The 56379-nt window shown below is 70.7% G+C and carries 55 protein-coding genes (1 of these 55 cut by a window edge); 16 read left to right on the top strand and 39 right to left on the bottom strand.

The annotated features are described in order from the left end of the window. Positions 1-252, top strand: the end of a protein-coding gene (locus ACGF4C_RS12445) for an MFS transporter (protein ID WP_393565619.1). 1068 nt of this gene lie to the left of the window's left edge; the window shows 252 of its 1320 coding nt (coding positions 1069-1320); its start codon lies beyond the left edge, outside the window; its stop codon occupies positions 250-252. Positions 253-392: 140 nt separating this feature from the next. Here ACGF4C_RS12445 and ACGF4C_RS12450 read toward each other — a convergent pair whose 3' ends face one another. From ACGF4C_RS12450 to ACGF4C_RS12545, 20 genes are all read right to left on the bottom strand, one after another. Further along, positions 393-986: a Uma2 family endonuclease gene (locus ACGF4C_RS12450; protein WP_393565621.1), complete on the bottom strand. Its 594-nt coding sequence runs from the start codon at positions 984-986 to the stop codon at positions 393-395. A gap of 97 nt (positions 987-1083) precedes the next feature. Continuing rightward, the gene (locus tag ACGF4C_RS12455) at positions 1084-2361 is read right to left on the bottom strand and encodes a thymidine phosphorylase (RefSeq protein WP_393565623.1); all 1278 of its coding nucleotides are present in this window, start codon (positions 2359-2361) and stop codon (positions 1084-1086) included. Positions 2362-2555: 194 nt separating this feature from the next. Next, on the bottom strand, positions 2556-2867 hold the full coding sequence (locus tag ACGF4C_RS12460; protein WP_393565624.1) for a DUF6087 family protein: 312 nt from the start codon (positions 2865-2867) through the stop codon (positions 2556-2558). 74 nt (positions 2868-2941) lie between these two features. Further along, on the bottom strand, positions 2942-4108 hold the full coding sequence (tgmC, locus tag ACGF4C_RS12465; protein WP_393565625.1) for an ATP-grasp peptide maturase system methyltransferase: 1167 nt from the start codon (positions 4106-4108) through the stop codon (positions 2942-2944). Beyond that, a complete protein-coding gene (tgmB, locus tag ACGF4C_RS12470; RefSeq protein ID WP_393565626.1) occupies positions 4105-5073 on the bottom strand; it encodes an ATP-grasp ribosomal peptide maturase in 969 nt (322 codons plus the stop codon). The genes tgmC and tgmB overlap by 4 nt, the downstream gene beginning before the upstream one ends. After that, positions 5073-5357, bottom strand: coding sequence for a putative ATP-grasp-modified RiPP (tgmA, locus tag ACGF4C_RS12475; RefSeq protein WP_393565628.1), 285 nt, complete (start codon positions 5355-5357; stop codon positions 5073-5075). The genes tgmB and tgmA overlap by 1 nt, the downstream gene beginning before the upstream one ends. A gap of 147 nt (positions 5358-5504) precedes the next feature. Then, positions 5505-5873: a hypothetical protein gene (locus ACGF4C_RS12480; protein ID WP_393565630.1), complete on the bottom strand. Its 369-nt coding sequence runs from the start codon at positions 5871-5873 to the stop codon at positions 5505-5507. Continuing rightward, a complete protein-coding gene (locus ACGF4C_RS12485) occupies positions 5870-6094 on the bottom strand; it encodes a hypothetical protein (protein WP_393565632.1) in 225 nt (74 codons plus the stop codon). The genes ACGF4C_RS12480 and ACGF4C_RS12485 overlap by 4 nt, the downstream gene beginning before the upstream one ends. 276 nt (positions 6095-6370) lie before the next feature. Beyond that, positions 6371-7561 carry a helix-turn-helix domain-containing protein gene (locus tag ACGF4C_RS12490; RefSeq protein WP_393565634.1) on the bottom strand — a complete coding sequence of 397 codons (1191 nt, stop codon included), beginning with the start codon at positions 7559-7561 and terminating at the stop codon, positions 6371-6373. A 103-nt stretch (positions 7562-7664) separates the two neighbouring features. Next, a complete protein-coding gene (locus ACGF4C_RS12495; protein ID WP_393565636.1) occupies positions 7665-8306 on the bottom strand; it encodes an HAD family hydrolase in 642 nt (213 codons plus the stop codon). A 189-nt stretch (positions 8307-8495) separates the two neighbouring features. Next, positions 8496-8891 (bottom strand): cytidine deaminase, encoded by a 396-nt coding sequence (locus ACGF4C_RS12500; protein ID WP_393565638.1) that lies wholly within the window; start codon positions 8889-8891, stop codon positions 8496-8498. Beyond that, positions 8888-10177: an ABC transporter permease gene (locus ACGF4C_RS12505; protein WP_393565640.1), complete on the bottom strand. Its 1290-nt coding sequence runs from the start codon at positions 10175-10177 to the stop codon at positions 8888-8890. The genes ACGF4C_RS12500 and ACGF4C_RS12505 overlap by 4 nt, the downstream gene beginning before the upstream one ends. Further along, positions 10174-11280 (bottom strand): ABC transporter permease, encoded by a 1107-nt coding sequence (locus ACGF4C_RS12510; RefSeq protein WP_393565642.1) that lies wholly within the window; start codon positions 11278-11280, stop codon positions 10174-10176. Before ACGF4C_RS12510 ends, ACGF4C_RS12505 begins: the two co-directional genes overlap by 4 nt. Then, a complete protein-coding gene (locus tag ACGF4C_RS12515) occupies positions 11277-12905 on the bottom strand; it encodes an ABC transporter ATP-binding protein (RefSeq protein ID WP_393565869.1) in 1629 nt (542 codons plus the stop codon). Before ACGF4C_RS12515 ends, ACGF4C_RS12510 begins: the two co-directional genes overlap by 4 nt. A gap of 182 nt (positions 12906-13087) precedes the next feature. Then, complete coding sequence (locus tag ACGF4C_RS12520) at positions 13088-14122, bottom strand: BMP family ABC transporter substrate-binding protein (RefSeq protein ID WP_362146959.1); 1035 nt, start codon at positions 14120-14122, stop codon at positions 13088-13090. Between the two features lie 220 nt (positions 14123-14342). Further along, complete coding sequence (locus ACGF4C_RS12525) at positions 14343-15593, bottom strand: amidohydrolase (RefSeq protein WP_393565871.1); 1251 nt, start codon at positions 15591-15593, stop codon at positions 14343-14345. Between the two features lie 173 nt (positions 15594-15766). After that, positions 15767-16972: a hypothetical protein gene (locus tag ACGF4C_RS12530; RefSeq protein ID WP_393565872.1), complete on the bottom strand. Its 1206-nt coding sequence runs from the start codon at positions 16970-16972 to the stop codon at positions 15767-15769. Between the two features lie 127 nt (positions 16973-17099). Continuing rightward, positions 17100-18032, bottom strand: coding sequence for an N-acetylneuraminate synthase family protein (locus ACGF4C_RS12535; protein ID WP_393565644.1), 933 nt, complete (start codon positions 18030-18032; stop codon positions 17100-17102). 84 nt (positions 18033-18116) lie between these two features. After that, a complete protein-coding gene (locus tag ACGF4C_RS12540) occupies positions 18117-19319 on the bottom strand; it encodes a cytidylyltransferase domain-containing protein (RefSeq protein WP_393565646.1) in 1203 nt (400 codons plus the stop codon). Positions 19320-19354: 35 nt separating this feature from the next. After that, positions 19355-20638 (bottom strand): DUF6716 putative glycosyltransferase, encoded by a 1284-nt coding sequence (locus tag ACGF4C_RS12545; RefSeq protein ID WP_393565874.1) that lies wholly within the window; start codon positions 20636-20638, stop codon positions 19355-19357. 223 nt (positions 20639-20861) lie between these two features. On the opposite strand from ACGF4C_RS12545, the gene ACGF4C_RS12550 reads away from it, so the two are divergent. The 3 genes from ACGF4C_RS12550 to ACGF4C_RS12560 are packed head-to-tail and all read left to right on the top strand — an operon-like array spanning position 20862 to position 24351. After that, positions 20862-21839, top strand: a complete 978-nt coding sequence (locus ACGF4C_RS12550) for a glycosyltransferase family 2 protein (RefSeq protein ID WP_393565649.1) — start codon at positions 20862-20864, stop codon at positions 21837-21839. Then, positions 21839-23194 carry a polysialyltransferase family glycosyltransferase gene (locus ACGF4C_RS12555; RefSeq protein ID WP_393565651.1) on the top strand — a complete coding sequence of 452 codons (1356 nt, stop codon included), beginning with the start codon at positions 21839-21841 and terminating at the stop codon, positions 23192-23194. The genes ACGF4C_RS12550 and ACGF4C_RS12555 overlap by 1 nt, the downstream gene beginning before the upstream one ends. Next, positions 23191-24351 (top strand): acyltransferase family protein, encoded by a 1161-nt coding sequence (locus tag ACGF4C_RS12560; RefSeq protein WP_393565653.1) that lies wholly within the window; start codon positions 23191-23193, stop codon positions 24349-24351. Before ACGF4C_RS12555 ends, ACGF4C_RS12560 begins: the two co-directional genes overlap by 4 nt. Here ACGF4C_RS12560 and ACGF4C_RS12565 read toward each other — a convergent pair whose 3' ends face one another. Further along, positions 24352-25035 carry a TetR/AcrR family transcriptional regulator C-terminal domain-containing protein gene (locus ACGF4C_RS12565; RefSeq protein ID WP_393565655.1) on the bottom strand — a complete coding sequence of 228 codons (684 nt, stop codon included), beginning with the start codon at positions 25033-25035 and terminating at the stop codon, positions 24352-24354. Positions 25036-25097: 62 nt separating this feature from the next. On the opposite strand from ACGF4C_RS12565, the gene ACGF4C_RS12570 reads away from it, so the two are divergent. Further along, positions 25098-26651, top strand: a complete 1554-nt coding sequence (locus tag ACGF4C_RS12570; RefSeq protein ID WP_393565657.1) for an FAD-dependent monooxygenase — start codon at positions 25098-25100, stop codon at positions 26649-26651. 134 nt (positions 26652-26785) lie between these two features. Here the strand turns inward: ACGF4C_RS12570 and ACGF4C_RS12575 are convergent, their stop codons facing one another. Together ACGF4C_RS12575 and ACGF4C_RS12580 are read right to left on the bottom strand one after the other, a co-directional pair. Continuing rightward, entirely contained in the window at positions 26786-28183 is a 1398-nt protein-coding gene (locus tag ACGF4C_RS12575; protein ID WP_393565659.1) for a gluconate:H+ symporter, read from the bottom strand. Between the two features lie 59 nt (positions 28184-28242). Continuing rightward, entirely contained in the window at positions 28243-28773 is a 531-nt protein-coding gene (locus tag ACGF4C_RS12580) for a gluconokinase (RefSeq protein ID WP_393565661.1), read from the bottom strand. Positions 28774-28905: 132 nt separating this feature from the next. Between ACGF4C_RS12580 and ACGF4C_RS12585 the strand changes: the two genes are divergently transcribed. Beyond that, entirely contained in the window at positions 28906-29607 is a 702-nt protein-coding gene (locus tag ACGF4C_RS12585) for a FadR/GntR family transcriptional regulator (protein ID WP_030416523.1), read from the top strand. A 195-nt stretch (positions 29608-29802) separates the two neighbouring features. Here the strand turns inward: ACGF4C_RS12585 and ACGF4C_RS12590 are convergent, their stop codons facing one another. Together ACGF4C_RS12590 and ACGF4C_RS12595 are read right to left on the bottom strand one after the other, a co-directional pair. Beyond that, entirely contained in the window at positions 29803-30015 is a 213-nt protein-coding gene (locus ACGF4C_RS12590) for a hypothetical protein (protein ID WP_030416522.1), read from the bottom strand. Between the two features lie 690 nt (positions 30016-30705). Continuing rightward, a complete protein-coding gene (locus ACGF4C_RS12595) occupies positions 30706-32304 on the bottom strand; it encodes a methylmalonyl-CoA mutase (protein WP_393565663.1) in 1599 nt (532 codons plus the stop codon). 172 nt (positions 32305-32476) lie between these two features. Between ACGF4C_RS12595 and ACGF4C_RS12600 the strand changes: the two genes are divergently transcribed. After that, a complete protein-coding gene (locus ACGF4C_RS12600) occupies positions 32477-33346 on the top strand; it encodes a L,D-transpeptidase family protein (RefSeq protein WP_393565665.1) in 870 nt (289 codons plus the stop codon). Between the two features lie 177 nt (positions 33347-33523). Here ACGF4C_RS12600 and ACGF4C_RS12605 read toward each other — a convergent pair whose 3' ends face one another. The 3 genes from ACGF4C_RS12605 to ACGF4C_RS12615 all read right to left on the bottom strand — a co-directional run bounded on the left by ACGF4C_RS12605 (position 33524) and on the right by ACGF4C_RS12615 (position 37464). Then, positions 33524-34561, bottom strand: coding sequence for a hypothetical protein (locus ACGF4C_RS12605; RefSeq protein WP_393565667.1), 1038 nt, complete (start codon positions 34559-34561; stop codon positions 33524-33526). After that, a complete protein-coding gene (locus ACGF4C_RS12610) occupies positions 34561-35232 on the bottom strand; it encodes an RNA polymerase sigma factor (protein ID WP_030812105.1) in 672 nt (223 codons plus the stop codon). The genes ACGF4C_RS12605 and ACGF4C_RS12610 overlap by 1 nt, the downstream gene beginning before the upstream one ends. Before the next feature lie 564 nt (positions 35233-35796). After that, positions 35797-37464, bottom strand: coding sequence for a glycoside hydrolase family 20 protein (locus tag ACGF4C_RS12615; protein ID WP_393565670.1), 1668 nt, complete (start codon positions 37462-37464; stop codon positions 35797-35799). 134 nt (positions 37465-37598) lie between these two features. On the opposite strand from ACGF4C_RS12615, the gene ACGF4C_RS12620 reads away from it, so the two are divergent. The 5 genes from ACGF4C_RS12620 to ACGF4C_RS12640 all read left to right on the top strand — a co-directional run bounded on the left by ACGF4C_RS12620 (position 37599) and on the right by ACGF4C_RS12640 (position 42045). After that, complete coding sequence (locus tag ACGF4C_RS12620; RefSeq protein WP_393565671.1) at positions 37599-38387, top strand: 2-oxo-4-hydroxy-4-carboxy-5-ureidoimidazoline decarboxylase; 789 nt, start codon at positions 37599-37601, stop codon at positions 38385-38387. A gap of 243 nt (positions 38388-38630) precedes the next feature. Further along, on the top strand, positions 38631-39011 hold the full coding sequence (gene sdhC, locus ACGF4C_RS12625; protein WP_030416515.1) for a succinate dehydrogenase, cytochrome b556 subunit: 381 nt from the start codon (positions 38631-38633) through the stop codon (positions 39009-39011). Positions 39012-39017: 6 nt separating this feature from the next. Continuing rightward, positions 39018-39494, top strand: coding sequence for a succinate dehydrogenase hydrophobic membrane anchor subunit (locus ACGF4C_RS12630; RefSeq protein ID WP_030416514.1), 477 nt, complete (start codon positions 39018-39020; stop codon positions 39492-39494). 20 nt (positions 39495-39514) lie between these two features. Then, complete coding sequence (gene sdhA / locus ACGF4C_RS12635) at positions 39515-41269, top strand: succinate dehydrogenase flavoprotein subunit (RefSeq protein WP_393565673.1); 1755 nt, start codon at positions 39515-39517, stop codon at positions 41267-41269. After that, positions 41269-42045, top strand: a complete 777-nt coding sequence (locus ACGF4C_RS12640) for a succinate dehydrogenase iron-sulfur subunit (protein WP_393565675.1) — start codon at positions 41269-41271, stop codon at positions 42043-42045. The genes sdhA and ACGF4C_RS12640 overlap by 1 nt, the downstream gene beginning before the upstream one ends. Before the next feature lie 9 nt (positions 42046-42054). On the opposite strand, the gene ACGF4C_RS12645 is transcribed toward ACGF4C_RS12640, so the two are convergent. Together ACGF4C_RS12645 and ACGF4C_RS12650 are read right to left on the bottom strand one after the other, a co-directional pair. Then, on the bottom strand, positions 42055-42888 hold the full coding sequence (locus tag ACGF4C_RS12645; RefSeq protein ID WP_393565677.1) for a hypothetical protein: 834 nt from the start codon (positions 42886-42888) through the stop codon (positions 42055-42057). Between the two features lie 151 nt (positions 42889-43039). After that, entirely contained in the window at positions 43040-43438 is a 399-nt protein-coding gene (locus ACGF4C_RS12650) for a MerR family transcriptional regulator (protein WP_393565679.1), read from the bottom strand. 88 nt (positions 43439-43526) lie between these two features. Here ACGF4C_RS12650 and ACGF4C_RS12655 point away from each other — a divergent pair, with 88 nt between their 5' ends. Continuing rightward, on the top strand, positions 43527-44363 hold the full coding sequence (locus ACGF4C_RS12655) for an alpha/beta fold hydrolase (protein WP_393565681.1): 837 nt from the start codon (positions 43527-43529) through the stop codon (positions 44361-44363). Positions 44364-44521: 158 nt separating this feature from the next. Continuing rightward, positions 44522-45775 (top strand): alpha/beta hydrolase family protein, encoded by a 1254-nt coding sequence (locus ACGF4C_RS12660; RefSeq protein ID WP_393565682.1) that lies wholly within the window; start codon positions 44522-44524, stop codon positions 45773-45775. 138 nt (positions 45776-45913) lie between these two features. Here the strand turns inward: ACGF4C_RS12660 and ACGF4C_RS12665 are convergent, their stop codons facing one another. The 8 genes from ACGF4C_RS12665 to ACGF4C_RS12700 all read right to left on the bottom strand — a co-directional run bounded on the left by ACGF4C_RS12665 (position 45914) and on the right by ACGF4C_RS12700 (position 52646). Then, complete coding sequence (locus ACGF4C_RS12665; RefSeq protein WP_393565684.1) at positions 45914-46414, bottom strand: FBP domain-containing protein; 501 nt, start codon at positions 46412-46414, stop codon at positions 45914-45916. 77 nt (positions 46415-46491) lie between these two features. Next, positions 46492-46890 carry a hypothetical protein gene (locus ACGF4C_RS12670; protein WP_393565686.1) on the bottom strand — a complete coding sequence of 133 codons (399 nt, stop codon included), beginning with the start codon at positions 46888-46890 and terminating at the stop codon, positions 46492-46494. Between the two features lie 399 nt (positions 46891-47289). Further along, entirely contained in the window at positions 47290-48486 is a 1197-nt protein-coding gene (locus tag ACGF4C_RS12675) for a S8 family serine peptidase (RefSeq protein WP_393565687.1), read from the bottom strand. A 115-nt stretch (positions 48487-48601) separates the two neighbouring features. Further along, positions 48602-50053, bottom strand: a complete 1452-nt coding sequence (locus tag ACGF4C_RS12680; protein ID WP_393565689.1) for a WXG100 family type VII secretion target — start codon at positions 50051-50053, stop codon at positions 48602-48604. A gap of 56 nt (positions 50054-50109) precedes the next feature. Beyond that, a complete protein-coding gene (locus ACGF4C_RS12685; protein WP_030417123.1) occupies positions 50110-50421 on the bottom strand; it encodes a hypothetical protein in 312 nt (103 codons plus the stop codon). Positions 50422-50740: 319 nt separating this feature from the next. Next, positions 50741-50887, bottom strand: coding sequence for a hypothetical protein (locus ACGF4C_RS12690; protein ID WP_393565690.1), 147 nt, complete (start codon positions 50885-50887; stop codon positions 50741-50743). A gap of 268 nt (positions 50888-51155) precedes the next feature. Then, complete coding sequence (locus tag ACGF4C_RS12695) at positions 51156-51659, bottom strand: glycine-rich domain-containing protein (RefSeq protein ID WP_393565692.1); 504 nt, start codon at positions 51657-51659, stop codon at positions 51156-51158. A gap of 759 nt (positions 51660-52418) precedes the next feature. Next, positions 52419-52646, bottom strand: a complete 228-nt coding sequence (locus tag ACGF4C_RS12700) for a hypothetical protein (RefSeq protein ID WP_393565694.1) — start codon at positions 52644-52646, stop codon at positions 52419-52421. Positions 52647-52797: 151 nt separating this feature from the next. Between ACGF4C_RS12700 and ACGF4C_RS12705 the strand changes: the two genes are divergently transcribed. After that, on the top strand, positions 52798-54057 hold the full coding sequence (locus tag ACGF4C_RS12705; RefSeq protein ID WP_393565696.1) for a helix-turn-helix transcriptional regulator: 1260 nt from the start codon (positions 52798-52800) through the stop codon (positions 54055-54057). After that, positions 54054-54563: an NUDIX domain-containing protein gene (locus ACGF4C_RS12710; RefSeq protein WP_393565698.1), complete on the top strand. Its 510-nt coding sequence runs from the start codon at positions 54054-54056 to the stop codon at positions 54561-54563. Before ACGF4C_RS12705 ends, ACGF4C_RS12710 begins: the two co-directional genes overlap by 4 nt. A 157-nt stretch (positions 54564-54720) precedes the next feature. Here the strand turns inward: ACGF4C_RS12710 and ACGF4C_RS12715 are convergent, their stop codons facing one another. Further along, entirely contained in the window at positions 54721-56067 is a 1347-nt protein-coding gene (locus ACGF4C_RS12715; protein WP_393565700.1) for a metallophosphoesterase, read from the bottom strand. Between the last annotated feature and the right edge of the window lie 312 nt (positions 56068-56379).

Consider the following 56379-nt stretch of genomic DNA (forward strand, 5'->3'; position numbering starts at 1 on the left):
GTCGCCTCGTCGTCGGTCAGCCGCACCGCCAAGACGGCCCGCGCCCAGGCGTCGGCCCTCTACCAGTGTGCGTACTACGTCGGCAGCAGCCTGGGCGGCGCGCTCGGCGCCGCCGCCTTCCACGCGGTCGGCTGGCAGGGCACCGTCCTCCTCGGCCTCGCCGCGATGCTCGGCGCCGCGTCGATCACCCTCTACGCCACCCGCAAGGCCGTAGCGGAACGCCGCCTCCTCCACCTGGCCCGGGCGGCGTAACCCCACCTGCGCGAGCAACTCCCACGCGGCCGGGGCCCCGTAGTCCCGCCCGCCCCTCGACCGAAGGGCCCGTCCCGCCACCTGTCCTGGCGGGGCGGGTCCTTCGTCGTGTGCTGTGTTGCAGATCGGGCGGTATGTCGTCAGTCGACGGGGAAGACCCCGGTGTCCAGGGCGAGGTCGAACGGGGCGGGAAGTTCCAGCTCGTCGCCGAATTTCACGGCCTGCAGCACGCGGTAGACGTCGCCGGCCGGTTCGCCGTAGAGGGTGATGGCCGGACCGGCGGGGGCCCAGCGGTCGACGAGCAGGTAAAGCGGGACGCCGGCTCGGGCGTAGCCCGCCGCCTTCGCGATCCGGTCGTTGCTCGCGTTGGACTTCGAGGTGACCTCGACGATCAGCTTGGCGGCGGACGCCGGGACGTACTCGCCGGTCTTGGCGAGCACGACATCGTCCGGAACCACGGCGATGTCGGGGATGTAAAGGCCCTTGCGCAGGGGAATGCCCGTCCCGAGAGTCTGGTAGATGTCCCAGTCCTCCGGAAGCACCGAGTACAGCCGGCGCTGGACCTTCGCGGCGATGAAGTTGTGGCTGTTGTCGGGCGGCGGCGACACAGTGACGATCCCCTCGATGATCTCCACCTTCCAGCCCTCGCGTGCGTCCGCCTGTTCCCAGATACGGACGAGGTCGTCCCACTCGGGGCCGTTGCCCTCGGCGTGGTCGACGGTGAGTGCGCTCATGGCGGTCTCCTCTATCGCTACGTCACCGATCCCAGCATGCCGAACGGGACCGGCGCCGGTCCACCGATCCCGTTCACCCGTACGAGGAAACCGCAGGTCAGCCGATGCGTTCCAGGACCACCGGGCTCGCCGTGAAGGTGGTGTCGGGGGCGCCGATCAGCACTCCGCCGTCGAGGGCCTCCAGGGCGTAGGGGAGCTTTTCGGGGGTGTCGGTGTGGAGGGTGAGGAGGGGCTGGCCGGCGGTGACGCGGTCGCCGGGCTTGGCGTGGAGTTCGATGCCGGCGGCGGCCTGGACCGGGTCCTCCTTGCGGGCGCGGCCGGCGCCGAGGCGCCAGGCGGCGAGGCCGACGGCGTAGGCGTCGAGGGTGGTGAGGGTGCCGGTGGCGGCGGCGGTGACGGTGTGCTGTTCGCGGGCGACCGGGAGCGGGGCGTCCGGGTCGCCGCCCTGGGCGGTGATCATGCGGCGCCAGTGGTCCATGGCGGAGCCGTCGGCGAGGGCCTTGGCCGGGTCGGCGTCCGGCAGGCCGGCCGCGTCGAGCATCTCGCGGGCGAGGGCGAGGGTGAGGTCGATGACGTCCTGGGGGCCGCCGCCGGCCAGCACCTCGACGGACTCGCGGACCTCGAGGGCGTTGCCGGCGGTGCGGCCGAGGGGGGTGGCCATGTCGGTGAGCAGGGCGACCGTTCGCACCCCGTGGTCGTTGCCCAACTCGACCATGGTGGAGGCGAGTTCACGGGCGTCGTCGAGGTGCTTCATGAAGGCACCGGAGCCCACCTTGACGTCCAGGACGAGGGAGCCGGTGCCCTCGGCGATCTTCTTGGACATGATCGAGGAGGCGATCAGCGGGATGGACTCGACGGTGCCGGTGACGTCGCGCAGCGCGTAGAGCTTCTTGTCGGCGGGTGCCAGGCCGTCGCCGGCGGCACAGATCACGGAGCCGACGTCGCGGAGCACGTCCAGCATCTCGGCGTTGCTGAGGTGGGCACGCCAGCCGAGGATGGACTCCAGCTTGTCCAGGGTGCCACCGGTGTGGCCGAGGCCGCGGCCGGAGAGCTGCGGTACGGCCGCGCCGCAGGCGGCGACCAGCGGGGCCAGCGGCAGGGTGATCTTGTCGCCGACGCCGCCGGTGGAGTGCTTGTCGGCGGTGGGCCGGGGCAGCGAGGAGAAGTCCATCCGCTCACCGGACGCGATCATCGCGGCGGTCCAACGGGCGATCTCCTTGCGGTTCATACCGTTGAGGAAGATCGCCATCGCCAGGGACGACATCTGCTCGTGAGCGACCTCACCGCGGGTGTAGGCGTCGATGACCCAGTCGATCTGATCGGGGGTCAGCTCGCCGCGGTCGCGCTTGGTACGGATGACGGAGATGGCGTCCATGGACGGTTCCTTTCGAACGGGTAGGTCCGTTCTACACGCATAGACGCGGGGGTGGCCAGGGTGGGTGGGCGGGGATGCGGCGAGCCCTTGATCCGCTGGGGCGCAGAGCACTGCGCCCCAGGCTGATGTCGGCTACATCGTCCAGCGGTGGACCGTCCGGCCGGCGCGGTGTAGGCCACGCGGCCGGACGGTCCCTAGCGCTCCGACCTTGGCGCCTGGGGCTTACGGTGCTTGCCGGTGCCTGCGCCGAGCTTGGGCGCCGGCCCCGGAGCCGGGGCCGGGGACTCGATGACCCCGGGGTACAGGATCCGTTTCGCCTCGGCAAGGTCGGACGCGAAACCGTGGGGTTCCCATGAGTATCCGTTCCATCGCTGGATGGCACGGGGTGCCTCCGGGTTCACATGCGCCCCTTTGGGGCCGTCACCGGTGACGAGGGGAATTGCGCGGAGCCGTCCGACCTTCGCGTAACGGCGCTCCGCCCATTCCGACAACGGTTCGTCGTCCATCTCGCATCCTTACGATCCGGTGGCTGCTCCCCAGGAGGGTAGGGGGCCGCCGGGGTTGATCGCTTCGCGCTCTTTCATGCAAGGCGGTGATGCCAGCGCAGCGACGGGCTGTCCTCGATCCAATAGGTGTGGGCCTTGTTGTCGAGCTGGAGCTGTACGGCGGTGATGTCCGGGCTTCCCGCGTCCCGCCATACAGTGAGGGCCTGCTCGATGTCGTCCCACAGAGCCACCGGGCCGCCCTGGCGGACGGTCCAGCCATCGCCGTCAGACGTGAATTGTGCGAAGGACTCGCGCTCCGGGTCGAAGAGGTACAAAAGCTCTGGTCCCTCGCGCGTCGACGCGCGAACGAGGTGTGCGCCGGGCGCGGCAAGCTGGGCGAGGAAGGCGGGCATCCACTCCGCCAGCATGACCGGCGCCATCTTCGTCGCGCGCTCGCTGTCGGGGAAGGCCGTGCGTGCGGACAGGTCGCCGGCCGGCGGGACCACGGCCTGCGCCCGAGCCTGCATGAACGAGGAGCGGCCGATGATCCACCCCTCGGCGGTCCCGTCTTCGCCCACGGTCACCTTTGCCAGACCCGTGCCGTAGGGCCAGGAGCCAAGGGTCGCGAGAATGATGCCGCCCGGCTTCGTCTGCCGGATCCAGGTGTGGGGGATGCGGCGCACGGCACAAGTGGCGATCACCCGGTCATACGGGGCGCGGCGGGGATGCCCCAGGAGCCCGTCCCCCGTCACGGTCCATGTCGAGAACCCGGCTGCTTCCAGCGCGGCGTCTGCGCGGGCCGCCACATCGGGGTCCACCTCGACCGTGGTGACGTTGTCTTCGCCGAGGCGGTGGCACATCAGGGCCGAGGAGTAACCGGTGCCGGTGCCGATCTCCAGCACCTGGTGCCCGTCTTCCACATCCAGGCTCTCGATCATGCCGACCACGGTGACGGGCGTGGTGGACGAGGACGTGGGCACACCTGTCACAAGGTCAGCGGCCTGGTCGGCGGTGAGGTGACCATCGAGCTGAGTGGTCAGGGACTGGTCGCTGTAGGCGGTCTCCGCCCACTCCGCCGGGTCGGCTCCAACCGCTGTGACCGGTCGCCAGCGGCCACCGCCCACGGGCAGGAAGACCCCGGGGTTCAAGAACAGCTCACGCGGTACGGCCTCAACCGCCGCCCGCCATTGGGGGGTCGTAAGGACACCGGCCTTCTCCAGCCTGTCGGCAAGGGCACGTCGCTCGGATGCGGTTTCCGTCATGGGGCGGGCTCTCCTCGGGTCAGCAGGTCGGCGAACGTGGCGGACATTTCCAGGCCGGTCTTCTCTTCCAGCCACCCCCATTGGCCGTTCGGATTCAGCTCCAACCACCAGTAGTCACCCGCCCGGTCAACGGCGAGGTCGAAGCTCCCGGACACCAGCCCGAAGCGGCCCAAGTAGGCGAAGAGCGCCTTCTCCACGTGATCAGGCAGGCCTACCACTCTGTAGGAGAGGGCGGAGTAGTCCTTGCGCCAGTCCAGGAGGTCGGAGTCGATCCGCACAGGGAACGCTCGCCCGCCGACCACCAGCACTCGCACGTCGGCGATCTTGTCCACGCGGGCCTGGAACAGGTGCGGCGTCACGCGCACGCTGTCATCGATCTCCGCGGCGGTGACCGGGTCTGCCCACCCTGTGACCGGAACTCCGTCTCGCTTGTACGAGGTCCACCGCAGTGTCTTGTAGATCACCTGACCGTGTGCGGCGATGAACTCCCGTGCTTCTTCGGGGTCATTGGTCACAAGGGTCGACGGCACTCTGAGGCCAAGCCGCTGGGCGACAGCGAGTTGAGCAGGCTTGTAGTCGGCCGCTGCATTACGAAGGGGATGATTGACCCATAGCGGGTCTTCGAGGGCGTAAAGGGTACCGCCGAGCCCATAGCGAACCTGCGCGGCGGCGAACCGCGCATCGTCGTCGCGCAAGTACGGGAAGTCGGGCCAGACGGGGCGGCGCCAGTACACCGCTCGCACGCGATCCAGGTCGACGGTTCTCGACACGGTGCGCACCTGCCCGGCCACTGGGGCCGGGCAGGCGCCGAACCGGGCCGAGACCGTCAGGCATCCGCCGATGTCGGCGGGGTTGAACCTGACCACCGGCACGTTTCGCCGGTTGAGTTGTGTGATCACCATGTCGGCGGTGACATCGTCCGCCTCGGTGGCCACCAGTACCGGCCTCTCCTCGGTCGCAGGCATCAGTCCTGCTGGCTGTCCTGGTCGTGGCCCTGGTCGTTCTGCGAGTCCGAGTTCGTTGTCGTGGAGGTCTCGGTGCCGGAGCTGGTGCCGTGCTTTCCCATCTCGACCACCTGGCCGGCGTGGTCGCGGAACACGCCGAGTTGCGTGGCGGGGTCGACGGTGACCGTAGCGTGCGAACGGCGCAACGTGGCCGGATACGGCGCGAGTCGACCGGCGCCCCAGGGGCGGGTGCTGGTGAGGTACGTAGCGGATGTGGCGCTCTCGGTCTCAGCGGTCGCGGCCATGCCGCGCCCCCTCTCTCTCGTCGGTCCCGGCCCGGCTGGGCACGGGAGTTGCCCGTCCGTCGCCACGGATCGGGCTCTGCCACCGGTCGGGTTGTCGGCCGTGATGGCGACGGCCGCTCCGGCGGGTGAGTGTGCACCACGCGCGGATCAGACGAACGCGTCTGCAGGAAACCGCGACTCGCCGCCATCACCGCCGCCCGGAGCGGCATCGCCGTCGGGTTCGTCACCGTCCGGGGCGGGCAGCCGCGCGCCTCTGCTCTCCGCCACCCGGTGCACATCGGCCAGGGACGCGGTCAACACGCATGCCAGTAGATGGACTTCATCAGGGGTCCAGGTCCGTCCGGCGAGGAGGGGGCGGGCTTCCTGGATCAGTTCAGCGGCCGAGCTGAGCTGTGCCGCCTCCACGTTGTCGGCCAGGCGGGACACGTATCCGTTGCCATGGCCTGCCAGGTAGCACGGCTTCCCGTCCGGGCTGGACCACGGCAGCAGCCGCGCGTTGTTCATCGGGTTGATCACGCTGTCGCCCCCACGGCATGCATCACGTACGGCCCGACGTCGATGCCTCGTGGAGCCAGCCACAGCACCTGTCGCCGCTGGTGCTGTGAGCGGCGCTGTTGTAGCTCTGCGGGCGTGAGCAGATACGGGCGTACCAGGGCCGAGTCCTCGCCACGCAGCAGTACGGGCTGCCGGACGGGCCTGCGGTGCGGGGCGAGCGTCGGTGCGTCCTCGCACCTCATGGCGGGCAGTGCGCCGACGTACCGGTGGCAGCCTCGCGCGGGAAACAGCAGCCGCAGCAGCAGGACTAAGAATCTCGCTGTAGCGTCGGACATGTTGTCAACTCCCTGGCAGTTGATGGCCATGTCCCCGGACGTCAGCAGCGTCGCGGGGTCTTCCGTGAGCCAACGGCGACAAAGGCCGGCCAGCCGCGTTCAGGTGTGCACCGCGGCCTGGTTGGGCTCAGGAAGAGACTGGCCCTGCGCGTAGCCCCCAAGTACCCCTGCGAGGGGTACCGTTCAGGCGCTCGCCCCGGCGTGACACCACTCGGCGAAGCTCGTCAGACTCTCGGCGTCCGCACGCTTCAGACGACGCAGCGTTGCCGCATCCTCCCGCACCCACTGGTGCTCCCGGGCGTGCTGCGGCGCGATCCGGCGGGCCACCTTCAGCGACTCGAACGCGGCATCCGGCCGACCGGCCCAGAGTTGAGTGCGGCCGAGTTCGATGTAGAAGCCCGAGCGGCGCTCCGCCGGCAGGCTCCACGGCGGCTTCCATTCGCGGGCGAGCCGGAGAGCCCGGTCCAGGTAGTCGTCACCGAGACTCACGGCCACCGAAACCTCGTGGATGCGCACACTGTCCGGTCCGAATGCAGTCCCTCCGTAAACGTCCTCCCTCACCCGGTCGCCGAGGGCACGGGCGGCATCGAGGTGGAGTGCCGCCGCGTCCCCGTTTCCGGCCCGTCCGGCGATCACCGCGGCCCGCATGTGCAGCGCGCCACGGGCCGCCAGGGCCTCAGGGGCATCATGTCGCGGAGCACGATCCAAAGCCTGTTCAAGGGCACGTAACCCCACGGCATGTGTCTGGGCACCGAAGTGGACCTCCGTACGGACGTAGGCCACCGTGGCATCCACGAGCGGATTGTGAGCCTGAGGTGCCGCCCACCGCATGAGGTCGATGAGACGGGCTGAGAGGTCCTTCGCCCCGTACTTGAACGCGACGGCGTCGGCTGCTCGGCATGCGTCCGCCAGCAGCCGTGCCATCACAGGCTGGTCGTGCGGCGCCGCGGCTCGCAGCGCGCGGCACAGCTCGGCGAGGAGCCCAGGGACGGTGCGGCCGATGCGCGCATACTGCGCGCTCAGCCGGTATGCGACGACCGAAGCGACAGCCGTACGGAGCGCCGGCAGTTCGCGGCACGGCCCGTCCTCCGGCGATTCGTATGCGGCAAGGACTGCGGAGAGTCCCGGCATCGCCTCGTGCACACGGTCGTCCGGGCGTTCCCGGTCCGGCAGCAGGCGGCTGGGGTCGGTGTCCAGTGCGTCCGCGAGGGCAGTCAGGACAGCGTCGGAAACTCCACGTTCGCCGCGCTCGACCTTCCGGATGGTGCCCAGTGCGACACCGGCAGCACGGGCGAGGTCGACTTGGGTGAGGCCAGCGATGCGCCGCTCGTAGGCGATGCGGGGGCCTGCCCCCTGATACACGGTGCTGGGCATACGGTCTCCGTTCGGCGCGGCCACTGCGAACCGTACCCGCGTCGTCACTGTCCGGGTAGGCGGATACCCAGCTCCGTCACATGGGCAAGGCCGAGAAGTCACCTCACCCCGGTAGGAGCACGCCCGTCAGCTCCGCCAGACTCCCGATCCGCCAGTCCGCGGCGCGCGCGTACTCGCTGTCCGCCCACAGGTGCCCGAGCGGCCCGCGGCACAGGTGCGCAGTCCGCATCCCGGCCCGCCCCGCCGGCACCACGTCGTTCTGCGGGTGATCACCGACGTACAGCACTTCGTCCGCCGCGACCTCCGCCAACTCAACGGTGCGGGCGAAGAACGCAGGGTCCGGCTTGGCCACGCCCCACTCCCCGGACACCGCAAGCGCATCCACCGGCAGGTCGAGGGTGCGCAGCAACTCCCCTGCTCTGCGTGTCTGATTGCCGGCGACGATCACTCGGATCCCCGCCTCCCGGAGCGTGGCCAGGGACGACCGGACGTCGGGGTACAGGTCGGTCTCATCGAGGAATTCGCCGCAGCCGGCCCGCTCCATCGCAGCCCGCTCGGCCTCGACGTCGATGTCCGGCCGTACGAGCCGGAGCGCGTCGGCGTTGTCCCGGCCCTGTGCGACCACCGCACCGACCAACGCGGACAGCGTGTGCCGACTGACACCAAGCCAATCGGCCCACGCCCCCCACCCGCGGTCGTCCCTGATGAGGGTCTCGCCGATGTCGAACGCCACTGCACGGATCATGCGAGCAGCCTAGGGCGAGCCGACGCCGGTGCCGCTGTCAGCGGTCCCCGTCGGGGGTGGGTGGCGGGGGGTGGGTGGCGGGGGGTGCCATGCCCCAAGCGGGCGATGGCACCCCTAGGGCCGTACAAGCAAGCCACCGGCCTCGCCCGCCACCCCTCAGAAGGCCCGCCCCTAGGTCCCGCCCGCCCCTCAACCCCCCAAATGCCCCGCCCCGAACGCCTCCGGAAGCAGGTAGGAGAGCGGATGGATGCCGGAAGGGGTGTCCACCAGGAGGTCCGGGCCGCCGTGTTCGTGGAGGAGTTGGCGGCAGCGGCCGCAGGGGACCAGGGGGTTGCCCGCGCCGTCGACGCAGGTGAAGGCGGTCAGGCGGCCGCCGCCGGTGGCGAAGAGGGCGGAGATGAGGCCGCATTCGGCGCACAGGGCGAGGCCGTAGGAGGCGTTCTCGACGTTGCAGCCGGTGACCGTGCGGCCGTCGTCCACGAGGGCGGCGGCCCCGACGGGGTAGCCGGAGTACGGGGCGTAGGCCCGGGACATCGCGTCCCGGGCCTGCGCACGCAGCGACTCCCAGTCGGGAGTGGTGCTCACTTGCCTTGGCCTCTCCGGTAGATCTTGCCGATGGCCTTCGGCGGCCGCAGTCGTTGCGAGGCCAGCGAGAGCACCAGCAGCGTAGCGATGTACGGGGCGACCCCGACGATCTCCAGCGGGACCGTGTCGGTGGTGGTGTACCAGACGGTGAGCAGCACGGCGGCGACCAGGCTGATCACGGCCTGCGGGCGCTGCCCGGCGCGCAGCTTCCACACCGCCAGGCCGACCAGCAGCACGGCGAGCAGGAGCAGCAGCGCGTGGACGGTGGGGCCGCCGCCGCGCAGCTGGAGCGCGTCCATGAAGCCGAACAGGCCGGCGCCCATGGCGACGCCGCCCGGCCGCCAGTTGCCGAAGATCATGGTGGCGAGGCCGATGTAGCCGCGGCCGCCGGTCTGGCCGTCCTGGTAGATGTGCACGTAGATCGCGAGGAACGCACCGCCGAGGCCGGCCAGTGCGCCGGAGGCGATCACCGCCGCGTACTTGTAGCGGTAGACGTTGACGCCCAGCGACTCGGCCGCGATCGGGCCCTCGCCGCAGGAGCGCAGCCGCAGGCCGAAGGAGGAGCGCCACAGGACGAAGAAGCTGAGCACGAAGACGACGGCGGTCAGCAGGGTCAGCCAGGAGACGTTGGTGACCAGGGAGCCGAGGATGCCGGCCACGTCGGAGACCAGGAACCAGTGGTGCTGCTCGACGGAGTAGAGCCAGTCGGACAGACCGGGGACGGTGAACGTCGGCATGTCGGGCATCGGTGGCGACTGCTTGTCGTTGCCGCCGGCGGCCGCCGCCGCGCTGCCGTCCGCGCCGAACCACAGCTTGGCGAGGAACTGCGTCAGGCCGAGCGCCATGATGTTGATGGCGACGCCGGAGATGATGTGGTCGACGCCGAAGGTGACGGTGACGACGGCGTGCAGCAGTCCGCCGAGCGCGCCGCCGACGATGCCGGCCGCCGCCGCGGCCCAGGGGCCGTGCTGCCAGCCGACCGCGCCCGCGGAGAAGGCGCCGAGCATCATCATGCCTTCGAGGCCGATGTTGATGACGCCGGAGCGCTCGGCCCACAGACCGCCGAGGCCGGCCAGGCCGATCGGCACGGCGGCGTTGAGCGCGGCGATGTACTGGCCGGATTCGGTCAGGTTGTTGGCGCCGGTGATCACCCGCAGCAGGGACAGCAGGATCAGGCTGCCCGAGATGATCAGCAGGACCTTGGGGTAGCTGAGCTTGGCCCGGGGGGCCTTGGGCTTGTGGTGGTGGGGGCTCTGGTCGACCGGAGCCGTGAGGTTCGTACTCACGAGGACACCTCCGCCTTCTCGGTCTTACGGGCCTGGGCGGCGAGCTCCGCGCCGACCTGCCGCTGCTGGAGTCTGAGGCCGTAGCGCCGTACGAGTTCGTAGGCGACGACGACGCACAGGACGATGACGCCCTGCATCACGCCGACGATCTCCTGCTGGTAGTCCTCGAATTCGAGCTGGGTGCCGGTCCGTTCGAGGAAGCCCCACAGCAGCGCGGCGGCGGCCATCCCGAGCGGGTGGTTGCGGCCCAGCAGCGCGATGGCGATGCCGGTGAAGCCGATGCCGATGGGGAAGTCGGTGCCGTAGTTGTACGAGGACCCGAGCAGCGTCGGCATGCCGATCAGGCCCGCCGCGGCACCGGACAGCAGCATGGAGGTGACGATCATCCGCTTGACGCTGACGCCGCCCGCCTCGGCCGCGGACTCGGACTGGCCGACGGTGCGGAGGTCGAAGCCGAAGCGGGTGCGGTTGAGCACGAACCAGTACGCGAAGCCGACGACCACGGCGATCACGAGGAAGCCGTCGAGGGGGGCGGGCTGGGTGGGGATGGTGAAGAAGTGGCTGGAGGCCGGGAGGTTCGGCGTGTGGAAGAGGTTGCCGTCCTTGACCGCGAGCCGGCCGTCCTGGAGGAAGTAGCCGATGACCGCGGCCGCGATGGCGTTCAGCATGATCGTGGTGATCACCTCGCTGACGCCGCGGGTGGTCTTCAGCAGACCCGCGATGCCGGCCCAGACCGAGCCGACCAGCATCGCGACGATGATGATGATCGGGATCTGGAGGAAGCCGGGGAGGGTCAGCGCACCGCCGACCACCGCGGCGAAGAACGCCGCGATGCGGTACTGGCCGTCGACGCCGATGTTGAAGAGGTTCATCCGGAAGCCGATGGCGACGGCCAGCGCGGACAGGTAGTAGGGGACCGCCTTGTTGATGATCCAGACCTGGCTGTCGCTCTTGGAGCCGAAGTCGGCCATCACCAGGTAGGCGTGGATCGGGTCCTTGCCGGTGGCCATGATGATCACCGAGGTGATGGCCAGTGCCGCGACGATCGCCAGGACGGGCGCGGCGATGCCCAGGATCAGCTTGTTCTTGTCGATCTTCTTCACTCGGACTCCCCCTCCTGGGACGAGCGCGGCTCCTGCTCCGCGGCGGAGTCGTTGTCGATGTGCGTGAGATGGCCGCTGGCGGCGCCGGTCATGGCCGAACCCAGCTCCTCAGGGGTGATGGTGGCGGGGTCCGCGTCCGCGACGAGCCGTCCGCGGTACATCACCCGCAGGCCGTCGGACAGGCCGATCAGCTCGTCCAGGTCGGCGGAGATCAGCAGTACGGCGAGACCTTCGTGGCGGGCGGTACGGATCTGGTCCCAGATCTGTGCCTGGGCGCCGACGTCCACGCCCCGGGTGGGGTGCGCGGCGATCAGCAGTTTGGGGTGGTGGCTCATCTCACGGCCGAAGATCAGCTTCTGCTGGTTGCCGCCGGAGAGCGAGGCCGCGGTGACGTCGATGCCGGGGGTGCGGACGTCGTACTCGGCGACGATCCGCTCGGTGTCCGCGCGGGCGGCCTTGAGGTCGAGCAGCCGGCCCTTGGCGTTGGGCTTCTGGGTGACGTGGCCCAGGATGCGGTTCTCCCACAGGGGGGCCTCCAGCAGCAGGCCGTGCCGGTGGCGGTCCTCGGGGATGTAGCCGATGCCGTCCTCGCGCCGGGTGCGGGTGGGCAGGTGGCTGATGTCGGTGCCGTCCAGCGTGATGGTGCCGCCGTCGGGGTCGCGCATCCCCATGATCGCCTCGACCAGTTCGGCCTGGCCGTTGCCCTCCACGCCCGCGATTCCCAGGACCTCGCCCTTGTGGATGGTCAGCGACACGTCCTCCAGGACGGTGCGCTCCACCCCCTCCGCGTCGGCGGTGGTCAGCCGCAGCCCTTCGACCTTCAGCATCTCCACGTCCGTGACGGTGGACTCGCGGGTCTGCGGCGAGGGCAGTTCGCTGCCGACCATCAGCTCGGCGAGCTGCTTGGGCGTGGTCTCGCCGGGGACGACGGAGGCCACGGTGGTGCCGCGCCGGATGACGGTGATGTCGTCGGCGACCGAGAGCACCTCGCCCAGCTTGTGGGAGATGAAGATGACGGTCAGGCCCTCGGCCTTGAGTTCGCGCAGGTTGTCGAAGAGCGCGTCGACCTCCTGCGGGACCAGCACGGCGGTCGGCTCGTCGAGGATGAGCGTGCGGGCGCCGCGGTAGAGGACCTTGAGGATCTCCACGCGCTGGCGGTCGGCGACACCGAGGTCCTCGACGAGGACGTCGGGGCGGACGCCGAGGCCGTAGCGGTCGGAGATCTTGAGGATCTCGGCGCGGGCCTTGGCGCCGATGCCGTGCAGCTTCTCACCGCCGAGGACGACGTTCTCCAGGACGGTGAGGTTGTCGGCGAGCATGAAGTGCTGGTGCACCATGCCGATGCCGCGGGTGATGGCGTCGGCCGGGCTGTGGAAGCTGACCTGGTCGCCGTCGATGCGGATGGTGCCCTCGTCCGGCTTCTGCATGCCGTAGAGGATCTTCATCAGCGTGGACTTGCCCGCGCCGTTCTCGCCGACCAGCGCGTGCACGGTGCCGCGGTGGATGGTGATGTCGATGTCGTGGTTGGCGACGACTCCCGGGAACCGCTTGGTGATCCCGCGGAGTTCCACCGCCGGTGCCGCGGCGGGGGCGCTGTCTGCCTGGGGGCTGCTGGACGCTTTGATGGCGCACTCTCCTCGGGGGACAGGGAGTGGTACGAAGGAGCGGGGAGGTGAAGATATCGCGCCAACTCCGCGCTACGCGCGTAGTGTTGACGCCGAAAAAAGCCGAAATACCTGCCGGGTCGATCCGGCGAACGGCCCGGCGCGGCGGCGGGTGGCCGCCGCGCCGGACCGCAGAGACGCTACTACTTGGCGGGGGTCTCGCTGACCTTCACCTGACCCGACGCGATCTTCTTCTTCGCCGCGTCGATCTTGGCCTGGATGTCCTTGATGAAGCCGCCCGACGTGGACAGCCGCACACCGTCGTCCTTGAGCGTGTAGCTCTTGTTGCCGGTCAGCGGCTTCTTGTCGTGCACGCTCTTGACCAGGTCGTACACCGCCACGTCGACGTTCTTCATGACCGACGTGAGGATCGAGTTCTTGTACTGGGCCAGGCCCGGCTGGAGGTACTGGTCGGAGTCGACGCCGATCGCCCAGGTGCCCTTCTTGCCGGCGACCGTCTCGATCGAACCGTTACCGGACTGGCCGGCCGCGGTGTAGATCACGTCGATACCGGCGTCGAGCATGCCCTTGGCCTTGCCCTTCGCGGCGGCCGGGTCGTTGAAGCCCTTGTCGTCGTTGGCGTAGAGGTACTCGGAGGTGACCTTCGTCTTCGGGTCGGTGTCCTTGACGCCCTGCTCGAAGCCGGCCTGGAACTTCTGGATCAGCGCGTTGTTCACGCCGCCGATGAAGCCGACCTTGTGGGTCTTGCTCTTCAGCGTGGCGGCGACACCGGCGAGGTAGGAGGCCTCGTTCTCGGCGAAGACCATGCCGTAGACGTTCTTGGCCTGGGAGGGCGAGTCGACGACGCCGAAGGTGGTCTTCGGGAACTGCTTGGCGACCTTGTTGACGGACTTGCCGTAGTTGAAGCCGACGCCGATGACGGGGTTGTAACCCGCCTCGGCCAGCGAGGACAGGCGCTGCTCGCGGTCCGCCTCGGTCTCGCCGTTCTTGGCGGTCATCATCTTGGACTTCACGCCGAAGTCCTTCTCGGCCTTGTCCACGCCACGAGCCGCCGCCTCGTTGAACGAGTGGTCGTCCCGGCCGCCGACGTCGAAGGCGAGCCCGACGCCCTTGTCCTTGCCGCCGGACTCGGTGGACGACTCGCCACAGGCGCTCAGGGAGAGAGTGAGGGCCGCGGTGGCAATGCCCGCGGCAACGATCTTGGATACCCGGTGCACGAGGGCCCCTTCGACTCGTAGCGCCTCCATTGGCGCTGGCTTGTCGGAGATTAACGCGCGTAGACCTGGCGGAAAACCCTCCACTGTGTGGACGTTATCGATTTGTCTCTCAGGGCCTTGATCGCGATGTGGCGGGCGCCACGGCCTCCGCTGCGAGGTTCAAGATCGCACCGAGGAGGCCCGGGGCCCGGTTTCCCTGGGGTCCGGGCCCCGCGTCCCCTTACGGGAGAAGTTCTCCGGAGAGCAGCGCCGCCGCGGTGAAGAGTTCGACGCCGACCTTGATCGCCTGCTCGTCGACGTCGAAGTCGCCGCGGTGCAGGTCGTACCGGCCGAGCTCACCGGGGCGGCGGACGCCGAGGCGGGCCATGGCGCCGGGGACCTCCTCCAGGTACCAGGAGAAGTCCTCGCCGCCCAGGGACTGCTCGGTGTCCTCCACGCTGTGGGCGCCGCGCCGGGCGGTCATCGCGTCCTTGAGCAGCGTCACGCTGTCGGCCTCGTTGACCACCGGCGGCACCCCGCGCACGTAGTTGATCTGCGACTTGGCACCGTGCAGCGTCGCGACCTCGTCGATGGCGGCGTGCACCATGTCCGGGGCCTTGCGCCAGGCGTCGAGATCAAGACACCGGACCGTGCCGGACAGCTCGGCGCGCTGCGGGATGACGTTGCAGATGTGCCCGGACGACAGCCGGCCCCAGGTGACGGCGAGCCCGGCCCGGGCGTCGACCCGGCGGGCGATCAGCGCCGGCACGTCGAGGGCGACCCGGGCCGCGGCGGTGACCATGTCGGTGGTCAGGTGCGGGCGGGCGGTGTGCCCGCCGGGGCCGTCCAGCTCGACCTCCAGCCGGTCGCAGGCGGAGGTGATCGCGCCGGTCCGCAGGCCGATCCTGCCGGCGTCCACGCGCGGGTCGCAGTGCACGGCGAGGATCCGGCCGACGCCGTCCAGCACCCCGGACTCGATGGCGTCCGCGGCGCCGCCCGGCAGCACCTCCTCGGCGGGCTGGAAGATCAGCCGCACCGGGCGGGGCAGCGCGCCGTCGCGGGCCAGCGCGGCCAGCACCAGGCCGGCGCCGAGCACGACGGTGGTGTGCACGTCGTGGCCGCAGGCGTGCGCCCGGCCGGGGACCGCGGAGGCGTAGTCCACGGTCTTGGTGTCCGGGATGGGGAGGGCGTCGATGTCCGCGCGCAGGGCGAGCAGCGGGGCGGTTCCGTCGCCGTACGCGGTGTCCGTGCCGATGTCGCACATCAGGCCGGTGCCGGTGGCGAGTACCCGGGGGCGCAGTCCGGCCTGCTCCAGCCGCTCCTTGATCGCCGCGGTGGTCCGGAACTCCTGGTTTCCGAGCTCGGGGTGGCGGTGCAAGTCGCGGCGGAAGTCGATGAGTTCGGCACCGAGCGCCTCGGGCAGCGTGCCGGGGAGCGGGGCCCCGGCGGCGGTGTCGGCGGGGGCGTCGGCGTCGTCGGAATCGCGGGACATCAGTTGGTTCACCTGTTGAAGATTAGGCCCACCGATGGGGCAACTGTCCCTCGATCAACAAAAGTTCAGCCCCTTAGGGGAAGAGAATCTAGGCCGCTCGGCGCATGGACCGTTTATGGGAGGGGTATGAAGTACGGCTTCCCGCCATGGCCGTCGCCATGCCCCCGCTCCGCTCAACCGGTGGCCGTCCGCTCCCCGAACGGAAGTCGTTGCACGTCGCGGGCGGTCCCGGTGACCCCGTCGAGGAAGCCCTGTGCGCGCGGTGAAGCGTTGGCCGTCAGCCACTCCGGGTCGATGTCGCAGACCGCGACCCGGACCTGTGTACCGGCCAGGGCGAGCGGCAGGGTGTGCACGACGGTCGACGGGAAGCTGACGATCAGCCGTCCGACGGGGCCGCGGCGGGCGATCAGTTCGAGCGGCAGGTCCGGGCGGACGATCTCCAGGCCGGTCGCGGCGGCGAGGCGGTGCAGCTTCTCGGTGCTCTCGCGGCGGTGGGCGAAGTAGCGGCTGGCGCCGTGCGTACGGGCCAGGGTGCCGACCGCCGCCAGATAGCGGTCGGCGTCGACGACCCCGGTCTCCACGAGCGAGGTGCCGACGATGTCGGCGGCGCCCATGACGCGGGGCGGGCCGAACCGCGCCCGGGTCCAGGCGAAGTCGTTGCGGGCGAGGTGCACACCGGGCGGGGCCTCGACGGGCATCGAGCTGAACACGCCGACGGTGCGCCGGCCGCCCTCGGGCGGCGGGGTGAGCCGGCGGCGCGCGGTGGCCGAGAACGGGGCGAAGACCAGGTCCCGGGCGCCGCGTCCGCCGCCGCTGCGGTGCCAGCGCACCAGCCGTTCGCCGCGGGCGAGTTGGGAGATGAACTCCATGGTGGCGGTGCCGTCGTCGACCACGACCAGGTCGGGGGCGCCGGTGAGGGCGAGCAGCAGCTGGACGTAGCGGGAGAACGGGTCGCCGATGACGATCCGGCGGGCCCGGCGCAGCAGCGGGGTGAGGCCGCCGATGGTGCGCAGCGGCGCGGTGGGGCCGCCGCGGGCGTCCTCCCAGCGCACGGTGTGCCCTTCGTCGCGGGCGAGTTCGGCCATTCGGCGCAGCTGGCCGCGGGTCATCGGGTCGTGCGGGGAGAGCACGACGATGGTGACCTCGGTGGCCGCCCGGCCGGCCCCGCCACCGTCCGGGGCGGCACCGTCCGAGGCGCCGGCCTCCGCTGCGCCGGCCTCCGCTGCGTCGGCCTCCGGCAGTGCCGCGTGCGCCCACTCCAGGACGTTGAGCAGCTGCACCGGGCTCTCGACGAAGGCGAGGGTGCCGGTGCCGCGGGCGGCCGTGCGGGCGGTGGCACCGGCGGCCGCGGTGCGGGGGCGGTGGCGCTGCCGGGGCACCCCCAGGAGACGACGGGCGGGAGTACCCGTCGTCCCCTGGGGCGGGACCTCGGCACCTCGCGTGAACGGCGCGGCGCGGATCCCCTCAGGTGAGCTCACCTTGTCTCCCGTCGGCTGGTGGCCGGTGTCAGACCGCCGCGGGCTGGGCCTCGGCGGCCTCCGTCTCGGCGACCACGCCGGCGACCCGGCGCAGCTTCTTCATCGGGCCGAGCTCGGACTCGTAGACCTTCTTGACGCCGTCACCGAGGGACTCCTCGATGGTGCGGATGTCGCGCACGAGGCGGGAGAGACCGCCGGGCTCGACGGAGGCGGCCTGGTCGGAGCCCCACATGGCGCGGTCGAGGGTGATGTGCCGCTCGATGAAGGTGGCGCCGAGGGCGACCGCGGCGAGGGTGGTCTGCAGACCGGTCTCGTGGCCGCTGTAGCCGATCGGGACGTTGGGGTACTCGTCCTGCAGGGTGTTGATCATCCGCAGGTTGAGCTCCTCGGCCTTGGCCGGGTAGGTGCTGGTGGCGTGGCAGAGCAGGATGTTGTCGCTGCCCAGGACCTCGACGGCGTGCCGGATCTGCTTGGGGGTGGACATGCCGGTGGAGAGGATGACGGTGCGGCCGGTGGCGCGCATGGCGCGCAGCAGCTCGTCGTCGGTGAGGGAGGCGGAGGCGACCTTGTAGCAGGGCACGTCGAACTTCTCCAGGAAGGCGACGGACTCCACGTCCCACGGGGAGGCGAACCACGCGATGCCGCGCTTCTTGCAGTACTCGTCGATGGCGCGGTAGCCGTCCTCGTCGAACTCCACGCGGTGGCGGTAGTCGATGTAGGTCATCCGGCCCCAGGGGGTGTCGCGCTCGATGTCCCACTGGTCGCGCGGGGTGCAGACCTCCGGGGTCCGCTTCTGGAACTTCACCGCGTCACAGCCGGCGTCGGCGGCGGCGTCGATCAGCGCGAAGGCGTTCTCCAGGTCGCCGTTGTGGTTGATGCCGATCTCGCCGGTGACGTAGACGGGGCGGCCGGGGCCGGCCTCGCGGGCACCGAGCTTGCGGAGGCGGGAGTTGGTGCTCATGGGGAGATTCCTTCGTGTGGATAAGGGGTGTGCGGGGTGGGGTTCAGGGGGTGGGGTGAGCTGGGCAGGGACGGGGGGTGGGAGTTACAGGGAGGGGCCCAGCAGCCAGCCGGCGATCTCGCGGATCGCGCCGCTGCCTCCGGGCGTGGCGGTGACGGCGCGCGCCGCGCCGCGCACCACGTCGTGCGCCCCGGCGACCGCCACCGGCCAGCCGACGAGGTCGAAGCACGGGAGGTCGTTGACGTCGTTGCCGACGTAGAGCACGCGCTCGGGCGCGACTCCGGCCTCCTCGCACCACTGCTTGAGGGCGAGGTCCTTGCGGTCGATGCCGTGCAGGACGGGCACCCGCAGCTTGCGGGCCCGGGCGGCGACGACCGGGTTGGTCTCGGTGGAAAGGATCAGCAGCTTCAGCTCGGCCCGGCGCAGGGCGGCGATGCCGAGGCCGTCGCCGCGGTGGACCGCGACGACCTCCCGGCCGTCGGCGTCGATCAGCACCCGGTCGTCGGTCTGGGTGCCGTCGAAGTCGAGGACGACGGCGTCGATGTCGTCCCTGGTCGGCAGGGCGCCGGGGCGCGGGGCGTCCAGCAGCGGCGCGAGCGCGCGGGCGCGGGCGAGGTCGTGCGGGTCGTCGACCTCCAGCACCCGGGCCGGGTCGGTGCGGACGAGTTCGGTGCGGCCGAAGAAGCGGTGGCCGCTGGTGCGGAAGCCGGCCGCGTCCATGGCGTAGGCGGCGCCGGTCTCCAGCAGGTCCTGGGGCCGGTCCTGGCGGCGCGGCCGGAAGGACTTGTCGTGGTTGACGCCGTGGCCGCCGTCGCCGGCGGTCGCGCCGCCCACCGCGGGCTCGGCGTCGCGCCAGACGAAGCCGTGGAAGGGCGCCACGGTCAGCGCGCTGTCGGCGCCGCCCTCGACGACCGCGGCGGCCACCCCGTCGACGTCCTCGCGGACCAGGAACGGGCTGGTGCACTGGACCAGCAGCACCGCGTCGACCGTGGTGCCCTGCTCGGCCTCGTACGCGTCCATGGCGTGCAGGACGGCGGCCTCGCTGGTGGCGGTGTCGCCCGCGATGTCGCCGGGGCGCCGGACGACGACGGCTCCGGCGCTGCGCGCGGCGGCCGCGATCCCGGCGTCATCGGTGGAGACCACGACGTCGGTGACCAGGCGGGCGGCGCGGCATTCGCGGACCGCGCGGGCGACCAGGGGCACGCCCCCGACGGCGGCGAGGTTCTTGGCGGGCACGCCCTTGGATCCGCCGCGGGCGGGGATGACGGCAACCACGGTGGGTGGCATTGCGGGCTCCTTGGTCGGGCCGGGGGCGGGGGAGGTCACAGCTGGCCCCAGCGGCGGATGGCGGGGGCGACGCGCTGGACGCCGTGGCGGTAGGCGCCGCGGGCGGCCTCGCGGACGGTCTCACGGGCGATCCGGCGCAGTCCGCCGGTCTCCTCGGGGGCGTCGGTGTGGCCGGGGAGCGGGGCGCCCTGCGGGTCCAGGCCGTGCCGGGCGAGGATGCCGGGCAGGTAGCCGGGGGCGGTGCGCGGTGTGTAGTACGGGGTGAGCGGCGGCAGGGCCGCGGCCTCGCGGAGTGCGGTGACCCGGGCGCGGGCCGCGTCGAAGGCGCTCTCGTATTCCCCCTCGGCGGCGACTCCCTGGCGGGCCAGCCAGTCCGGGTCGGGTTCCGGGCGGTGGCCGGCGTCCAGCTCGTCCCAGGAGGCCAGGCAGCCGGAGCCGAGGAAGTGGTGGTTGCCGAGGACCTCGCGGATGCCGAGATCGGTGAGGACGGCGGTGGGGATGCCGCGGTGCAGGGATTCCAGGGCGGCGGTGGAGCTGACCGTCACCAGCAGGTCGGTGCGGTCCAGGACCTCGCCCATGTTGCCGTACACCAGGCGGCAGTTGGCGGGCAGTCCGCCGGGGATCTTGGCAGCGAGCTTCTGGTAGGGCAGTTCCTCGATGTGCGTGGTGTGTTCGCCGGGCTTGCTGCGGAGCTTGATCAGCACCTCACGGCCGGGGTGCTTACGGGCATGCTCAACGGCCCGGCGCAGCAGATAGGTTCGGTCGGCGCGGTTCTCCGGGACGGAGGGCTGGGCAGCGAACACCACGGTACAGGGGTCGTGTTCGGCGGTGTAGCGGTCGCCGCCGAGGAACGGCAGGGCGCATTCGACGACACTGCCGTCGTCGGCGCCGACCCCGCGGTAGACGGCGCGGAACCGCTCGGCGTCGTGCCGGGAGTTGGCGAGGACGACGTCCGCGCCGTGCCGCAGCAGCAGCCCGTCGGCGAGCTTCTCGTAGACCACTCCGACGTAGCCGGTGACGACCACGGGCCGGTGCGGGCTGCCGTCCCAGGCGCGGGCGAGGCCGTGCAGCATCGCCTGTACCGCGCCGCCGACGCAGGCCAGCACGACGACGTCGTAGCGGGTGCGGTCGATGGTGCGCACGAAGTCGACGCCCCGGATCTCGCGCAACGCGTCCGCCCGGGCGCCGACCTCGTCGAGCTGGCGGACCGTGGGAGTGGCGCGGCCGCGGAGCAGATATCCGTCGAGCCGGATGTCCGATTGGATTCGGTACGCTGTCAAAGCGCCCCATTTCCATCGGGTATCCGAGTCGGCGAGCACGGCGACTCGCGGCGGGGAAGCGGTACGTGATGGCACGTCGAAGACGCTAGGAAGGCATTCCGTTTGGCGGGCCAACTGGGTCGCAACAAAGGGTTAACAGCGGGTCGACGAATGGCGAACCGGCCCGATTACCGACCCGGTTAACCATCCCGCCATTCTTCGTTCACCCCGGTGTCCACACCGCGTAAAGACGAATGCCGGACCGGCACCTAACGTCACCCGGGTGGTTAAGCTCTCCGTCATCGTGCCGTTCTACAACGTGCAGACATACGCGCCCGACACCCTGAAAAGCCTCGCGGCCAACGCCCGCGACGACTTTGAATTCCTGCTCGTCGACGACTGTTCGCGCGACGAGACCCCGGAGATCCTCGCGCGTGCCGAGCGTGAGCTGCCGGGCGCCAGACTGCTGCGGCACGAACGGAACGGCGGCCTGGCCACCGCCCGCAACACCGGCCTGGACCAGGCCCGCGGGGAGTACCTCACCTTCCTCGACGGCGACGACTGGCTGGCACCCGGCTACTTCGCCGAACTCCTCTCGGCGATCGAGGAGTTGGGGTGCGACTTCGTCCGCACCGACCATGTCCAGTGCACCGCCCGGGCGCGCACCGTGCACCGCGTGCCGCACGGCCGGCGCGGGGTGGTGCTGGACCCGCGCGCGGTGATCCTGCCCGCGGACCGCTCCACCTCGGTCGACTACGCCTACGCCTGGGCCGGGATGTACCACCGCCGGCTGCTGGACGACGGGGTGCTGCATTTCAAGGACGGGCTGCGCACCGCCGAGGACCGGCCGTGGATCTGGCGGCTGCACCGCGAGGCGAAGTCCATGGCGGTGGTCGGATTGCTCGGTGTTTTCTACCGGCGCGGAGTGGCCTCGTCGCTCACCCAGATCGGTGACGTGCGGCAATTGGATTTCATCCGGGCATTCGACCAGGTGATCGAGGAAACCGCACAGGACCGCGATGCGGACCGGCTGCTTCCGAAAGCGGTCCGGACCTATTGCGCGATCATTTCCCACCATCTCGGTTCGATCGAACGTTTCGAACCGCAGGTGGCCCGTAAATTGCGTTCGATGAGTGCCGCGGCCATGAAGCGCATGCCGCAGGACGTACTGAAGGAAGCACTGGATTCGATGGATGTGCAGCGCGCGTCCCGGCTGCGGCGGCTGCGCCGCCGCCCGGTCCCTACTGAGGTGGCCGCCTGATGCCCACCCGAGCCCGCACCCAGATCTTCGTGGCGTCCACGCTGTACGGCGCGGCGACGCTCGCCGCGGCGCTGGACGCCGACCGGTTCGCACCGGCCGGCCGCCGGCTGCTGCTGCTCAGCAACAACGCGACGACCCCGGAGACCACCGCGTCGCTGGACACCATGCCCGGCTTCGAGCGGCTGCGCGGCCGCTTCGACCGGGTGCTGTCGTGGAACGAGACGATCAGCCCCTTCCACCCGGGCGGCTGGTCCCCGCGCGCGGACGACGTCCCGCTGTGGGAGCGCCACCTGCGGCTGCTGTGGGGCCTGGGTGACGACCAGGTCGAGCTGGTCGTGGAGTCCATCCAGGTCAACCCGGCGCTGGCAATCGCCCAGCTCTTCCCGGACGCGCCGATCGAGGTCTACGCGGACGGGCTGATGAGCTACGGCCCGACCCGCAACAAGCTCGACCCGCTGGTCGGCACCCGGATCGGCCGGCTGCTGCACCTGGACCTGGTGCCGGGCCTGGCGCCGCTGCTGCTCACCGAGTTCGACGTGCCGGCCGAGACCGTCCCGACCGACGCCTTCACCAAGGTGCTGTCCGAACTCGCCGACGTCAGCGGCCCGTTGGACCTCCCGGAGGGCGGGGCGCTGCTCCTCGGGCAGTACCTCTCCGCGCTGGGCATCCTCACCCCGGAAGAGGAGGAGGAGCTGCATGTGCGGATGGTGCGCGGCGCCGCCGGGCGCGGGCACCGCGAGATCGTCTTCAAGCCGCACCCGTCCGCGCCGGCCCGCTGGTCGCGGCTGCTGGAGCGGGAGGCGGAGAAGCTGGACGTGGCACTGACGGTGCTCGACTCTCCGGTGCTGGCCGAGGTGGTCTACCAGCGGATGCGGCCCGCGCTGGTCGTCGGCTGCTTCTCCACCGCCCTGCTGACCGCGGCCACCTTCTACGGCCTGCCGGTCGCCCGCACCGGGACCGATCTGCTGCTGGAGCGGCTGACGCCGTATCAGAACAGCAACCGCATGCCGGTGACGCTGGTGGACGCCCTGGTCCCGGACCTGGCGGACACCGGCGAGCGGCCGCCTACGATCGCCACCGCGGCGTCCGTCGAGGGGCTGGTCGCCGCGGTCGGCTATGCGATGCAGCACCAGATCTACCCGGAGCTGCGGCCGGCCGCCGAACGCTATCTCGCGGCCCACCTCGACGCGCGGACCTGGCGCTACTTCAAGCGCCGCCGGCTGACCGCGCTGGCGCTGCCCGGCGCGATCCCCTCCCAGCTGTCCTTCATCCCGCGCAACGCCGCGGTCCGCCGGGTCGCCCGCCGGGCCCGGGCGGTGCAGCGGCGGCTGAAGAAGCGGGCCGTCTTCGGATGACGACGACCCCGCCGCTGGCGTCCGGCGCGCCACCCGTCGCGCCGGACCTCGTCACCCCCGCCCCGCAGCGCCTGATACGGCGGCGCAGCCGCGACGGAGCACCGTCCCGGCTGCGCGCCCTCGACGGGCTGCGGCTGCTGGCCGCCCTGATGGTCGCCGCGTACCACTACGGCGGGCGCGGCGGCGAGATAGCCGGGGCCTGGGGCGACTCCCCGTCCCATCAATTCCCCACCCTGGCGCCGCTGTTCGCCTACGGCTGCCTGGGCGTCCAGATCTTCTTCGTGATCAGCGGGTTCGTGATCTGCCTCAGCGGCTGGGGCCGGACCCTGCGGGCCTTCGTCGCCTCCCGCATCTCCCGCCTCTATCCCGCCTACTGGGCCGCGATCCTGCTCGTCACGGCGGTCTTCGCGCTCCCCTTCGTCGCCTACAAGGCGCTCGCGCCCAGCGAGGTGCTGACCAACCTCACCATGCTCCAGCAGCCGCTCGGCGTGCACCGTGTCCTCGGTGTCTGCTGGACCCTCTGGGCGGAGATGCGTTTCTACGCGCTCTTCGCGCTCTGCGTGGTCCTGCCGGGCGCCACCCGCGGCCGGGTGGTCCTCTTCTGCGCCGGCTGGACGCTGGCCGCCGCGCTGGCCCAGGCCGCGCACCAGCCGCTGCTGGACGTCGTCCTGATGCCGGAGTACGCGCCGTTCTTCATCGGCGGCATCGGTCTGTACCTGCTGCACCGCTACGGCCCCCGGGACCCGGTCGCCTGGGCGATCGTCCTGGTCAGCTGGCTCATCGGACAGCACTACGCGGTCGCCGGCCTCTGGCACGCCGCGTCGGTGCACGCCTTCTCCTACCGTTCGACGGCCGGCATCATCGCCGTCGTCACCCTCGGTTTCGTGCTGGTCGGGGCGGTCGCCCTGGGCGCGCTGCGGTGGGCGGACTGGCGCTGGCTGACCGTCGCCGGCGCGCTCACCTACCCCTTCTACCTGGTCCACGAGCACCTGGGCTGGGTCGTGGTGCGCGCCCTGCACCGCACCCTCGGCGTGCCGTCCGCGCTGACGCTGGTCCTGACGACCGGGCTGATGCTGCTGCTGGCGTGGGTGCTCCACCGCTGGGTGGAGCGTCCGCTGACCCCCCGCCTGAAGCGGGCGCTGGATCCGCGGCGCTGATCAGCGGCCGGTCCGGGCTCCCGGGCCGGCCGTCGCCTCGATGCCCGCGAGGAGGATCCGCAGGCCGGCCTCGAAGCTGCCTTCGAGGTCGGCGAACATCTCCCGGCCGGCGCGCGCCGCGAGCGGATAGCGGTCGCCCAGGTCCGCCTCGCGCCGCTCCAGGTCGTAGGCCGGGTCCCGAACCTCCGGCCGGCCGGGCTCCGGGTACACCGACTGCTCCTCTATCACCTGTCCGATGGTGAAGTTGTACGCGGTCCACCACGCGAGCGCCGCCTCGGCCAGCGTGAATCCGGCCGCGGTGAGCCGGCGCAACAGCCCGTCGAGCGGCTGGGCGTAGCTGGTGTCCGTCATCCGCGTGCCGCTGAAGACCTTCCCGCCGTCGCGGTAGCCGAGCAGTTCCCGGCGCAGCCCGCGGCAGGCGCCGAGCAGCAGGTCCTGCCAGGTCCCGTCGGGGCCCGGCCCGTCCGCCCCACTCCCCACGAGCTGCGCGGTCATCCGCCGGAACATCTCGGTGGCCATCTCGTCGAGCAGTTCCTGCTTGTTCTTGAAGTGCCAGTAGAGCGCGGGGGCCTTGACGTCCAGCTCGTTGGCGATCCGGCGCAGGGTCAGGCCGTCCAGGCCGACCTCGTTCAGCAGCCGCAGTGCGGTGGTGACCACTTGTTTCCGGTCGATGCGCGAAACCATGTTGACAACTTAACACCGTTAAGGCGATGCTCGGAAGCATGGAACTTAACAACGTTAAGGACATGAGCGGTCAGCCGGACACCCTTCCCGCGGCCGTCGACGTACTGATCGCCGGCGCGGGCCCGACCGGCCTCGCCCTGGGCATCGACCTGGCCCGCCGCGGCGTGCGCGCCCTGATCGTCGAGCGCCAGGACCGCCTCTCCCCCGGCGCCCGCGGCAACGGCCTGCAGCCGCGCACCCAGGAGGTCTACGAAGACCTCGGGGTGTTGGACGCGATCCGCGCGGCCGGCGGCGCCTACCCGGTCACCGCCCGCTGGCAGGACGGCCGGATCATCGGCACCGAGGTGATGATCGAGCGGGTCGACCCGACGCCCGCCGCACCGCACTCGAACGCGATGATGGTGCCGCAGTTCCGCAACGTGGAGCTGCTCCACGAACGGCTCACCGAGCTCGGCGGCAGCGTCCTGTTCTCCACCGAACTCACCGACTTCACCCAGGACGCGGACGGGGTGACGGCCCGTCTCGTCACCGCCGGCGGCACGCCGCGCTCCGTGCGCGCCGCCTATCTGGTCGCCGCCGACGGCGGGCGCAGCACGGTCCGCCGGGCACTCGGCACCGGGATGAGCGGACCGGGGGCCCTCGAAATGGGGCCGGGCGCCGCGCTGCTCGCGGACGTCCGGATCAGCGGCCTGGACCGCGATCACTGGCACCGCTGGGAATCGCCCGAGGGCGGTTTCGTCGCCATGCTGCCGCTGGCCAACACCGATCTCTTTCAGGGCATGATCGTGGCCGCCACCGAGGCCCCGGACGCCTCGCCCGAGACGGTCCGCGCGGCGATCGCGGCGCACACCCACCTCACGGCCGAGCAGGTCACCGACGTCGTCTGGACCTCCGTCTTCCGGCCCAAGGCGGGCCTGGCCGACACCTTCCGCACCGGCCGGGTCTTCCTCGCCGGCGACGCCGCGCACATCCACTCACCGGCCGGCGGCCAGGGCCTCAACACCAGCGTCCAGGACGGCTACAACCTCGGCTGGAAGCTCGGCCTGGTCCTGCGGAACGGCGCACCCGACACCCTGCTCGACACCTACGAGGCCGAGCGCCGCCCGATAGCCGAGCGCATCCTCGACACCAGCACCCGGCTGCACCGCTCGCGCTCGCTGCGCCGCGGCCGCGACCTGCACCAGCTCGACATCGGCTACCCGGACAGCCCGCTGACCCGGGAGCTGCGGACCGGTCTGCCCGAGGACGCGCTGCGGGCCGGCGACCGGGCGCCCGACGCCCCCTGCCACACCCCCGACGGCAAGGCCGTCCGGCTCTTCGACACCTACCGGGGCCCGCACTTCACCCTGCTCGTCCTCGGCGAGACCGACCTGGACGCCGCCGCGCTGCCCGCCGACCCGGCCCTGCTGCGGATCGTCCGCGCCGGCGGCCCGGACCCCGACCTGATCGACACCGACGGCCACCTCCGCGCCGCCTACGGCGACGACCCCGCCGTCCTCCTCGTCCGCCCGGACGGCTACCTCGCCGTCGTCGCCCCGGCCACCGGCGCCACCACCGCGGTGGCCGAGGCCCTGGCCGCGTACACCGGCGCACCCGCCCCGCAGCCGGCCGCCTGACCTGCGGTTCCACAAGCGCGCGAGGCCGTACGAGCGGGAACTCCGCCGTACGGCCTCGCGCCGGGAACGGGCACCTGAGGGGGGTGCGGCGCCTGGGGCGGCAGGGGTCCGCCCTGAAGGACCATGAACAGGGGCTACACGACCAGGGAGAGCAACAGCACGCACCCGATGCCGACCACCGAGATCAGCGTCTCCATCACCGACCAGGTCTTCAGCGTCTGGCCGACGCTCATCCCGAAGTACTCCTTGACCAGCCAGAAGCCGGCGTCGTTGACATGGCTGAAGAACAGCGAGCCGCAGCCGATCGCCAGGACCAGCAGCGCCACATGAGTGGTGCTCATGTCCGCGGCGAGCGGGGCCACCAGACCGGCGGCCGAGATGGTGGCCACCGTCGCCGAGCCGGTCGCGAGCCGGATGGCGACCGCGATCAGCCAGGCCAGCAGCAGCGTGGAGAGGTGCCAGCCCTTGGAGACGTCCAGGATCATCTGGCCCACGCCGCAGTCCACCAGCGTCTGCTTGAAGCCACCGCCCGCGCCGACGATCAGCACCACGCCGGCGATCGGGGCGAGTGACTTCTCCACGGTGGCCGCGGTCCGCCCGCGGCTGAAACCGGCCGCCCGGCCGAGCGTGAACATCGCGACGATCACCGCGGTCAGCAGGGCGATCAGCGGCGACCCGACCACGTCGAAGACCCGCTGCACACCGGCCTTCGGATCGTCGACGACGACGTCCACCAGCGCCTTGGCCAGCATCATCACGACCGGCAGCAGCACGGTGGCCACGGTTATCCCGAACCCGGGCCGCTTCTCCAGGTCGGCGGAGGCCCTTTCCGGGATCATCTTCTCGGGCGGGCGGACATCCACCCAGCGGGCCGCGTAACGCGAGAAGACCGGGCCCGCGATGATCGCGGTCGGCACGGCGACGACGACGCCCAGCGCCAGGGTGATGCCGAGGTTCGCGCCGACCGCGTCGATCGCCACCAGCGGGCCGGGGTGCGGCGGGATCAGCCCGTGCATGACGGACAGTCCGGCCAGCGCCGGGATGCCGATCCGCATCAGCGAGAAGTTGCCGCGCTTGGCGACCAGCAGGACCACCGGGATCAGCAGCACGATGCCGACCTCGAAGAAGATCGGCAGCCCGACGATCCCGGCGATCAGCACCATCGCCCAGGGCATCGCCCGCCGTCCCGCCCGCGCCAGGATCGTGTCGACGATCTGGTCCGCGCCGCCGGAGTCGGCGAGCAGCCGGCCGAGGATCGCGCCGAGCGCGATCAGCACCCCGGTCCCGGCGACCGTGGTCCCCAGCCCCGTCGAGAAGCTGACGATGACCTTGTCGAGCGGTGCCCCGGCCACCGCCCCGAGCACCAGCGAGCCGATGATCAGCGACAGGAAGGCGTGCAGCTTGAACTTGGTGATGAGCAGGACGATGACGGCGATGCCGGCCAGGACGGCGATGCCCAGCTGGGCGTGACCGGCCGAGGTGATCGGCACGGTCGCGTCCGCTGCGAGCATCTCGACGCTGAGATGTGTCACGGCGCTTCCCTTGGTTGGACGGGAGGGAGGACTTGGGTGGACGGGTGGGGGAGAAGGGGCTACCCGGCGGATGCGGCCTGCGCACGCAGTGCGGCCACCGCCCGCCCGGCGATCTGCTGCGGGGTGCCGGCGACGTCGACCGCGACGCCCGCCTCGTCCGGCCCGAGGGGTTCGAGCGTGGCGAACTGCGAGTCCAGCAGCGCGGTCGGCATGAAGTGGCCCTGACGCTCGGCCATCCGCGCCTGGATCAGCGCGCGGTCACCGGTCAGATGCAGGAAGACGAGGCCCGGGGCGGCGGCCCGCAGCCGGTCCCGGTAGGCCCGTTTCAGCGCCGAGCTGCTGACCACGCCGCCCCGCCCGGCCCGGTCGTGCGCCCAGGCGCCGATCGCATCGAGCCAGGGGCCGCGGTCGGCGTCGTCCAGCGGGACACCGGCCGTCATCTTGGCGATGTTGGCCGGGGGATGGAAGTCGTCGCCCTCGGCGTACGGGACGCCCAGTTCGGCGGCCACCAGCGGGCCGATGGTGGTCTTGCCGGTGCCGGCCACACCCATGACGACGATGACGTCAGGGGCGGCTTCGGGAGTGCTCATCCCGGGTTACCTCGCTGTCTTCCTTGACCCCGTGGACCCCCACTGAAGCCGATTACATACGACGTATTCAAGAGTCTGTGATGCAAACGTCATACTTAATTGGCCCGGGAGGCGGGAACGTACGCTTACTCCATGGAGAACGAGGGGAAGGGCCTGCACGGCCGCGTGCTGGAGGCCCTCGGGCCCGAGATCACCGCGGGCGACCACCCTCCGGGCACGGTCCTGCGCACCGACGAGCTGGCACAGCGCTTCGACGTCTCGCGCACGGTCATCCGCGAGGCGATCCGGGTCCTGGAATCCATGCAGCTGGTCGCCTCCCGGCGCCGGGTCGGGGTGACCGTCCGCCCCACCGAGGAGTGGAACGTCTACGACCCGCGGGTCATCGGCTGGCGGCTGACCGGCCGGGACCGCCCCCGCCAGCTGCGCTCGCTGACCGTCCTGCGCTCGGCCGTCGAACCGGTCGCCGCGGGACTCGCCGCCCAGCACGCCACGCCCGCCCAGTGCGCCGAACTCACCGAACACGCGATGGGCATGGTCGCCACCTCGCGCGGCCAGCAGCTCGACGCGTACCTGGTCCACGACGTGGCCTTCCACCGCGTGATCCTCGCCGCCTCCGGCAACGAGATGTTCGCCCGCCTCGCGGACGTCGTCGCGGCCGTCCTGACCGGCCGCACCCACCACCACGTCATGTTCACCGACCCCGACCCGGCCGCGGTCACCCTCCACGTCCAGGTCGCCGAGGCGGTCCGCACCGGCGACGCGGGTGCCGCGGAGCGGCTGACCCGCGAGATCACGACAGGCGCGATGGCCGAACTGGACGTCCTGGCACCGTAGTTGGTCCCTCCCACGTACTCGGCCGTCCCGCCGCGGTTGTTGCTCGCCGTTGCTCCCCCACTGCCTGAAGGGCGTGGGAGGTACCCCCATGCGGCGGGCTGGGTGGTTGTCGGGTGCGGTGCCGGCCCTCCAGACTTCGTCCTCCGGTCCAGCCCCTCCCGTTGGGGAGAGGGAAAAGGCCGGTGGGGGTGCGCGTCAGAACAGCGGCTGCTGGCCCGGGAACGGGGGCTCCTCGGGGTCGAAGAGCCGCTCGGCGGGGGCCATCAGCGGGGCGATCCGCCGTGACCCCGGACAGGAGATCAGCTCCAGCCCCGTCCGCCGCCCCGGCGGGTCATGCCGGGCAAAGCGGCCGCCGACAACGGCGATCTCTCGAGTACACACGGGGCACGCACGACGCGGACTGGACATGCGTCCATTGTTCCCTCCCACGTACTTGGCCGTTCCACCGCGGTGGCTGGTCGCCGTTGCGCCTATCGGCGGGCGTTTGTTTGTCGGGTGCGGTGACAGCCCTACAGACTTCGTCCTCCGGTCTGTCCCCTCCCGTGAGTGGGGGGTTGGGAGGCCGGTGGGGCTGAGTGTCGTTGCCCCGGGTGCACGTCGCGTCGTGGCGTGGTGTCGGGAATACCCTCCCCAGCCGCCGAGTTGAGGCCCGCAAGGGGCGCTCGTGACCCTTACGGGTTCTGTTCGACCGTCCCCTACGGGTCCGCAAGCCCCCTTGTACCCCCAACGCCCGCCCCCACCCACCGCATTCCCCTTCCCCAACGGGAGGGGACGGGCCGGAGGGGCCGGTTGTGTGGACGTAAAGCGTCAGCAGTCCACACAACCGGCCCCGGAGGCCCGTCACCGCACCCAACACACACCCAGCCCGCCGCAGGCGCAACGGCGAGAAGCAACAACGGCGGGACAGACGAGTACGTGCGGGGCGCCGCAAAGCGCAACGGCGAGCAACCCCGACGGCGGGACAGCCAGGTACGTGGGAGGCGCCGCAAAGCGCGCAACGACGACCAAGCCCCGCGGCGGGACAGACGGCTACGTGCGGGGGCACCGCAAGCGCGCAACGGCGAGCAACACCGGCGGCGCCGCAGACGGGTACGTGGGCTAAAGCCCTGTCGGCGGGACGTACGTGCCCCAGACGTCCCGAAGCGCGTCGCACACCTCGCCCACCGTCGCCCGGGCGCGGAGCGCATCCCGCATCGGGGGGAGGACGTTGTCCGGGGACTTAGCGGCCTTGCGGAGGGTGTCGAGGGCGGCGGTGACCGCGGGGCCGCTGCGGCGGGACCGTAGCAGGGCGAGGCGTTCGACCTGCTGGGCCTCGATCGCGGGGTCGACGCGCAGCGGCTCGTACGGTTCCTCCTCGTCGAGGAGGAAGCGGTTGACGCCGACGACGACCCGGTCGCCGGCGTCCGTTTCCTGCGCGATGCGGTACGCGTTGCGCTCGATCTCCTTCTTCTGGAAGCCGTGTTCGATGGCGGCGACCGCGCCGCCCATCTCCTCGACCCGCCGCATCAGCGCGAGGGCGGCCTCCTCCACGTCGTCGGTCATCGACTCGACCGCGTAGGAGCCGGCGAACGGATCGACGGTGGCGGTCACATCGGTCTCGTGGGCCAGCACCTGCTGGGTCCGCAGGGCGAGCCGGGCCGCCTTGTCCGTGGGCAGGGCGATCGCCTCGTCGAAGGAGTTGGTGTGCAGCGACTGGGTGCCGCCGAGCACCGCGGCCAGGGCCTGGACGGTGACCCGGGCGAGGTTCACCTCCGGCTGCTGGGCGGTGAGTTGCACACCGGCCGTCTGGGTGTGGAAGCGCAGCATGAGGGATTTCGGGTTCCGTGCGCCGAATTCCTCGCGCATGACGCGGGCCCAGATGCGGCGGGCGGCACGGAATTTCGCGACCTCTTCGAGGAGGGTGGTGCGGGAGACGAAGAAGAAGGACAACCGGGGGGCGAAGTCATCGACGTCCATGCCGGCGGCGAGCGCGGTCCGGACGTACTCGATGCCGTTGGCGAGGGTGAAGGCGATCTCCTGCGCGGGGGAGGCGCCGGCCTCGGCCATGTGGTAGCCGGAGATCGAGATGGTGTTCCAGCGGGGGATCTCGGTACGGCAGTACTGGAAGACGTCGGAGACCAGCCGCAGCGAGGGCGCCGGCGGGAAGATGTAGGTGCCGCGGGCGATGTACTCCTTCAGGATGTCGTTCTGGACGGTGCCGGTCAGGTGGCCGGGCGGCACCCCTTCCTCCTCGCCGACCAGTTGGTAGAGGAGCAGCAGCAGCGCCGCGGGGGCGTTGATCGTCATGGACGTGGAGACCTTGTCCAGCGGGATGCCGCCGAACAGCACCCGCATGTCCTCGACGGAGTCGATGGCCACCCCGACCTTGCCGACCTCCCCGGAGGCGATCGGGGTGTCGGAGTCGTGGCCCATCTGGGTCGGCAGGTCGAAGGCGACCGACAGGCCGGTGGTGCCGTGGGCGATCAGCTGCCGGTAGCGGGCGTTGGACTCCCGGGCGGTGCCGAAGCCCGCGTACTGGCGCATCGTCCAGGGCCGTCCGGCGTACATCGTCGGGTGGATGCCGCGGGTGTAGGGGTAGCCGCCGGGCGCGCCGAGGCGGCGTTCGGGGTCCCAGCCGGCCAGTGCCTCCGGCCCGTACACCGGCTCGACGGGCAGACCGCTCTCGTTGTGCCGCACACTGCCCGGTTCCTGCGCCATGGAAGTACGCCTCCGCCTGGGTGACCGCGATCCGGTGGTCCTTTTCCGACGGTCGATGCACCGTCGTCACGGTTTTACGCCTTGCTCACAGCATGCCCGCAGGTTCGCCACGCCGCAGCGCTGGGAAGCATCTCCACTGGCCGGTCGGGCCGCCCAGATCCGGGGGTAGCGCATGAGGCGGAGCAGCGGAAGACGTACGGCGCCGGTGGCGGCCGCGGTGCTGGTGGTGGCGGCGCTCGCGGTGGGCTGCCGGCCGGTGACGGTGACCAGGACCGGCGCGCCGGACAGCAAGGGCGTCCGCTACGCCCCGACCACCCCCGCTCCCCCACCGCTGACCGCCCACCCCGCGCCCGCCCGGCACACCGCTCCCGCGCGCCCGCACCGCACCGGGCATCCGGCGCCGCGGGCCCCGCGCGCGGTCCTGGCGGTGGGCTCGCGCGGCGCGCAGGTCCGCGAACTCCAGGCGCGATTGACCCAGCTGGGTCTGTTCGACCGCGCCCCGACGGGCTATTACGCCGCGGTCACCGCCACCGCGGTCCGCACGTTCCAGAAGCACCAGGGGCTGCCGCGTACGGGGACGGTGCAGCCCGCGGCGTGGCGTGCGCTGCAGGCCCGCACCCGTGAGCCGTCGCGGACGGAGCTCTACCCGCCGACCACCAGGCCGGTCGGCGTACCGGATCCGCGCTGTCTGCGGGGCCGGGTGATCTGCATCAGCAAGCGGAGCAACACCCTGGCCTGGGTGGTCGACGGGCGGGTGGTGTCCGCGATGGACGTCCGCTTCGGCTCGCAGTACACCCCGACCCGGGAGGGCACCTTCGCCATCGCCTTCAAGAGCCGGCGCCATGTCTCGACGCTGTATCACTCGGCCATGCCGTACGCGATGTTCTTCAGCGGCGGCCAGGCGGTGCATTACTCCGCGGACTTCGCGGCCCGCGGCTACCGCGGCGCCTCGCACGGCTGCGTCAACGTCCGGGACAAGGACAAGATCGCGTCGCTGTTCGCGGCGGTGCACAAGGGGACCAAGGTGGTCGTCTACCACTAGGGGTGGACCACCGGGGAGAGAAGGCCGTGAAGAGGGAGAAGGGCGCGGGCAGGGCCGGGGGAACGTGCCCCGCCCGCGCCAAATGCGCTGAGCCGTGGGTACGGGGGGAACCCCGGCTCTCGCGCAGCCGATGACCAGTCGGCTTCACTCAGTACTGCGTCACCGGCTCAAAAAACGTCACACCCGGCCGGAGGCCGTGCTGCTCGGGGTCGTCCCGGCGGGATCCGTGCTGGTCACGGAGGGCGTGGGGGCGGGGGTGGAGTCGCTGGGCGACGGGGCGGGCTGGTCGCCCTCCTCGTCGCCGGAGCCGGCGGAGCCACCGGTCTGGCCGGTGCTGTCGGTGGTCCCGGTGCCGCCGGTCAGATTGCCGACGACGCCATCGTTGTCACCCGAGCCGCCACCGGACTGATAGCGCGCCAGATAGGCCCGGCAGAAGGTGTGCACGTTGTCCGCGCCGCCGGCCCGGCGTTCGAGGCGCTGCCGCTTGTCGCGGTCCATACGGTCCCGGTTGCCGGACTCGTACTCCTGACAGAGAGTGAGCAGAAGTTTCTTCTTGGCGCCGCGGCCGGGGTCGGTCTTCTTGCCGCCCTGGTCGCCGTGCCGGCCGGGCGTACCGCTGCCCGGCACCCCGGTCGCGCCGGGACTGGCCCCGGGCGTCGCGGTGTCGGAGGGCGCGGTGGACGTCCCGCCGTGCGTCGCGTCGGGCGTGCTGCCCGTGGTGCCGTCGGTCTGGGCCTCGCCGGGCTCAGTGGTGGCCAGCGGTCCGGGCGTCCTGGCGGAGGAGGCACTGGACCCCGGTCCGGGCTCCTCGCCACCGCGGAAAGGGCCGGGCAGGACCCCCGCCCCGGCCGCGACGGCGACCCCGCCGATGGCGCAGGCCGCCAGCGCAACGGCGAAGCCGCGCCGGAAGGGGCGGGCGAACCGGGTGCGTTCGGCAACGTCGGCGGCGTGGACCGTCGGCACGGCGGCGTCGGAGCCGCGGCGTGCCGAACGGGCTCCGGAGCCGTACGGAACGGCCCGGCGGAACGCGGCGACGGCGTCCTCCTCGCCGGGCAGCGGCGCGGCCTCGGGGGCCCGCGCGCCGACCGCGGCGGCGGCCGCCAGCAGTTGTTCGAGTTCCTGTGCGCCGGCGTCGTACGGGGAGCCGACTCGCTCACCACGCAGCAGTCGCTCCGCAGTGTCCTTGTCGAGCCAGTCGTACCGATCGTCGGCCATCACATGTCCTTCTGCGTTCGTGCGGCCGATTCCGTCACACCCCGTAGGCGGGAATCCGCCACGTCCCCGGCGCGCTGCTGCTCGGGGACGTGGTCCCCGGCGCCCTGCGGGTCGCCGATGAGTTCGGCGAGCTTCCGGAGTCCGCGGTGTGCGGCGGTGCGTACCGCACCGGGCCGTTTGCCGAGCACCTCGGCCGCGCTCTTGGCGTCGAGCCCGACCACCACGCGGAGCACCACGGCCTCGGCCTGGTCCTGCGGCAGCCGGGATATCAGCTGCATGGTGCGGCCGGTGCCGAGGGCCTCCAGGGCCTCACCGGCGGTGTCGGACGTCGCCGGGGTGTCGGCCAGTTCGCTCTCGTCGCCGCCGATCGCCGGGCGCCGGCCGCGCATCCGGATGTGGTCCAGGGCGCGATTGCGGGCGATCCGGGCGGCCCAGCCGCGGAAGCGGTCGGCGTCGCCGCTGAAGCGGGCGAGGTCGCGGGTTATCTGCAGCCAGGCCTCGGAGGTGACGTCCTCGACGTCCGCTTCGCTCACCAACGTCCGTACATACCCCAGAAGTCGGGGGTGTACGGCGCGGTAGACGGTACGGAACGCTGCCTCGTCGCCGTCCTGCGCCGCCTGTACGGCCACCGTCAGCCGGCGGTCGTCCGGCTGAATGTCGTCCCCTCGCACGGGTCCATCCTGTCGCACGTGGAATGTCCGCCGCCCGGTCCTTGCTGCTTCAGTGCTTCGCTTCGCCGTAGATCGGGGCTCCGGGAGAACCCCCGGTAACCCCGCTGTTCCTGCTGACCGTAACCCGTGCGCACACCCGCTCCGCACCCGGGCCGGATCGCGGACCGCACGGGACCGGAATACGGGAGACCGTGCGCCCACCGGCGCGGATGCGCACGTTACGGGCCTGGCCGGGCCCGCGTCCAGACCACTGGCCGTACCACCGCCCGCACCCCGTGTGACGCTTTCGGGCCGTCCGGCGCTGTACCGGATAGAGGGCCGTTACGGCCCTCCACGAACGACGGCCGGGGCCTCTCCTGTGGGGGGTGGCGGCCCCGGCCGTCCTCGTGGGCCCAGGCCGCCACGGAGCCTGATGCCGAATTCCCCCTCCCCCGTCGAGAGCAACGTCAGCCCGTATCGGGGGGTGGCGGCCCCGGCCGTCCTCGTGGGCCAGGCTTCTGCCGGCCTCTTTCTCTCACCCGTTTCTTACCGGGTGGCGGCCCGCTCGGCGGGCCGCATTCCTCATCAACCGGACAAGCCCGCCTTCTTGGCCAGGGCCGTGAAGGCCGTCCAGGACAGGGCCGGTGTCCCCGGGGCCCAGGTCTTCTGTGCCAGTGCCGCCAGCGGCATCCGGATTCCGGCGGCCACCTGCGGCGCGGTCTGTGCCTGCGACCGGTCGCACCAGATCGCGAAGCGCGCGCCGGGGATCCGATCCGGGCCGGTCAGGGAGGCGGGGACGTTCACCGGGCCGGTGCCGCGGATGACCAGCGGCGTCCAGCTCTCGTAGATGCGCTTACCGGTGGGATAGGTGAACTGGTTGGGCTGGCCGAGGACGTAGTAGAGGTACTCGTCGTTGAAGTTGAGCACGTTGCGGCCCTCGCGCAGGAATGCCTCGGGGGGACGCTTGCCGATCTCCTTGCCGGTCCAGTAGGCGACCGTCCGGTTCTTGTCGGCGCTGACCGCGGGGCTGGAGAAGAAGCCGTCGTTCCAGGCCTCGATCCGGTTCTTGCCCTGCCCCTCGACGGTCTTCTGCCGGTCGTTGAGCCAGCCGGTGGCCAGGTCCTCGATGGTGCCGTTGGGTCCGTACTTCTGCCGCGCGGCCCGGGTGAGCTGCGGATACGTGGTCGCCGGGGTGGACGACAGCAGTGCCTGGTACTCATCGCCGCCCAGGTGCCAGTAGGCGGGGGCGCCCTTGGGGTTGGTGAACAGGTCGCTCATCTCCTTGAGCAGCGAGTCGATCAGCGGCGCCGCCTTGGGGTTGGAGATGTCGATCGCGCCGGGGACCACGCTGCCCGAGGCGCGGTGCAACTGGAGATCCTGATGGCTTTCCAGCACCTTGCCCAGGTGGCCGGGCGAGTCCAGTTCCGGGACGACGGAGATGTGCAGGCTGCGCGCGAGCGCGATGATCCGGCGGACCTGGGCCTTGGTGAGGTGGTCGGCGGAGACCACCTCGGGGTGGGTGTCGCTCTGGATGCGGAAGCCCTGGTCGTCGGAGAAGTGCAGCTGGAACTGGTTGAGCTTGAGGTCGGCGATCTCCCGCAGCCGCGCCTCGATCCACGCTTCGGTGAACGGCTTGCGGGCGTTGTCCAGCGACATTCCGCGCTGCGGGCGGTCCGGGCGGTCCTGGATGCTGCCCTCGGGGAGCCCGCCGGCGGCACGGACGGCCTGCTTGATCGTGCGGGTGCCGTAGAAAATGCCGGCGTCGGTGGGGGCCGTGAGAGTGAGCCGGGTCCCTTTGACGGTGAGGGTGTAGGCCTCGTCGTCGGCGCTCCGGACGGGCAGGTTGTTGCCCTGTTTGCCGCCGTTCTTCGCGGAGAGCTTCACTTCGATGTCTCCGGGGCGGACCGGCTCGTCGCCGTAGACGACGGTCAGGCCGCCGAGGTCACGGGCCATCAGGGCGGCCTCGTCGGCGACATTGCTCCCCTTGCCGGCCGGGACCACCACCCGGGCCCCCTCGGAGGGGCGCCAGCCGCGCCCCTCGGCCCGGTGGAACTTGCGGACCGCCGGGATGACCTGCGGCGTTCCGGTGACCGGCGCCCAGCTCGGGGTGGCCGCGGCCGAGGGGTTCACCTTGGCGCTGGTGCTGCCGGGGGACTCGGTGCCGGCTGAGTGGGAGCAGCCGGCGAGCAGCAGCGCGCCGGTGAGCGCCGCGGCCGGCAGCGCGGCGCGCGACGGCCGCATCGGGTTCGACATCGTGCAATCCTCACTTTTCGGGGCGAAGGCATTGCCAGGTGTGCGGGGCCGGTCGTCCACCGGATGTGCGGGAACTCTCTCCTCCGGGTGAAATTCGCGCATCCGTCGGACAGCTGTCGACAGGCGTCGTTAGCGTGGCGTCCTCGTTCGTCACCCCTTTCCCAGGGCTCTTCCGGAACCACCGGATACCGCCGGGGTGTCGTGTTCCACGCACCACCGCCACACCCGTCGCCGCTTCGTTCCGCGTCCCGGCGTCGGTCCGCTTCCCTCAGCTTCCGTCAGTCGCCCGCCCCGCACCTGTCGAACCGTTCCGATCGCATCCGTCCGAGGAGCCCACGCTGTCCGGTGACACCCCGGCCGCCCGGCCGACGCTGCGCCCCCAGCCCGCACGGTGCGGCATACCCTCGCAGGTCCCCTCCGCCGCCCTGCCGCGACCCCGCCCCGACGGCACGGGGCTGCGCCGCCTCAACGCCCTGGACCGGGACGGCGCGCTGGCCGCGCTGCTGCGCTGCTGCGGCAGCCGCGAGTGGGCCGGGCAGCTCGCCGACCGGCGCCCGTACCGGGATCCGGAGGCCCTGCTCGCCGCCGCCGACCGGGCCTTCGCGGGTCTTCCGGCGGCCGGGCTGGACGAGGCGCTCGCCGCCGAGTCCCCGCCGCGGCCCCCGGCCGGCGTCCACGGACCCGGTGCACCCGGCGCACCCGCCGCCCGTACCGCCCTGAATGCCGCATACGCCGCATACGAGCAGCGCTTCCGTCATGCGTTCGTGATCTGCCTGGACGGCTGCCGGGAGGAGGAGGCGCTCGACCAGATCCTGTTCGGCATCCGCATGCGGCTGGGCAACGGCCCGGACGAGGAGCGGTCGGTCACCGCGGAGCAGCTCCGGCGGGTGGCGCGCGGCCGGCTGCGCCGCCTCGCGGCCTGAGACCGGCGCCCGCCGTAGCACGGGCCCGAGCTCGCGGCAATCACGCCGTATGCCCGGCAAAGTCCCGGTTCGTCCTTGTGTGATAGCCCGTTGGTGCCTGTTTGATCACACCTAAGGACCCCCGCGCGAGGAACCGACAACTCGTCGATACGATGACGAGCGGCCGGTGGACCGTACCCGGCCGGGCCCGACCGACAGAGAAGCCGGCTGGCGCCCCAATCCCCGCTCCCGGAGGGTTTTTCCGTGCCGGCTGGAACGCTGTACCGCGGCCGGGAAGGCATGTGGTCCTGGGTGGCTCACCGAGTCACCGGCGTCCTCATCTTCTTCTTCCTGTTCGTACACGTCCTCGACACCGCTCTCGTCCGCGTCTCCCCCGACGCGTACGACAACGTCGTTGCGACCTACAAGACGCCGATCGTCAATGTGATGGAGTACGGCCTGGTGGCCGCCATCCTCTTCCACGCGCTCAACGGCCTGCGGGTCGTCCTGGTCGACTTCTGGTCGAAGGGCCCGAAGTACCAGAAGCAGATGCTGTGGACCGTCGTGGGTGTCTGGGTCGTGCTGATGGCCGGTGCCTTCTACCCCGTGCTGCAGCACACCCTGCGCACGCTGTTCGGGAGCTGACGCGAGATGTCCGCTGAAACCACTTCCGCAGGCGCCACCGCGAACGACGTCCGCCTCTACGACGTGGACAACCCGGCCCCGGTCATCGAGCCGCCGCGCAAGCGCACCAAGAAGACCGGACGCGCCTCCCGGGGCAACTTCGAGATGCAGGCCTGGCTGTTCATGCGGCTGTCCGGCATCGTCCTGGTCGTCCTGGTCCTGGGCCACCTGCTGATCCAGCTCGTGCTCGACGGCGGTGTCTCCAAGATCGGCTTCGCCTTCGTCGCCGGCCGCTGGGCCTCGCCGTTCTGGCAGGTCTGGGACCTGCTGATGCTGTGGCTGGCCATGCTGCACGGCGCCAACGGCCTGCGCACCGTCATCAACGACTACGCGCAGCGGGACAACACCCGCTTCTGGCTGAAGATGCTGCTGTACACCGCGACGGTGTTCACCGTCCTTCTGGGCACGCTGGTGATCTTCACCTTCGACCCGAACATCTCCTGAAGCCGGGGCTGACTGGAACCATGAAGATCCACAAGTACGACACCGTCATCGTCGGCGCCGGCGGCGCGGGCATGCGCGCCGCCATCGAGGCGACCAAGCGCAGCCGCACCGCGGTCCTGACGAAGCTCTACCCGACCCGCTCCCACACCGGCGCCGCCCAGGGCGGTATGGCCGCCGCCCTCGCGAACGTCGAGGAGGACAACTGGGAGTGGCACACCTTCGACACGGTCAAGGGCGGTGACTACCTGGTCGACCAGGACGCCGCCGAGATCCTCGCGAAGGAGGCCATCGACTCGGTCCTCGACCTGGAGAAGATGGGCCTGCCGTTCAACCGCACGCCGGACGGCACGATCGACCAGCGCCGCTTCGGCGGTCACTCCCGCAACCACGGTGAGGCCCCGGTCCGCCGGTCGTGCTACGCGGCCGACCGCACCGGCCACATGATCCTCCAGACGCTGTACCAGAACTGCGTCAAGGAGGGCGTGGAGTTCTTCAACGAGTTCTACGTCCTCGACCAGCTGATCACCGAGGTCGACGGCGTCAAGAAGTCGGCCGGTGTGGTGGCGTACGAGCTCGCCACCGGCGAGATCCACGTCTTCCAGGCGAAGGCCGTCATCTACGCCTCCGGCGGCTGCGGCAAGTTCTTCAAGGTGACCTCCAACGCGCACACCTTGACCGGTGACGGCCAGGCCGCCGTCTACCGCCGCGGGCTGCCGCTGGAGGACATGGAGTTCTTCCAGTTCCACCCGACCGGCATCTGGCGGATGGGCATCCTGCTGACGGAGGGCGCCCGCGGTGAGGGCGGCATCCTCCGCAACAAGGACGGCGAGCGCTTCATGGAGAAGTACGCGCCGGTCATGAAGGACCTCGCGTCCCGCGACGTCGTCTCGCGCTCCATCTACACCGAGATCCGCGAGGGCCGGGGCTGCGGTCCCGAGGGCGACCACGTCTACCTCGACCTGACGCACCTTCCGCCGGAGCAGCTCGACGCCAAGCTCCCGGACATCACCGAGTTCGCCCGGACGTACCTCGGCATCGAGCCCTACACGGACCCGATCCCGATCCAGCCCACCGCGCACTACGCCATGGGCGGCATCCCGACGAACGTCGAGGGTGAGGTCCTGAGCGACAACACGACGGTCGTCCCGGGTCTGTACGCGGCCGGCGAGGTCGCCTGCGTCTCCGTGCACGGCGCCAACCGCCTCGGCACCAACTCCCTGCTGGACATCAACGTCTTCGGCCGCCGGGCCGGCATCGCGGCGGCGGAGTACTCGGCCACCGCCGACTTCGTCGAGCTCCCCGAGGACCCGGCGAAGCTGGTCGAGGAGCAGGTCGAGCGGCTGCGCACCGCCACCGGCAGCGAGCGGGTCACCGAGATCCGCAAGGAGCTGCAGGAGACCATGGACGCCAACGTGATGGTGTTCCGCACCGAGCAGACGATCAAGACCGCGGTCGAGAAGATCGGCGAGCTGCGCGAGCGGTACCTGAACGTGTCCATCCAGGACAAGGGCAAGCGGTTCAACACCGACCTGCTGGAGGCCATCGAGCTGGGCAACCTGCTCGACCTGGCCGAGGTCATGGCCGTGTCCGCACTGGCCCGCAAGGAGTCCCGCGGCGGTCACTACCGCGAGGACTACCCCAACCGCGACGACGTCAACTTCATGCGGCACACCATGGCGTACCGCGAGGTGGGCGACGACGGCACCGAGTCGATCCGTCTCGACTACAAGCCGGTCGTGCAGACCCGCTACCAGCCGATGGAGCGTAAGTACTGATGGCTACCCCGACCCTGGACAAGGCGGCTGAGGCCGGCCAGCCCGAGCCCGGCTTCGCCGACTCCCCGTACATCACGGTCACCTTCCGGATCCGCCGGTTCAACCCGGAGATCTCGGAGGACGCCAGCTGGGAGGACTTCCAGCTGGAGATCGACCCGAAGGAGCGCGTCCTGGACGCCCTCCACAAGATCAAGTGGGAGCTGGACGGGTCGCTGACCTTCCGCCGTTCCTGCGCCCACGGCATCTGCGGTTCGGACGCCATGCGGATCAACGGCCGCAACCGTCTCGCCTGCAAGACGCTGATCAAGGACATCAACCCGGAGAAGCCGATCACGGTCGAGGCCATAAAGGGCCTGACGGTGCTGAAGGACCTTGTCGTCGACATGGAGCCCTTCTTCCAGGCGTACCGGGACGTGATGCCCTTCCTCATCACGACCGGCAACGAGCCGACCCGTGAGCGCCGGCAGTCCGCCGAGGACCGCGAGCGCTTCGACGACACCACCAAGTGCATCCTGTGCGCCGCCTGCACGTCCTCGTGCCCGGTGTTCTGGAACGACGGCCAGTACTTCGGCCCGGCGGCGATCGTCAACGCGCACCGCTTCATCTTCGACTCGCGCGACGAGGGCGGCGAGCAGCGCCTGGAGATCCTGAACGACAAGGACGGCGTCTGGCGCTGCCGGACGACCTTCAACTGCTCCGAGGCCTGCCCGCGTGGCATCGAGGTCACCAAGGCCATCCAAGAGGTCAAGCGGGCGCTGATCACCCGGCGCTTCTAGCACCGCCGTTCAGCGCCGGACGGCGGCCCGGGCCCCGGCCCGGACGCCGGCCGGGACCGGAACGTCCCCGAGGGCCCCGCCCCCGTACGCACGGGAGCGGGGCCCTTCGGCGTGCCCGGCCGCCTCTGACCCGGCCGCCTCCGGCTCGGCCGCCGGATACACCAGCACCGGCGGCAGCGCGTCGTCCACCAGCGCGATGGGCCCGCCCCGGCAGAAGTACGACGGCACGAACACCAGCCCCCGCCCCTGGAGGAACAGCTCCCGCTCCACCGGGTACGCCACCTCCAGCACCGGCGGCCGCCAGCGCATCGCCGGCCCGAACGTCCGCAGCATCGCCGCCGCCCCGGACTGCGCCAGGGCGTGCACCCGCAACGCCCGGTCCGCGCCCACCCGCCCGGCGATCCGCGGCCAGGCCGGCGCGACCGCCAGGTGGTGGTACGTCCGCAGGCTGCGCGCCAGTTGGCGCAGCGCGGCCGGTTCGCCCTCCCCGATTCCGCGCGCCTCGCCCGGCAGCGCCCGGTGCCCGGCCAGCAGCGCCACCTCGGCGCGCAGTCGCGTGCGCGGGGTGCGCATCACCGCCTCCAGCCCCGGCTCGACGCCCTCCAGCGCGGCGTAGGGCGTGAGGAAGTCCGGGAAGTAGCCGCGCAGCGGCACCAGCGGGAACAGGGTCCGCAGCGGCCCGGGGCCGTGCCGCACCGCGTGCTGCCGCCAGGCGGCCAGCGCCGGCTCGCCGCGGTCCTCCCGCAGGATCTGCAGGCTCAGCGCGGTCTCCCAGAGCGGGTCGGCGCCCTCCGCCACCCTCGTACGCGCCAAGTCCTGCCCGGTGAAGTGCACTCGTAACACGGCAGCCCCCTGCTTCCGCACCGCTCCCCCGAACGGCGTGCACACGAGGATCGGCCGGACGGGCCGGTCATGGCAAGCGGAAAGCGCAAGAAGAATCGGAAAGAACGCAAGGAGCCTTACGGCCTTCTTCGGGGGCGGGCGCCCGGTGGCGTCAGGCCGAGCGCAGGGCCATCGTCGCCAGTGCCGCGTCCTCCTCCCGGCGCTTCCGCATGACCTGCGCATACTCCGACAGAGCCGCCCGCCGCTGGGCCAACTCGGCCAATTCCGCGTCCAGTTGGGCCATCCTCCGCTCCACGATCCCGGCCGAGAGCGCGCACGGGGTGAGTCCCGGACCGCCCTGGGCACAGGGCAGCAGCCCGCGGATCTCGTCGGTGTTCAGCCCCGCGGCGAGCAGCTCGCGCACTCTCCGTACGGACTCCACCGCCTCCTCACCTCGATAGCGCCGATAGCCGTTCGCGTCCCTCTCGGCGCTCAGCAACCCCTGCTGCTCGTAGTAGCGCAGCACCCGCGGACTGACTCCCGTACGCCGCGCCAGTTCCCCGATCCGCATCCGCTCCCCCTTCCGGCACCGGGGCCGAAGGGAACGGCCCGGCACCGACTTGACCTTGACACCGGTGTCACACTGCAACCTCTTCCGCATGACGCAGATTCCCGCATCGATTCCCGCATCGGTTCCCGCATCCCCGACCGCCCTTCCGCAGCTGTCCACCACCGTCGCCGGTGATCCCGCCGGGCCCGGCATCCTGCTGGCCCACGGCGCGACCGGCAGCGTCGAGGGCAACTACGGCGGCCTCATCCCCACCCTGACCGCCACCGGCCACCGCGTCGTGGCCCCCGACTACCCCGGCTCGGGCAACACCCCGCGCGCCACCGGCCCGTTGGAGCTGGACGCCCTGGCCGACGCCCTGGTCGCCGAGGCCACCGAGGCCGGTATGGACACCTTCACCGTGATCGGCTTCTCCATGGGCACCGCCGTGTCCGTACGGGCCGCGGCCCGGCACCCCGAGCGGGTCCGCGGACTGGTCCTGACCGCCGGCCTCGCCAAGGCGGACGCCCGGACCAGAGTCTGGCTCGACCTCTGGCTGCGCCTCCTGGAGCAGGGGGACTACACCGGCTTCGCCCAGGTGCGGACCCTCAGCGGCCTCGCCCCGGAGGCCTTCAACGCCCTCTCCCCCGCCGAGCGCGCGGCCGTCCTGGACCCCGACCCGTCCCTGCCGCCCGCCGGCTCCGCCGAACAGGCCGCGCTGGTACGCGCCCTGGACACCACCGCCGACCTGCCCACGATCACCGTGCCCACGCTGGTCATCGCCACCACCCTGGACACCCTGCTGCACCCGTCCCACTCCCGTTACCTGGCCGACCACATCCCCGGCGCCGAGTACGCGGAGATCGCCACCGGCCACCTCCCGATGGTCGAACGGCCCGCGGAATGGCAGGAGTTGATCCACACCTTCCTGACCAAGCACGGGCTGTGAGACGAGCACGGGCTAGCCAAGTGCGGGCGGTGAGCCAAGTGCGGACTGTGACCCAAGTGCGGGCGGTGAGACGGCACTCCGGTACCCGCGAACGCCGCTGCCGACCCCTGACGTTCGTCAGTACCGTCCGCGCACCGCCCTGCTTACGCTCAGGCTTCATGAACGGTTCGAAGCACGGGAAGCACGTCCGCAACCAACTCCGCCGCGGCGCGGTGGCGTTGGCGCTCGCCGCCACGCTGCCGCTCCCGCTCGCCGGTGCCGCCCTCGCCGCCCCGCACGTGGACCCGGCGACGCCGGCCACCGCCCCGGCCTCCCCGGCGGCCGCCACGCTCCACCTCCCGCGCCCCACCGGCCCCTACGCCGTCGGGCGCGACACCCTGCACCTCGCCGACCAGCAGCGCCGGGACCCCTGGGTGCCCTCCGCGGGCGCACGGGAGCTGATGGTTTCGCTGTATTACCCGGCGCGCCCGGGCACCGGCCACCACAGCGCCCCGTACATGGACACCAAGGAGGCCCAGCTCCTCCTCCAGGGCATCCACCGCGCCGACGCCCCGCTGGCCAAGGCGCTCGCCGCCACCCGTACCCACGCCCGCACCGACGCCCGGCCGGCCCCCGGCACCCATCCGCTGGTGGTGCTCTCCCCCGGCTTCTCCCTCAACCGCGCCACGCTCTCCCTGCTCTCCGAGGAACTCGCCTCACACGGCTACGTGGTCGCCCTCCTCGACCACGCCTACGAGTCCTTCGGCACGGCCTTCCCCGGCGGCCGCACCCTCACCTGCGTCGCCTGCGACACGGTCGAGAAGGCCCCCGAGGACGCCCAGCAGCGGCTGATGGCCAAGGTCGCCACCGGCCGGGCCGCCGACATCCGCTTCGTCCTCGACGTCCTGACGAGGCCGGGTGGTCACAGAAAGCAGACCGCCTGGCGCTACTCCGCCATGATCGACACCCGGCGGATCGGCGCCGCCGGCCACTCCATCGGCGGCAACGCCGCCGCGGCCGCCATGGCAGCCGACCCCCGTATCCGCGCCGGCATCAACATGGACGGCACGTTCTCCGCGCCCGTCCCCCGCGGCGGACTCGACGGCCGGCCGTTCCTGATGCTCGGCACGCTCAACGGCCACTCGCCGCACGACGAGGACGCCAGCTGGCTGCGTGCCTGGCGGCGGCTGGACGGCTGGAAGCGCTGGCTCACGGTCCGCGACGCCGGACACTTCACCTTCATCGACATCCCGGTCCTGGGCGGCCAGCTCGGCATCACCGACCCCACCGCCCCGCTCCCCGGCAAGCGCTCCGGGGAGATCACCCGCGACTACGTCACCGCCTTCTTCGACCAGCACCTGCGCGGCCTCGCGCGCCCGCTGCTGAACGGCCCGTCCACGGCCAACCCGGAGGTCCTGTTCCAGAACCCGTGACGTGCGGCGGTGCGGACGTGCGGTGAGGCCGCGCGAAGGTGGGTGAGGACGTGCGAAGGCGGGTGAGGGCGTGTGAGCTCGTGCGAGGGCCTGCGAGAGCGCTCCCTCGCCCGCCCTCGCTCCCTCCCCTCCCCCGGCTCAGCCGTCCAGCACCTTGTCGAGGAACTCGTCCAGGTTGCGCACCGTGCGCTCGATCCGTGCCTCCAGCGGCAGCGTCTCCTCGTGCCGCCCGGCGAGCTGGGACCGCTTGCGCCCGCGTACGTAGAGGGAACACGCGAGGTCGGCGCAGAGGTACGTGCCGACGGTGTTTCCCTGCCGCCCGGACGGGCCGGCCCGCCGCGCGGCCAGCAGACTGACCCCCGACCCCGGATGCCCGGTCATGCAGACCGAACAGACCGTCGTCTTGGTGAAACTCCGCCGCACTCCCTGCGGCACCCTGAGCGTGACACCGATGAGCCCGTCGCCGCGCGGCGCCACCAGATAACTCCGGTCCGGCGCCCCGGGATCCCGCCACCCCAGGAAGTCCAGATCCTGCCACGGCAGTCCGGCCAGTCCCACCGGCAGATTGATCCGGCTCGCCTCCCCCTTCGAGCAATTCACAAAGGAGGCACGTATCGCTTTTTCACCTACGGGGTCCATAACGCCCGAAGCTAACAGCGGCGATGCGGCCCCGTCGTCCGAATTTCCCCGCCGCGCACGCAGGTGACGCTCAGGGATCAGGCCCCCGGCCGCATCATCACCGCGCGCTTCGTCCGGTCCGTGAGCCTCGCCTGCTCCGCTCGTGCGAGGCGCTCGGGGTCGGCCTCCGCACGTCGCCCGGCGTACTTTTCCCAGTCCGCCGGCTTCAGGAAGAACATCGCCTTGCTCCCGGGCACCACCAAGACACCACCGAAGGCCAGGTCACCGGCGACCCACGCCCCTTCTTCCGTACCCTCCGGCCACCGCCGGCGTCCGGCCGCGGGGACCGCCAGCATCAGCGGCGCCCCGTGCTGCCCGCGCGTCGTCACGCGGATCTCGAAGACGTTGCCGTACCGGGTCCACCGCTCACGCTTCTTGACCACCCGGGGGTGGAACTCCAGCGGATAGCCGCGGAGTACGCGCGCACTGGGATCCACGGATTCCGTAAATGACCCGGCACAGGGTGAAGATGAAGAGGAAGACACCGGCAACGATGGGCAGGGTAAGGAAAATCGAGTTCGAGCCCGTGGCATGGGACAACACGACCGGGATGGCCACGAGAAGCGCGGAGACCAGCAGACGCAAGGCGATGAGTCCGGCCAGAGCACGGTAATGCGTCTTCCACACCTCCGCCGTGTCCGGAGCCTCAAGCGCCGGTGCCGGTGTACGCGCATCGTGCGCCAAGACATCCTTCTTCCGGCTATCGCGATCGTGCCCTGCCAGACCAGACCGGCCCTCAGGAAGACTGCCGTCCTCCTCGGGGCCAGAAGCGGTTGAGACATGCGCCGCGGCCGCTCCGGAGCGGAACGGCCGCGGCAGTGGTACGGAGCGGAGGCTCAGCCCCAGGCCTGGTTGCCGGTCTTGTTGCGGCGGCGCACGGCGACCACGATGCCGATGACGATGCCGGCGACGACCAGGACACCGAGGGCGATGCCACCGATGAGCAGGGCGGTCTGCTTGCCGCCCATGGGGGGGTTGGGGTCGGAGCCCTTGTCGGCGCCGGGGACGACGCCCGTCTGGGATGCCTTACCCTTCGGCATCGGCAGGGGGCCCTGGGCCGGACCTGCGGCGATGTCGCGCCGCAGGGCAGGGCCCGGCTGGATGAAGCCGTAGCCGTAGTGCGTGTCCGGCAGCTTGAGGTGCTTGGCCTTCTCGGCCTGCGCCAAGCCGGCCGTCTTCACCAGCCTGTTGGCGATCTGGCCGGGAGTGAGGTCAGGGAACTTCTGCTTGAGGAGCGCGGCGGCGGCAGAGACGTAGGCAGTGGCGGCGGAGCTGCCGTTCGCCTCGGTCTGGTAGGAGGAGTCGCTCTTGCCCATGGCTACGGGCACCTTCACACCCGGGGCGAGTAGGTCGAGGGTGGAGTTGGCGTTGTTGGCGTCGTCCGGCTCCCCGTACTCGCTGACCGAGCCGACGCCGATCGCGCCGGGGCAGGCCGCCGGGTAGTTCTTCTTCGGGAGACCATCGTTGCCGACACCGGCCACCACCACGACGCCCTTCTCCACCGCGTAGTGGATGGCTGCGCAGTCGTCGGCGCCCGGAACGCTTTCGATGTACGACATATTGATCACGTCGGCGCCGTGTTCCACTGCCCACCGCGTGGCCAGTCCGCTGTTCTTGAACTCGGGGACGGGAAGGATCTTGGCTTCGGGTGCCAGTCCCTTCACGCCTTCGGATCCACCGGGCCCGTGTCCATGACCGGCGATGATCCCGGCCATCGCGGTGCCGTGGTCGCGGACGTCCTCGTTCGGTTCGAGGGTCTTGGCGTTCGCTTCCTGGGTGGCCTTCCCCCAGTCCGGCCCTGGCAGGAACTGGCCCTTCAGATCCTGATGCGTCGTACGGAAGCCGCTGTCCAGGACAGCCACCGTCACGCCCTTGCCGGTGGCCTCCTTCCAGAGCTGCTGGGCCCCGAACGCCTCCAGCGGCCACTGGGCCTTCCGGACCTGGTCCGCGGAGGCGGTCCCGCCCGCGGACAGCAGCAGTGCTCCGGTCAGCGCAGCACCCACCGTCGCGCGCAGTGTTCGGGTGACCCTCATCCTTCGCTCCTTCTTGCTGTGCTGTCCGGCGGCCTTGTTCCGTCTGAGGAAAGGCCCCGCACACATGGGAGTGCGGGGCCTTTCGTCGTTGGCCGCATGCGACGTTATCGTCGGCCTACTCGATGACGCGAGGGGCAACGTTACGTTGCGGGTTCCAGGTCTCCTCGTCCTCGACAAGGTAGTCGGGGCGCTGTCCGGTGGTGCGCTCCTTGTCCCCCTTGCCCTTGCCCTTCGCACCGGCCGCGCCCGCGGCTCCGGCGGCGGCGTTCGTGCCACCGCGGCTGCGGTGCAGCCCGGAACCGCCCTGCTTGGCTCCACCGGCCGGGCCGCCCGGCTTGCCGACCAGACCGCCACGGGTACGCGCCTGCGGACCGCGACCGGCCGCGCCCTTGGCGCCGCCCGCCTTACCGGCCCCGGCGCCGGCACCCGGCATGCCGCCACCGCGCATTCCGCCGGCACCGCCCATGCCACGCGCCCCGCCGGCGCCCATGCCACCACCGGGCATGCCGATGACACCGGGCGGAACGGCCCCACCCGGGAAGCCGCCACCTGTACCGCCGGGCACGCCGTGACCGCCACCGGTCGTTCCACCACCCAGGCCACCGCCGCCGACCGACGGCGGGGTGAGGGTGCCACCCTGCACGCTGTCGAGCCCGGTGGTCACGGGCAGTTCGGGCCGGTTGATCTTCGGTCCGTCGAACCCGGGTGGAACGGCACCGCCGCCCGCGCCGTTGGGCATCTTCGGCGCACGCGGCATCTGCGACGAGGTACGGGGGTGGCTGCCGCCGATCACCGGCATGTGCACCGGGGGCGGCGACGGCTTCGAGGAGGGCTCCTTCGGCCAGTCGCCCCTGGGGCCACCCGGATCGACGCCCTCGTGGAGAACCCCCGCGTGTGCGTCGTAGTTGGCTGCCAGCTCATCCATCACGATGACCGCTTCGACCTGACGCTCCTTGGTCAGGGACAGGCTGTCCCTGTTGAGCTCCAGGGCCATGCGGGTGTCCATCTTGGGATTCGCCATGTCCCGCTTGAACTGGCTGTCGTCGCCCTTTTCGTCCATAGCCCGATCCACGACACCGGGGTCGTGGATCTTCGACATCGTCTTCTTCGCCTCGCGAAGACTGTGCGCGACGCTGCTCTCCGGCCCGGACGAGCGACTACCGATCAGGGTGGACTCGACCTTCCGCGAGTGCTGGTACGTCCGGTCGAGCTTCTCGAGAACCTTGCCGGCTTCCCTGCGGAACGCATCGGCCGCCGAGCCCTCCCAGTGCGCCGAGGCGTGATTGACGGCATCCATGAATGCCTTGCGGATTCCGCCGTGTCCGTCCTCCCCGGCCAGCCGGTCGGCAGAGGCACGCCAGTGCTGGCCCGAGGTCTCGATGGCCTCGGGGTTGGCGTTTTCGATCATCGCCCGGAGCGCGTTGAGGCCATGGTGATGGAAGTCGGAAGGAGACCGACGCATGGGGGTGCGCCCCTGGAACGACTTCAGCCGCTCTTCCCGCTCGTGGTTCTTGCGCTGCTGTTCCATCGCCTTGGCGCTGTCGTACTCCTGCTTGGCGTCAACCATGCAGGCCCCCCTTCATCTCCATCTCCGCCCTTCGTGCACGCGTCCCCGAGTGGTGCTCAGCCATTCATCGAGGTCTTCGTCTGGTGCTCCTGGTCCTCGTACGCGCCGCGGCTGGCTTCCGTCTTCTCGCCGAACTTGTGGATGAGGTCCTGGAGCGCGTCGATGACCTGCGACATGTACGACTGCATGTCGTCATGGGCCTTCGCGAGGTCGCCCGCCTCGAGGAAATTCACGCCGAACGCCGACTTCGGAATGGTCGTGCTGTATTTCACCTTCTGGCTGGGTTCGTCCATGTCGCCTCGAAGGTGGCGGAGTTGGCGCACCACGCTGTCCAGTTCGTCGAGATCGACCCTGAAGCGCTCGCTCATTCCTTCTCCCCGTTCCCCGTCTGCCCCGGCCCGTTCCCCACGCACCGCCCCGTGAAGCCGTCGCTAAGGGCAACATAAAGTCAATAAATACTAGGGAGTTGGGTGCCTTCGATGCAAGATCGAAAGTCATGATCTGTCCGATTTAGCGCAGGATGGTGCCGCACTTTGTAGAGGGGTTGTTACCTGCGGGCGCAACCTGCTCCCCGCACCGACCGAGGACGATCAGGACCGGCGCGATCGAGGCCGGGCGATCAGGACCGGAGGTGATCACGCCCGCCGGTCAGGCCCGCCGGTCACGCCCGCTGGTCAGGCCTGCCGGTCAGGCGCGCAGGGCGGCCAGTTCGACCACCGTGACGTCCGGGGGTGCGCCCAGCCGTACCACGGCAGGACGCTTCACGGAGTACACGGCGGACCCCTCTGGGGCGGGCGACTGTCCGCTCGGGTGCCAGGCGAGGGCTGGGTTCAATCGTCGTGCGTGTGACCGGGGCAGGCGCACGGCAGGGTGTACGGCTTTCCGGTCGCCTGGTCGACGACGACCACGCCACCGGAGCACCGTCGTGCCGGGTGCCTGCGCCACTTGCTACGCGGGGGCCGAGGGTGCCCGCCCGTTTTCACGACTTCCCGGTACGCCGAGACCGCTTGCGTGTGCGCGGAGTTGATCCACTCGGTCATGTCAGCGCCTCCTGGTTCCTCAACGACCGTACGGCCGTTGAGGAACCGCGGACAGAGGGGCGTCAGTTCGGGCCGGTGTTGGAACAGTCGGCACCGCAGCCGGCGGGTGCCGGTTCGGAGTGCTCGCAGGACGCAGCGACCAGGATCGCGTTGTCGGTAGGTCCGCTCCACATGGCCGGGTCCGGCTCGTAGCCGGCCTTCTTGATCGCGGCCTGAGTCCGTGCCAGAGCTTCCGGGTCGTGCCGTGTCACGTCCGGCCGCTCCGGTACGTGGTGCACGTAGTGATGCAGAGACCGGCACAGCTCGGCGTAGATGGTCGTGTGCAGGATCAGGGCATGCCAGCCTTCATCGACCACCCGCGACGGCTTGAGGCGGGCGCGCGGTGCCGCTGAGCAGGCTGCGACGAACTTCAACGCCTCCTCAGTGATTCGCTCCGCAACATTGGCGGCCATGCCCTCGTTGTTGCACTGCACCGTGCTGGCGACATCGAGGAACTGCTCAGAGGTGATGAGCTTGCGAGCACTCTTCACCTCCGGCAACGTCGTGTGCTCTTGTGTGACGGTCACCGTGTACTTCCTTTCGTTGGTTGGTGCGGTGATGGCGCTCCGTCCCCGGCCGGTTGTCTGGCCAGAACCGGGGACGGAGCACGCTGGGTGGGGCGCTCGGCCTCATGCCGAGGGTCTTGGCGGCCTTCGATTGCCGAGGAACTGAAGGGACTACGGCACTGGCCTGAGTCGAGTAAGACGGTGAGGCCATGGGGCTCGCATCGGTATTCGCGCTCGCCGACGGAGTCAGATCATGTCCGCCTTTAGGGCAAAGCACGGGGTCAACGACCCGAACAAAGACTGCCGGTCGCCGCGACAGCCAAAACGATCACGCTGGAGCCCCACGTGAGCAGCACCACGACGCCACCCCAGAACGTGCCGTCGCTAGTGACTTTCCAGCCCCTCAGCACTTTTTGAGTCCTTGGAATCCCGTGAGGCTTTCAGCCTCGGCTGCGGATGCGGACCGACAGGATCGCTTTGCGGCGTCCCACGGGGATCCCACCGACCTGCTCAAAACGAGGCACTCATCGTGTATCGCCTGGATCTTCCCAACCTTGCAATTGCTCATGTCCACTACGACGTCGCCGCATGAGAAGGGCTGATCGGTCACCTCGTTACCCCCTTGGGGCGAATTGCTTCCCCACTGGGCGCAAGCCCGAGGCGGCACGCCTTGGGCCGGCTCCTCCCGCACGTAGACCTCGCCGTACTGGTTCGCACGGAAAACACGGACCGTCGGGCTCGGTCGCGGCGGCGGAGTGAGGGGCTCCCTCGGGTCGTTCATTACTGCTCCTGGTCGTCGTGTTCGGGCGGTGCGCTCTGCGCGACCGCCAAGAGGCGTTTCGCCGTGGCTTCATCGACGGTGCCAAGCCGGACGCGTGCGGTCGTTCCCGATGGCACGTCACCCATGGCCTCCAAGTGGATGCCGAGCGACGCCATGCGGGTGTTGAGGCGGGCAGCCAACCTGCGGCCTCGTGCGCTGAGGTTCAGATAGCCGTCCTGCGGGTCCATTGGTCCTCCTGCGCATCGTTCGCGTGGCGTGCGACTCTCAGTCAACGACGGTTCAGGCAAGGAAAGAGACTCCAGCGGGTGACCCCAAGATGGAGTCAGGCGACGGACAACACCTTCAGCCGCGACTTACGCTGAAGCAGGGGTGGTTCCAGTGGGGCGTGAGCAACAGGATCTACAGACGGTTGTTGCCGGCTTGCTCAGTGACGTCCGCTTCCAACGCGCCTGCTCTGAACGCGACATGGGCGCTGTGTTCCGGCTCTTGAACCATCGCGGCCTCAGCACGCGGCGCCTCGCGGCTGCCGTGGGGGTCACGCAGGGGCGACTCTACGACTACATGAACAACAAAAGTCGCGTTGAGAAGTTAGCCCTGTTTGAGCAAATTTCTGATGCCTTGCGCATTCCTGGAACCAGGTTGGACCTGGCCCGGCGGGCTTGGGAACCTCGGGGGGACGAACCGGTGGCCGGCCCGGCTTTGGAACCGGATGGCAACGACCTGGCAGCCATAGACGCATTTCGAAACGCGGACAAGCAGACGGGCGGCGGCCGCCTTTACGGTGCAGTGATCCGTCACCTGAAGGAAAACATTGCAAGCCGCCTGGTAGATGCGAGTAGCGAACCGCAAGTCTTCGCTGCTGCCGCTGCGCTGAGCGAGATGGCGGGATGGATGGCACACGATTCCGGGCGTGATGGCAGGGCTCAAAGGCACTTCGCGCGAGCGTTACCCTTCGCCCGGACTTCAGGGGACGTACCGCTGGCTGCCAACATCGCAGCCAGTAGTAGCCACCTCGCCTTGCAAGTTGGAGAGGTGGGAGAGGCGGTGCACTGGGCGAAGGTGGGTCTTCGCTTTGCCGACCAGGGGCCACATATCCCCTCTTTGATAGCTCGGTTGCACTCCATGCACGCACGGGCGCTCGCTGTCGCTGATCAAGGAACAGTGGCCTTGCTCGAACTGGAGCGGGCGCATTATGCGCTCACTGGCTCTGCTGAAGCGACTCATCCCTGGATCAGTCCCTTTGATGAAGCCTCGCTAGCGAGTGAAAGCGCCCTGACGTATCGGGATATGAAGCAGTACGACGAAGCCCTTGAACATGCCGATCGGGCAGTAGCCCTTAGAGAGTCGGGACGGGCACGGTCCCTCGCCCTGAGCCAGATCAACTTGGTGGCGATCCATGCTCAGCGCGGCGACCTGGACGCAGTGCTGTACTTCGGCGTGATGCTATTGACGACGAATCCGTCACTCGGCTCGGTGCGGGTGGTCAATCAGTTGGCCGATCTTCGGCGCATGCTGAACAGTCACCGCCACCATCCCCCCGTGCGGGACTTCCTTGAACGGTTCGACGCCGCGGCGAAGACACGCCTGCTACTCCTCGCCGACATCATGGCGCCTAGTAACGAAGGCACACTCTCATGACACCCACACCTGATGACCCTGAAGCCTGGTACGCGTACTTGGCTGAAGGCAACGCACGGCAAGCCCGCAAGCGGGTGGCTGCCGATGTGCTGCTGAGGAACGAAGCCGGCGACTTCCTCTTGGTCAAGCCAACGTACAAGCCAGGGTGGGACCTTCCCGGCGGAATGGCGGAAGCGAACGAGCCTCCGGCGAGCGCAGCGGTACGTGAACTCAAAGAGGAGCTGGGGTTGACCGTCACGCTCCACGGGTTGCTCGTGGTGGACTGGGTGGCTCCCCATGAGGCTTGGGATGATCAGCTCGCCTTCATCTTCGATGGCGGCGTACTGAATGCAAACGATGCACGCGATGCACGGCCGCACGACGAAGAGCTGTCTCAACTTGCCTTCATGCCTCACTCACGCGCGACTTCAATGCTTCCGCAGCGCCTGCGGTCCCGTTTCTTGGCAGCCGCAGAGGCTCTGAATTGCGGGATACCTCGCTACCTGCACAATGGATCGCCCATCTAGCGGAACTTAGCTCTGTACCCTGTGGCTCGTTTATAGAGGGAGCGTTACCTGCGGGTGCAACCTGCGCCCCGCTCCGACCGAAGGCGATCAAGACCGGGGCGATCAGGACCGGAGGTGATCACGCCCGCCGGTCACGCCCACCCGTCATGCCCGCCGGTCAGGCGCGCAGGGCGGCCAGTTCGACCACTGTGACGTCCGGGGGTGCGCCCAGCCGTACGGGCGGTCCCCAGGCTCCGGCGCCGCGGGTCACGTACAGCTGGGTGTCGCCGTAGCGCTCCAGGCCCGCGACGGTCGGGTTGGTGGCCTCGGCGACGTAGGTGAAGGGCCACATCTGGCCGCCGTGGGTGTGGCCGGAGAGCTGGAGGTCCACCCCGTACCGCACGGTGTCGTGGATGGTGACCGGCTGGTGCGCCATGAGGACGACGGCCCGGGCCGGGTCGCGGTCACCCAGCGCCAGGTCGTAGTCGGGGCCGGCGTGTTCGGTCGCACCGGCAAGGTCGTTGACGCCCGCGAGATCGAAGCCGGGCAGCTCGGTCCGCGCGTTCTCCAGCGGGTGGATGCCCAACTCCCGTACGTGGTCCACCCATTGCGCGGCGCCCGAGTAGTACTCGTGATTGCCGGTGACGAAGTACGCGCCGTGGCGGGCGCGCAGGTCGCGCAGGGGCTCCGCGGCCGGGCCCAGGTCGGCGACGCTGCCGTCGACCAGGTCGCCGACGATGGCGATCAGGTCGGGAGAGGTGCGGTTGACCGTGTCGACGACGCGCCGGGTGTGTGCGCGGCCGAGGATCGGTCCCAGGTGGATGTCGCTCACCACGGCGATGCGCAAGCCGTGCGCGGCGCGCGGCAGTTTGGCCAGCGGCACGGTCACCCGCTTCACGGACGGGCCGCGGAAGGTGGTCGCGGTCCCGTACCCGACGGCGGCCGTGGCGGCCAGGGACGCACCGGCGGCCACCGCCCGGGCGAGGAAGAGCCGCCGGGGCGGGGTGGGGAGCGGGGGCAGCGCGGGGGTACGGGGCGGCAGGAGGGTGGGGGCGGAGGAGGGGGTGGGGGCGGGGGGCGACGAGGTGGCCGCGCGGGGGCCGTCGGGGGCTTCGCAGCCCTCGGGTACTTCGGGTACTTCGGGTACTTCCGGTGATCGGGAGGGGGACGGGACCGGGAGTGCGGCGGGGGCCGGAGTCGCCGGTGCCTCCCGCCCCCGGAGGAGCCGCAGGCCCACCGCCCGTACGACCTCGCCGGCCAGCAGTGCCAGGACGAGGTACAGCAGCAGGGCCAGCCAGAGGTACCCGGGCCAGGCCAGCACCTGCTGGAGCACGAAGGGGACGCCGGCCCGGCCGGCGAGGAGGGCGCCGAGGGAGAGCAGCGGGAGGGCGAAGGCGGCGGCGGTGCCGGCGCGGCGGGCCCGGCTGCCGGGTGCGGTGGTGTCGCGGACCAGGCGGCACCACACGTAGCGGTGCACGCCGAAGAACAGGCCGAGGACCGGCACCGCGATCAGGGCAAAGACCACCGCGTCTCCCTAGCTTCAGTTGTCCGGAGGCCTCAGTGACCTGGAGGCCTCAGTGGCCTGGAGGCCTTAGTGGCCTGGAGGCCTCCGGTGGCTCGGCTACCTCCGGGGTTCCGGATGCCTCGGTATCCCGGGAGCCTCAGCTCTCCCGGGAGCGCCAGACACCCCTCCCCGGGGCTCCAGACGTCCCGGGAACTCGAGGCGTCCCGGGCGAGCACGCTATCGGGCGCCCGGCCGGCGGCGGCGAACCGGCACCCGGTGGGGATGAGGAAACGGCGCCCGGCGGGGATCGGGAAGCGCCGCCCCTCGGGACGG

It is taken from the genome of Streptomyces sp. NPDC048197, from assembly GCF_043202395.1.
Taxonomy (GTDB): Bacteria; Actinomycetota; Actinomycetes; order Streptomycetales; family Streptomycetaceae; genus Streptomyces; species Streptomyces siderophoricus.

Bases quoted from the DNA above. Each gene is read 5' to 3' on its own strand.
- ACGF4C_RS12450 (WP_393565621.1), bottom strand. From the start codon at position 986: ATGAGCGCACTCACCGTCGACCACGCCGAGGGCAACGGCCCCGAGTGG.
- ACGF4C_RS12455 (WP_393565623.1), bottom strand. From the start codon at position 2,361: ATGGACGCCATCTCCGTCATCCGTACCAAGCGCGACCGCGGCGAGCTG.
- ACGF4C_RS12460 (WP_393565624.1), bottom strand. From the start codon at position 2,867: ATGGACGACGAACCGTTGTCGGAATGGGCGGAGCGCCGTTACGCGAAG.
- tgmC (WP_393565625.1), bottom strand. From the start codon at position 4,108: ATGACGGAAACCGCATCCGAGCGACGTGCCCTTGCCGACAGGCTGGAG.
- tgmB (WP_393565626.1), bottom strand. From the start codon at position 5,073: ATGCCTGCGACCGAGGAGAGGCCGGTACTGGTGGCCACCGAGGCGGAC.
- tgmA (WP_393565628.1), bottom strand. From the start codon at position 5,357: ATGGCCGCGACCGCTGAGACCGAGAGCGCCACATCCGCTACGTACCTC.
- ACGF4C_RS12485 (WP_393565632.1), bottom strand. From the start codon at position 6,094: ATGAGGTGCGAGGACGCACCGACGCTCGCCCCGCACCGCAGGCCCGTC.
- ACGF4C_RS12490 (WP_393565634.1), bottom strand. From the start codon at position 7,561: ATGCCCAGCACCGTGTATCAGGGGGCAGGCCCCCGCATCGCCTACGAG.
- ACGF4C_RS12495 (WP_393565636.1), bottom strand. From the start codon at position 8,306: ATGATCCGTGCAGTGGCGTTCGACATCGGCGAGACCCTCATCAGGGAC.
- ACGF4C_RS12525 (WP_393565871.1), bottom strand. From the start codon at position 15,593: ATGTCCCGCGATTCCGACGACGCCGACGCCCCCGCCGACACCGCCGCC.
- ACGF4C_RS12535 (WP_393565644.1), bottom strand. From the start codon at position 18,032: ATGAGCACCAACTCCCGCCTCCGCAAGCTCGGTGCCCGCGAGGCCGGC.
- ACGF4C_RS12540 (WP_393565646.1), bottom strand. From the start codon at position 19,319: ATGCCACCCACCGTGGTTGCCGTCATCCCCGCCCGCGGCGGATCCAAG.
- ACGF4C_RS12555 (WP_393565651.1), top strand. From the start codon at position 21,839: ATGCCCACCCGAGCCCGCACCCAGATCTTCGTGGCGTCCACGCTGTAC.
- ACGF4C_RS12560 (WP_393565653.1), top strand. From the start codon at position 23,191: ATGACGACGACCCCGCCGCTGGCGTCCGGCGCGCCACCCGTCGCGCCG.
- ACGF4C_RS12565 (WP_393565655.1), bottom strand. From the start codon at position 25,035: ATGGTTTCGCGCATCGACCGGAAACAAGTGGTCACCACCGCACTGCGG.
- ACGF4C_RS12570 (WP_393565657.1), top strand. From the start codon at position 25,098: ATGAGCGGTCAGCCGGACACCCTTCCCGCGGCCGTCGACGTACTGATC.
- ACGF4C_RS12580 (WP_393565661.1), bottom strand. From the start codon at position 28,773: ATGAGCACTCCCGAAGCCGCCCCTGACGTCATCGTCGTCATGGGTGTG.
- ACGF4C_RS12585 (WP_030416523.1), top strand. From the start codon at position 28,906: ATGGAGAACGAGGGGAAGGGCCTGCACGGCCGCGTGCTGGAGGCCCTC.
- ACGF4C_RS12590 (WP_030416522.1), bottom strand. From the start codon at position 30,015: ATGTCCAGTCCGCGTCGTGCGTGCCCCGTGTGTACTCGAGAGATCGCC.
- ACGF4C_RS12595 (WP_393565663.1), bottom strand. From the start codon at position 32,304: ATGGCGCAGGAACCGGGCAGTGTGCGGCACAACGAGAGCGGTCTGCCC.
- ACGF4C_RS12600 (WP_393565665.1), top strand. From the start codon at position 32,477: ATGAGGCGGAGCAGCGGAAGACGTACGGCGCCGGTGGCGGCCGCGGTG.
- ACGF4C_RS12605 (WP_393565667.1), bottom strand. From the start codon at position 34,561: ATGGCCGACGATCGGTACGACTGGCTCGACAAGGACACTGCGGAGCGA.
- ACGF4C_RS12615 (WP_393565670.1), bottom strand. From the start codon at position 37,464: ATGTCGAACCCGATGCGGCCGTCGCGCGCCGCGCTGCCGGCCGCGGCG.
- ACGF4C_RS12630 (WP_030416514.1), top strand. From the start codon at position 39,018: ATGTCCGCTGAAACCACTTCCGCAGGCGCCACCGCGAACGACGTCCGC.
- sdhA (WP_393565673.1), top strand. From the start codon at position 39,515: ATGAAGATCCACAAGTACGACACCGTCATCGTCGGCGCCGGCGGCGCG.
- ACGF4C_RS12640 (WP_393565675.1), top strand. From the start codon at position 41,269: ATGGCTACCCCGACCCTGGACAAGGCGGCTGAGGCCGGCCAGCCCGAG.
- ACGF4C_RS12650 (WP_393565679.1), bottom strand. From the start codon at position 43,438: ATGCGGATCGGGGAACTGGCGCGGCGTACGGGAGTCAGTCCGCGGGTG.
- ACGF4C_RS12655 (WP_393565681.1), top strand. From the start codon at position 43,527: ATGACGCAGATTCCCGCATCGATTCCCGCATCGGTTCCCGCATCCCCG.
- ACGF4C_RS12660 (WP_393565682.1), top strand. From the start codon at position 44,522: ATGAACGGTTCGAAGCACGGGAAGCACGTCCGCAACCAACTCCGCCGC.
- ACGF4C_RS12665 (WP_393565684.1), bottom strand. From the start codon at position 46,414: ATGGACCCCGTAGGTGAAAAAGCGATACGTGCCTCCTTTGTGAATTGC.
- ACGF4C_RS12675 (WP_393565687.1), bottom strand. From the start codon at position 48,486: ATGAGGGTCACCCGAACACTGCGCGCGACGGTGGGTGCTGCGCTGACC.
- ACGF4C_RS12680 (WP_393565689.1), bottom strand. From the start codon at position 50,053: ATGGTTGACGCCAAGCAGGAGTACGACAGCGCCAAGGCGATGGAACAG.
- ACGF4C_RS12685 (WP_030417123.1), bottom strand. From the start codon at position 50,421: ATGAGCGAGCGCTTCAGGGTCGATCTCGACGAACTGGACAGCGTGGTG.
- ACGF4C_RS12700 (WP_393565694.1), bottom strand. From the start codon at position 52,646: ATGGACCCGCAGGACGGCTATCTGAACCTCAGCGCACGAGGCCGCAGG.
- ACGF4C_RS12710 (WP_393565698.1), top strand. From the start codon at position 54,054: ATGACACCCACACCTGATGACCCTGAAGCCTGGTACGCGTACTTGGCT.